This window comes from Segatella copri (assembly GCF_015074785.1).
Lineage (GTDB): Bacteria > Bacteroidota > Bacteroidia > Bacteroidales > Bacteroidaceae > Prevotella.
Window position 1 is genome coordinate 2,739,385 of sequence record NZ_CP042464.1, and the last position, 57,671, is coordinate 2,797,055.

General features: G+C 45.0%; 44 protein-coding genes, 2 tRNA genes and 1 pseudogene (2 of these 47 only partly in view). 35 read left to right on the forward strand and 12 right to left on the reverse strand.

The features are described from left to right. The 3 genes from FO447_RS11355 to FO447_RS11365 all read left to right on the forward strand — a co-directional run. A protein-coding gene (locus FO447_RS11355) for a hybrid sensor histidine kinase/response regulator transcription factor (protein WP_234698993.1) crosses the window boundary here: on the forward strand, window positions 1-728 show its end. 2,527 nt of this gene lie to the left of the window's left edge; the window shows 728 of its 3,255 coding nt (coding positions 2,528-3,255); the start codon falls outside the window, past its left edge; its stop codon occupies window positions 726-728. Window positions 729-814: 86 nt separating this feature from the next. Continuing rightward, window positions 815-1,189 (forward strand): RidA family protein, encoded by a 375-nt coding sequence (locus FO447_RS11360; protein WP_006848032.1) that lies wholly within the window; start codon window positions 815-817, stop codon window positions 1,187-1,189. A 53-nt stretch (window positions 1,190-1,242) separates the two neighbouring features. Beyond that, window positions 1,243-2,019 (forward strand): ABC transporter ATP-binding protein, encoded by a 777-nt coding sequence (locus FO447_RS11365; RefSeq protein ID WP_200756418.1) that lies wholly within the window; start codon window positions 1,243-1,245, stop codon window positions 2,017-2,019. Window positions 2,020-2,939: 920 nt separating this feature from the next. Here the strand turns inward: FO447_RS11365 and FO447_RS11370 are convergent. Then, on the reverse strand, window positions 2,940-3,311 hold the full coding sequence (locus FO447_RS11370; protein WP_117727359.1) for a hypothetical protein: 372 nt from the start codon (window positions 3,309-3,311) through the stop codon (window positions 2,940-2,942). A 248-nt stretch (window positions 3,312-3,559) separates the two neighbouring features. Between FO447_RS11370 and FO447_RS11375 the strand changes: the two genes are divergently transcribed. Then, a complete protein-coding gene (locus FO447_RS11375; RefSeq protein WP_234698994.1) occupies window positions 3,560-5,140 on the forward strand; it encodes an ATP-binding protein in 1,581 nt (526 codons plus the stop codon). Between the two features lie 63 nt (window positions 5,141-5,203). Here FO447_RS11375 and FO447_RS11380 read toward each other — a convergent pair whose 3' ends face one another. The 3 genes and pseudogenes from FO447_RS11380 to FO447_RS11390 all read right to left on the reverse strand — a co-directional run bounded on the left by FO447_RS11380 (window position 5,204) and on the right by FO447_RS11390 (window position 9,257). Beyond that, window positions 5,204-6,043, reverse strand: coding sequence for a LytR/AlgR family response regulator transcription factor (locus FO447_RS11380; protein WP_200756420.1), 840 nt, complete (start codon window positions 6,041-6,043; stop codon window positions 5,204-5,206). 33 nt (window positions 6,044-6,076) lie between these two features. Beyond that, the gene (locus FO447_RS11385; RefSeq protein ID WP_181975265.1) at window positions 6,077-8,140 is read right to left on the reverse strand and encodes a tetratricopeptide repeat protein; all 2,064 of its coding nucleotides are present in this window, start codon (window positions 8,138-8,140) and stop codon (window positions 6,077-6,079) included. A 131-nt stretch (window positions 8,141-8,271) separates the two neighbouring features. Then, window positions 8,272-9,257 (reverse strand): annotated as a pseudogene (locus FO447_RS11390) (IS982 family transposase). 89 nt (window positions 9,258-9,346) lie between these two features. Between FO447_RS11390 and FO447_RS11395 the strand changes: the two are divergent. Next, entirely contained in the window at window positions 9,347-11,017 is a 1,671-nt protein-coding gene (locus FO447_RS11395) for an RluA family pseudouridine synthase (protein ID WP_200756422.1), read from the forward strand. A 68-nt stretch (window positions 11,018-11,085) separates the two neighbouring features. On the opposite strand, the gene FO447_RS11400 is transcribed toward FO447_RS11395, so the two are convergent. Next, complete coding sequence (locus FO447_RS11400; protein WP_117691816.1) at window positions 11,086-12,744, reverse strand: putative transporter; 1,659 nt, start codon at window positions 12,742-12,744, stop codon at window positions 11,086-11,088. A 154-nt stretch (window positions 12,745-12,898) separates the two neighbouring features. Between FO447_RS11400 and FO447_RS11405 the strand changes: the two genes are divergently transcribed. The 10 genes from FO447_RS11405 to FO447_RS11450 all read left to right on the forward strand — a co-directional run bounded on the left by FO447_RS11405 (window position 12,899) and on the right by FO447_RS11450 (window position 24,889). Then, window positions 12,899-13,768, forward strand: coding sequence for a PfkB family carbohydrate kinase (locus FO447_RS11405; RefSeq protein WP_117691814.1), 870 nt, complete (start codon window positions 12,899-12,901; stop codon window positions 13,766-13,768). Between the two features lie 66 nt (window positions 13,769-13,834). Next, entirely contained in the window at window positions 13,835-15,901 is a 2,067-nt protein-coding gene (locus tag FO447_RS11410) for an AAA domain-containing protein (protein WP_200756424.1), read from the forward strand. 206 nt (window positions 15,902-16,107) lie between these two features. Then, window positions 16,108-16,455, forward strand: a complete 348-nt coding sequence (locus FO447_RS11415) for a helix-turn-helix domain-containing protein (RefSeq protein ID WP_117695123.1) — start codon at window positions 16,108-16,110, stop codon at window positions 16,453-16,455. A 5-nt stretch (window positions 16,456-16,460) separates the two neighbouring features. Then, the gene (locus FO447_RS11420; protein WP_118417203.1) at window positions 16,461-17,414 is read left to right on the forward strand and encodes an IS3 family transposase; all 954 of its coding nucleotides are present in this window, start codon (window positions 16,461-16,463) and stop codon (window positions 17,412-17,414) included. A gap of 359 nt (window positions 17,415-17,773) precedes the next feature. Continuing rightward, window positions 17,774-19,066: an ATP-binding protein gene (locus FO447_RS11425; RefSeq protein ID WP_118140951.1), complete on the forward strand. Its 1,293-nt coding sequence runs from the start codon at window positions 17,774-17,776 to the stop codon at window positions 19,064-19,066. Window positions 19,067-19,162: 96 nt separating this feature from the next. Then, a complete protein-coding gene (locus tag FO447_RS11430) occupies window positions 19,163-19,564 on the forward strand; it encodes a hypothetical protein (RefSeq protein WP_118190210.1) in 402 nt (133 codons plus the stop codon). A gap of 53 nt (window positions 19,565-19,617) precedes the next feature. After that, window positions 19,618-20,982, forward strand: coding sequence for an MATE family efflux transporter (locus tag FO447_RS11435; protein ID WP_234698996.1), 1,365 nt, complete (start codon window positions 19,618-19,620; stop codon window positions 20,980-20,982). A 102-nt stretch (window positions 20,983-21,084) separates the two neighbouring features. Continuing rightward, window positions 21,085-21,636, forward strand: coding sequence for a sigma-70 family RNA polymerase sigma factor (locus tag FO447_RS11440; protein ID WP_200756426.1), 552 nt, complete (start codon window positions 21,085-21,087; stop codon window positions 21,634-21,636). Between the two features lie 10 nt (window positions 21,637-21,646). Further along, window positions 21,647-22,297 (forward strand): DUF4974 domain-containing protein, encoded by a 651-nt coding sequence (locus FO447_RS11445; protein WP_200756427.1) that lies wholly within the window; start codon window positions 21,647-21,649, stop codon window positions 22,295-22,297. 21 nt (window positions 22,298-22,318) lie between these two features. Then, window positions 22,319-24,889, forward strand: coding sequence for a TonB-dependent receptor (locus FO447_RS11450; RefSeq protein ID WP_200756429.1), 2,571 nt, complete (start codon window positions 22,319-22,321; stop codon window positions 24,887-24,889). A gap of 238 nt (window positions 24,890-25,127) precedes the next feature. Here the strand turns inward: FO447_RS11450 and FO447_RS11455 are convergent, their stop codons facing one another. Then, window positions 25,128-26,000, reverse strand: a complete 873-nt coding sequence (locus tag FO447_RS11455; protein WP_118065202.1) for a tetratricopeptide repeat protein — start codon at window positions 25,998-26,000, stop codon at window positions 25,128-25,130. Window positions 26,001-26,941: 941 nt separating this feature from the next. Here FO447_RS11455 and FO447_RS11460 point away from each other — a divergent pair. The 7 genes from FO447_RS11460 (at window position 26,942) to FO447_RS11490 (ending at window position 36,584) form a co-directional block, all read left to right on the forward strand. After that, a complete protein-coding gene (locus FO447_RS11460; protein ID WP_118066715.1) occupies window positions 26,942-28,237 on the forward strand; it encodes an ATP-binding protein in 1,296 nt (431 codons plus the stop codon). Between the two features lie 149 nt (window positions 28,238-28,386). After that, the gene (locus FO447_RS11465; protein WP_200756431.1) at window positions 28,387-28,752 is read left to right on the forward strand and encodes a hypothetical protein; all 366 of its coding nucleotides are present in this window, start codon (window positions 28,387-28,389) and stop codon (window positions 28,750-28,752) included. Between the two features lie 39 nt (window positions 28,753-28,791). Beyond that, window positions 28,792-30,996, forward strand: a complete 2,205-nt coding sequence (locus FO447_RS11470; protein ID WP_200756433.1) for a TonB-dependent receptor — start codon at window positions 28,792-28,794, stop codon at window positions 30,994-30,996. A gap of 176 nt (window positions 30,997-31,172) precedes the next feature. Next, complete coding sequence (locus tag FO447_RS11475) at window positions 31,173-32,537, forward strand: sigma-54-dependent transcriptional regulator (protein WP_200756435.1); 1,365 nt, start codon at window positions 31,173-31,175, stop codon at window positions 32,535-32,537. Then, window positions 32,527-33,717: a sensor histidine kinase gene (locus tag FO447_RS11480; protein ID WP_200756437.1), complete on the forward strand. Its 1,191-nt coding sequence runs from the start codon at window positions 32,527-32,529 to the stop codon at window positions 33,715-33,717. The genes FO447_RS11475 and FO447_RS11480 overlap by 11 nt, the downstream gene beginning before the upstream one ends. Before the next feature lie 78 nt (window positions 33,718-33,795). Continuing rightward, a complete protein-coding gene (locus tag FO447_RS11485) occupies window positions 33,796-34,587 on the forward strand; it encodes a Fic family protein (RefSeq protein ID WP_119227825.1) in 792 nt (263 codons plus the stop codon). A gap of 299 nt (window positions 34,588-34,886) precedes the next feature. Beyond that, on the forward strand, window positions 34,887-36,584 hold the full coding sequence (locus FO447_RS11490; RefSeq protein WP_118082171.1) for an ISL3 family transposase: 1,698 nt from the start codon (window positions 34,887-34,889) through the stop codon (window positions 36,582-36,584). Window positions 36,585-36,929: 345 nt separating this feature from the next. Here the strand turns inward: FO447_RS11490 and FO447_RS11495 are convergent, their stop codons facing one another. Further along, window positions 36,930-37,088, reverse strand: coding sequence for a hypothetical protein (locus FO447_RS11495; RefSeq protein WP_022121547.1), 159 nt, complete (start codon window positions 37,086-37,088; stop codon window positions 36,930-36,932). A 67-nt stretch (window positions 37,089-37,155) separates the two neighbouring features. Beyond that, the gene (gene ribD / locus FO447_RS11500) at window positions 37,156-38,193 is read right to left on the reverse strand and encodes a bifunctional diaminohydroxyphosphoribosylaminopyrimidine deaminase/5-amino-6-(5-phosphoribosylamino)uracil reductase RibD (RefSeq protein WP_200756440.1); all 1,038 of its coding nucleotides are present in this window, start codon (window positions 38,191-38,193) and stop codon (window positions 37,156-37,158) included. Between the two features lie 88 nt (window positions 38,194-38,281). Here ribD and prmC point away from each other — a divergent pair, with 88 nt between their 5' ends. The 12 genes from prmC to metG all read left to right on the forward strand — a co-directional run bounded on the left by prmC (window position 38,282) and on the right by metG (window position 49,569). Beyond that, entirely contained in the window at window positions 38,282-39,160 is an 879-nt protein-coding gene (prmC, locus tag FO447_RS11505; protein ID WP_200756442.1) for a peptide chain release factor N(5)-glutamine methyltransferase, read from the forward strand. Between the two features lie 40 nt (window positions 39,161-39,200). Then, entirely contained in the window at window positions 39,201-39,728 is a 528-nt protein-coding gene (locus FO447_RS11510; protein ID WP_181975270.1) for a regulatory protein RecX, read from the forward strand. A 139-nt stretch (window positions 39,729-39,867) separates the two neighbouring features. Then, complete coding sequence (locus FO447_RS11515; RefSeq protein ID WP_234698997.1) at window positions 39,868-40,509, forward strand: ComF family protein; 642 nt, start codon at window positions 39,868-39,870, stop codon at window positions 40,507-40,509. A gap of 111 nt (window positions 40,510-40,620) precedes the next feature. Continuing rightward, a complete protein-coding gene (gene pyrE, locus FO447_RS11520) occupies window positions 40,621-41,253 on the forward strand; it encodes an orotate phosphoribosyltransferase (protein ID WP_006848066.1) in 633 nt (210 codons plus the stop codon). Between the two features lie 19 nt (window positions 41,254-41,272). After that, on the forward strand, window positions 41,273-41,734 hold the full coding sequence (locus FO447_RS11525; RefSeq protein WP_117587246.1) for an SRPBCC family protein: 462 nt from the start codon (window positions 41,273-41,275) through the stop codon (window positions 41,732-41,734). A gap of 14 nt (window positions 41,735-41,748) precedes the next feature. After that, window positions 41,749-43,086, forward strand: coding sequence for an argininosuccinate lyase (gene argH / locus FO447_RS11530; protein ID WP_200756444.1), 1,338 nt, complete (start codon window positions 41,749-41,751; stop codon window positions 43,084-43,086). Between the two features lie 18 nt (window positions 43,087-43,104). Further along, entirely contained in the window at window positions 43,105-43,731 is a 627-nt protein-coding gene (locus FO447_RS11535) for a hypothetical protein (RefSeq protein ID WP_200756445.1), read from the forward strand. 103 nt (window positions 43,732-43,834) lie between these two features. After that, window positions 43,835-43,907 (forward strand) — tRNA-Gly (locus FO447_RS11540). Between the two features lie 20 nt (window positions 43,908-43,927). Further along, window positions 43,928-44,013 (forward strand) — tRNA-Leu (locus FO447_RS11545). A 17-nt stretch (window positions 44,014-44,030) separates the two neighbouring features. Then, window positions 44,031-45,038, forward strand: coding sequence for a DUF4369 domain-containing protein (locus FO447_RS11550; protein ID WP_200756446.1), 1,008 nt, complete (start codon window positions 44,031-44,033; stop codon window positions 45,036-45,038). A gap of 42 nt (window positions 45,039-45,080) precedes the next feature. Then, the gene (locus FO447_RS11555) at window positions 45,081-46,640 is read left to right on the forward strand and encodes a YifB family Mg chelatase-like AAA ATPase (protein ID WP_200756448.1); all 1,560 of its coding nucleotides are present in this window, start codon (window positions 45,081-45,083) and stop codon (window positions 46,638-46,640) included. Between the two features lie 862 nt (window positions 46,641-47,502). Continuing rightward, window positions 47,503-49,569, forward strand: coding sequence for a methionine--tRNA ligase (gene metG, locus FO447_RS11560; protein ID WP_006848073.1), 2,067 nt, complete (start codon window positions 47,503-47,505; stop codon window positions 49,567-49,569). Between the two features lie 92 nt (window positions 49,570-49,661). On the opposite strand, the gene FO447_RS11565 is transcribed toward metG, so the two are convergent. The 4 genes from FO447_RS11565 to FO447_RS11580 all read right to left on the reverse strand — a co-directional run bounded on the left by FO447_RS11565 (window position 49,662) and on the right by FO447_RS11580 (window position 56,879). Further along, window positions 49,662-50,366, reverse strand: coding sequence for a porin family protein (locus FO447_RS11565; RefSeq protein WP_200756450.1), 705 nt, complete (start codon window positions 50,364-50,366; stop codon window positions 49,662-49,664). 139 nt (window positions 50,367-50,505) lie between these two features. Continuing rightward, a complete protein-coding gene (locus FO447_RS11570; RefSeq protein WP_200756452.1) occupies window positions 50,506-52,068 on the reverse strand; it encodes an ATP-binding protein in 1,563 nt (520 codons plus the stop codon). A 185-nt stretch (window positions 52,069-52,253) separates the two neighbouring features. Further along, entirely contained in the window at window positions 52,254-53,789 is a 1,536-nt protein-coding gene (locus FO447_RS11575) for a RagB/SusD family nutrient uptake outer membrane protein (protein ID WP_200756454.1), read from the reverse strand. A gap of 21 nt (window positions 53,790-53,810) precedes the next feature. Continuing rightward, on the reverse strand, window positions 53,811-56,879 hold the full coding sequence (locus FO447_RS11580; RefSeq protein ID WP_200756456.1) for a SusC/RagA family TonB-linked outer membrane protein: 3,069 nt from the start codon (window positions 56,877-56,879) through the stop codon (window positions 53,811-53,813). A 761-nt stretch (window positions 56,880-57,640) separates the two neighbouring features. On the opposite strand from FO447_RS11580, the gene FO447_RS11585 reads away from it, so the two are divergent. Continuing rightward, window positions 57,641-57,671, forward strand: the start of a protein-coding gene (locus FO447_RS11585) for an enoyl-ACP reductase FabI (protein ID WP_006848080.1). Its footprint extends 827 nt past the window's final position; 31 of the gene's 858 nt are visible here — the first part of the coding sequence; the start codon lies at window positions 57,641-57,643; its stop codon lies off the right edge, out of view.

Genomic DNA, 57,671 nt, shown 5'->3' on the forward strand with positions numbered 1-57,671 from the left:
CCGAAGTGGTGCATTATCTTCGCACCCTCCTGGCATCATCCTATCGCATCATCTATCGTTTCGATGCCGAGAGCGCCCTGAAGGCGACAAGGGAGGAAGAACCTAGCCTCATCCTCAGCGATGTGGTGATGCCGGGAATGAGCGGCTATGATCTCTGCAAGGAAATCAAGCAAGACATCCAACTCTGCCATATCCCAGTCATCCTGGTAACGGCAAAGACCACCACCGAAAACCAAGTGGAGGGTCTGAACAGTGGAGCAGATGCCTACGTTACCAAACCATTCACCCCCAAGGTTCTCCTGGCAATGATCTACTCACAACTCACCAACCGTGAGAAGACCAAGACCATCCTAACCAACGCCACGGAGACCGACAAGAACGTGGAAGAAGTGCTGTCGCCACAAGACAAACTCTTCATGGACGAACTCTATCATATGATGGAGCAGGAACTAGCCAACTCGGAATTGGATGTCAACAAGGTAACGAAACTGATGCACATCTCCCGCACAAAGCTCTACTACAAGGTCAAGGGACTCACAGGAGAGAATCCAAGCGTCTTCTTCAAGACCTATAAGCTCAATCGTGCCGCCACCCTCATCGTGGAAGGGAAGTACAACATCTCGGAGATTGCCTACATGACGGGATTCAACACTCTCTCCCACTTCTCAACCAGCTTCAAGAAGCAATTTGGATGTACACCGAGCGAATATAGTAAGAAAACTTATTAAATTTTGATGCGAAACAGGCCTATTATGGGAAAAAATGCTTATCTTTGCATCTAGAATGGTTTAATAATAGAAAAAGAAAATAAATTATGAACGCAATTCACACAGACAATGCGCCTGCAGCTATCGGTCCATATAGCCAGGCTATCGAAGTAAATGGTTTTGTTTTTGCATCGGGTCAGATTCCTATCGACCCTGCAACAGGCAATTTCGTAGAAGGCGGCATCAAGGAGCAGACTCGCCAGAGCCTCACCAATGCCCAGAACATCCTGAAGGCAGCAGGTACCGACCTTTCTCATGTGGTTAAGACTACAGTTTATCTGAACAGCATGGACGATTTCGCAGCCATGAACGAGGTATATGCCGAGTTCTTCAGCCAGCCATATCCAGCCCGTTCTGCCGTAGCTGTAGAGAAGTTGCCAAAGGGTGCCCTCGTAGAGGTTGAGGTTTTGGCTGCCAAGTAATTCTTCCTTTTTTCTATCAGGGAGTAAAGTTTCAAGGTGAAAATATTCTTTAGATGGTATCAAGCATTACATTAAAGAATCTGATTATAGGCTATCGTTCGAAGCATCGGCTCCGGGCGATAGCCTCACCTGTTCATGCCTCGCTCCAAGCCGGTGAACTGATCTGTCTCATCGGAGCCAACGGAATGGGCAAATCTACCTTACTCAGAACTTTAGCCGGATTTCAGCCAGCGCTTGATGGCGAAATCCTGATTCAGGACAAATCTCTTTCCGATTTCTCAGCCCAGGAACTCGCCAGAGAAATCAGCATCGTTCTCACATCGAAGACAGACCATGCCCAGCTCTCAGCAGAAGAGATTGTTGGCATAGGCCGTTCTCCCTATACCGGTTTCTGGGGCACATTATCTGCTGCCGACAAGCAGATTGTTGCTTCTGCTCTTCAGGAAACGGGCATTCAGCATCTTGCCCAGAGAAACATCAGCGAACTGAGCGATGGTGAGCGCCAGAAGGTAATGATAGCCAAAGCCCTAGCACAGCAAACCCGCATCATCATCCTGGACGAGCCAACCGCCTTCCTCGATTTCCCCAGCAAGATAGAAACCCTACAGATGCTCCGTCGCCTGGCGCACGAACAGCATAAATCCATATTACTGTCAACCCATGACGTAGAGTTGGCGCTCCAGCTCTCCGACCGTCTCTGGCTGATGGAAGAAAGCCGTTTTTCTATTGGTACTCCTAAAGAACTGGCTGCCGATGGTTCCTTATCCAGATTCATCAATCGTGACGGCATCCGATTCAACAAGGATTCCCTCCGCATCGAAATCAAATGAGTTTTCGTAATTGATTTTTTCTATGGTTGCACGCAAGCACATGAAGAAAAATTCTCAAGTGGCTCAGTTTGCTAACTCAAGTAGCTCAATCTGCTAACTCAAGTAGTTCAGTCAGCGAGTTCAGACGTCTCAGTTAGTTGATACAGACGTCTCGGTAAGCCTACGGATACGGCTCCGTTAGCCTACGCAGTCATATCTGTAACCCGATGCAGTCATATTCGTAACCCAGCGCAACCATATTCGTAACCCAGCACAGCCATATTCGTAACCCAGCGCAACCATATTCGTGAATAAGTTTTAGATAATTATCTATCATCCATCACGATTTACATACACCACGCGCATTAATACACTAATATACTGATACTTAAATAGCGTGATAGATACTCCGGAAACGGGAATATCCATTACGCTATACAGAAGAGATAATTACCTCATTATCAAACGTTTAAAGATTTAAAAAGAGGAAACGTGAGGGATGTGAGGGATAAAAAGAGGAAAAAACTTATAAGGGCGTATACAGAAATGGTTTGCCAGCGTATTATGCTATCTTGGCCCCTCATCATTGATATTAACGTAAAAAACATCAAAAACGATAAGAATCTCAGGGAAAAGCATCTCCTTATCCTAGGAAATGTGCATTTTTGCACCTACGGAAACCTAGGAAACGTGTAAAATATAAGATTACAAAACCTAGGAAACGTGTAAAATCTAGCCCTTTGAAAGCTAGGATACGTGCAACAATAAGAATACCAGGAAGTTATGAGACGTAAAATCTACAATCAATTATTAACAGAACTTTCGCATGTGGTTCAAGTACGGGCTGAAGGCTCAAAAGCTCCTAGCCCAGGGCGCGTGGAGCAAACTTGCGTATATATTGTCAATAGAAGCGCTTTCAACCGTACAGGTTGCCAGATTTACTATTTCCGTTTTTGCTGTTCTCTTATTATCCTAACCGTCAAATCGGCAAACTTTTTTATTGCTGCCTGAACCTGTCCTCGTCCGAAAGCCCAGAAGATGAGGGCGGCAGAGGCTGGTGCAGCATGTGTTCCTACATACTGGCGCATTTTAAGAACCGTGCAGTTTTCAATACCAAGTTCTTTCATGGCAGCGAATACTTGGGCTGCTGGTACTTCAAAATCAGCCTTAGTGCGCTGATCTCTAAGTACCAATGCGGTCTTGTTTACCTTAACTACCTTGTATTCCTTATTGGCGTTACTGCGATATGTCTTGATAGACTTAATCTTTTGAATAAAGTTATCGAATGTCAACATATTAATATCTTCCGTCATAACTAATGGGGTTTAAATGTTGTGGTGATAAGCAAATCATTCCACCTTTTTGTTATAATTCTCCTCTATTATGGTGCAAAAGTAAGTTTTTTCCGTGAAAAAACCAAGAAAAAATGCATTTTTCTAGAGCATGTACAATATATTCTTTTATCAGGTATCTATTTACATCTTTTTAATTGCCAAAAACTTGCATGATTCAAAAATTAGCCGTATCTTTGCGGCTAAAGATAGGAATAGGAGAAAAGATTATGGCAAACAATGAATGCAGAAAGCTGCCGGTAGGCATACAGTCTTTCAATGTTATCAGAGAGGAAGGATACCTCTATGTTGACAAAACTGACATGGTTTGGAAATTGGCGAACCAAGGTTTAAAGTATAATTACTTGAGCCGTCCTCGCCGATTCGGTAAGTCTGTGCTTGTTGATACACTCCAGGCTTACTTCGAAGGAAGGAAAGAGCTCTTCGAAGGACTGAAAATCATGGAGTTGGAGAAGGAATGGAAACAGTACCCGGTTATTCGATTCGACATGAGCCGAGGGGGAGCGACTGCAAATGAAGTTAAGGCATACCTGGATCGAACTTTTGATGTTTATGAGAAATTATATGGCATCCATATCAAACCAACAGATTCACTAGGAAACCGCTTCGACCTCATCATTAAAACCGCCTATGAGCAAACAGGGCTCAAGGTTGCCATTCTTATCGATGAGTACGACTCTCCTCTCCAGCACTCGTGGAAAACTCCCGAGCATGAGGGTTGCACAGAAGTATATAGAAGCGTGTTTTCCATCTTGAAAGCTGATGATGCGTACCAACGTTTCGTCTTCATTACGGGTATCACCAAGTTTACCCAGATTTCTCTTTTCTCGGTACTCAACAACCTGACCAATATCAGTTTCCTTCCAGAATATGCTGCCATTTGCGGTATTACAGAAGAAGAAATCGGGGAAAACTTCAAGCCAGAACTGGAAAGAATGGCCGAAGTGAACGAGTGGACCCTGCAGCAAACTCATGATAATCTGAAGGATTACTACGATGGCTACCATTTCAGTCGCAGAAACATGGTGGACATCTACAATCCTTTCAGTCTTCTCAACGCGCTCGACACACAAGACTTAAGCTGTTTCTGGGTTTCATCAGGAGCTACCTCCATGCTACCTAAGTTTGTAGATAACATGGAGTTGCGCTTACGGAATTTCGAAAATTGTCCGATTTTACGCAAGACTCTTGAGAGTTCTGACGTAATAAATGGTGGTGCCGAACTCTTTCTCTATCAGACGGGATACCTTACCATCAAGTCGAGCGATGAATTTGGCTATTTCTTAGGTTTCCCAAATCAGGAAGTGAAACAAGCTCTTTACGAGGTTGTACTGCCAAGCCTGACCATGAAATCAGAAAGCGATATTATCAGTCTGCAAGGCAGTCTGTTCCGCCAATTGGGTACCGGGCAAATCGCAGATGCCATGAAAACGTTGAAAGCATTGGTTGCCGATGTGCCTTACAGCAACAAGAAACTTGCCTCGATGGATATGGAAGAGCGCTACCGTCTCATCATCAGTACTATTCTGAATGCCATCGGTCTGAAAGTGGAGGTAGAGCATATGCTTGCAACAGGAAGAATCGACCTCATCGCCCAAACTTCACGCTACATCTACGTGATAGAACTGAAACTGAAAAACAATGGTGGAAAGAAGGCTGCCATCCAGCAGATACTGAATAAAAAATACCTGGAGCCTTTCATGGTTAACAAGCGAAAGGTGATAGGCCTCGGCATCGAACTGGACGAGGAAGGCAAAGGGCTATTGGATTGGGGAATTACTGAAGAATAAAAACATAGAAGAAGAGGGCGTGCAAAAACTATATTTTGCACGTTCTTTTCTTTTTTCCGATTCCTACAATATCTCCAACTGATCCTTTACCGCCTTATAGCAGCGGCGGGAAACCGTGATTTCTTCCTGGTCGAAGGGAGGAGAAAAGATGCAGCGGAGCGTATAATTCTCGATGCAGAGAAGATAATCGAGATTGATGATGCAATCCTGACGCACCTGAGCCAGAGAAGGCGACATGGAAAGGATGGTCTTTGCCGTGACCTGCCTCTTCAATTTATAAACCTGCCCATTCGACAACTTCAACTGCCAAAGATGAGTAACCTCATCAAAAGTGCAACTGAACACATCATCGGGCTTCAACATCAATAAACCCGAAATGGTCTGAATGGCAAGACGCTTGGCTGCTGTTCCCAGCATCCCATTCATTCCCGAAAAATCCTGAGCCTTCTGAGAAGCCAAGACTGATTCAGAAGAACAGGAAGAGGACTCTGGAACGGAAGAAGCATCTTCATCCACATCATCTCCATCTTTCATTTTCTGCCGGATTCGGTCTACCACCAGTTCAAACTCATCCTGCTGATAAGGTTTCAACAGGAAATCGAAGGCAGAGGCTCTGAGCGCATCAATCATATACTTATCGAAGGCGCTGTAAAATACTACGATAAGTTCCATCGGAATTTCATCTCTCAGAGATTGCAACACCTCAAAACCCGTCTGTCCAGGCATTTCAACATCGATGAACAGCACATCGGGCTGTATGCTCATCACCAGATTCTTTGCCGATACCGCCGAAGAGGATGTGGCAATCACCTCAAAATCTTCCAGAGTTGCCAAATCATCCTGCAACCTGTGGATGCTCTGTGGTTCATCGTCCACAATCACAACCTTAATTCTATCTTGCATGTTATTTCGTTTTAAATTCTTATGAAAAGTTTCTTACTTAAAGACATTATAATCGTAATTACATGGAACTCCGATACTTACACATATTCCTCTATTCCTGGTACCACCCTTCTCTTCTGATGCTCCTCTGTTGCTCTGCATCTTGAAAAACATCTTGCGTTCGTTGCTTGCATTAAGCATTTCGATGGTACTGTTCAGAATTCTCAATCCGGTTCCCGTACTGGCAGCACAATTTTTCTTTTTCTTGCCAACGGTACCCGAAACTCCACATCCGTTGTCTGTAACATCTATGCGGAGCATATCGTCCTCAACCCAGATGTTTACATCCAGCAAAGGCTTATCTTCCGTCTCTTTCATTCCCACAAAAGCATGTTTCAAAGCATTCTCTACAGGAATCTGGATAATCATAGACGGCAGCATGAGCTTCATATCCACATCCTTGGCAACATGGAACTGAGGCATCGGAAGGAACGGATTGGTTTCATGGCGAAGAGTAGAATAGCTCGTCACCATCTGCAGTTCCTCTTCCAAACTTACCGCCATCTTATCGCAAGAAAGCAAGTAGGCACGCAGTACCTGTATCAGGAGCTGAAGCGGCTTGACATCAACTTCCTTCGGAAGATTAGAGACAAAGATATTGAGCACATTAAACACGAAGTGAGGCGGGAAACGATTGCGCACATTCTCCATCTTCAGAGCCATCATCCGGTTCATCTCCTCATGATGCTGATGCTTGCTGCGCAACCATTTGTAACGGAGGAAAGCGATGAGAGCCAATACGCTCATTACCAGCAAGCCGATAATCAGGAGCAGGATGACTCTAAAGGATCTTACCTCTGCTTGCGTGGTGCTAAGGGATAAATCACGGCGAACGATGGCCGTATCCTGCTTGAATCTCAATTCATTCTCCTGAACATTCGAAACCATCGTAGCGTTACGGAGCGAATCGTCGTACTGATTCATCAGTTTCTGATATTGCAGAGCCTTGGCATATTGTCCCTTGCGCTCACAAAGAGCCGCCAGTCCCTTATGATAAAGGTAAAGATAATTAGGCGACATCTTGGAGAGATCGTATGGCTTGTTCAAAATCTCAGTAGCCTTAGCCAGACTATCCTGCTTCAGAGCCAGAGATGCATTCAACCCATCCACATAGAACTGTACATCGCTCTGCATGGAGGGCTGGGCAAAGAAGAATTTCGTGGTAAGAGTCAGATATTTCTGTGCAGAATCCAACCGGTTGAGTTCCAGATAAGTCTGTCCGAGATTAGCATCAACAATAGCCGTTGCCAGGGGCTGTTCCATCTGCCGTGTAGCCTTTTGAGCCTTCAGGAAGCATTTCAGAGCCTCAGCCGGTTTTTCCTGACTGCTGTACACATTTCCCCAACTGTTGTAAAAGAAATGAACATCTTTCGGATTCTTTGGCGGATACAGGCGTTCAGCCTTCTGGAAATAATGATGCGCCAGCTGATAGTTCTGCAAATCATTATAAACCTGTCCCAGTCCTGAGAGAATACTGTTCTGGGCTTCATGCTGATTCAGAGAATCTGCCAGGAAATAGGCACGGCGATACCAGGAAGAAGCATCCGCCAGCTTACCCATCTGTCTGGACGCATCGGCAATATTGATACATACATCAATCGCCTCGCCGCAACTGTCAAGGTTCATGATTTCATGATAAGCTTTCTCATAATAATTCAAAGCCTCCTTCCTCTTGCCGGAAACCAGCAAAAGTATGCCTTGCAGATTATCAGCACAAGAAAGAATTCTGTTGTCAGGAGTTTGTTTGCAATAAGCGTTAACCGAATCTATCAACGACTGGCATTGGGCATCAGCCCCCTTCATATAATAACATTTAGCTATTAATAATTTTTTCCATTGATCGCTTTTATCGGGATTACCTTCACATTTGAAATTTCTTATCAGCATGATCATCGAATCAGGATGACTCTGCATGAGAGATTGGTGACCGGACACAAATTCATCGATATCTTTATGCCACGACTCATCACCCTTCTGCCGATGAGAACAAGCGGCAAACAGCAGCATCAGAACGAATAGCCACAGAAGGCACAGTCCGTTCTTAATCTGCATCGTCATTATCTTTCTATATACACTTACCATGATAGACTATTTAAATGAATTTATGTTTCAGTTGCGAAAGTACAACAAAAAATCCAAATAGACAAAAAAATAACTGAAAAACTCATTTTTTATACCCGTTGGCGGAATTAATTTAGCGCATACTTAACCCTGCCAACCGGTCTGTTGTTTACATAATTAATATATTGCAAGACTGTAAATGCGCTGATTTTCCCGATGATTCGGGTAAACAGTCCTAGTGTTTGCTTAGCATAGTTTCGGAAGAGCATGAAGTGATCACAAAGTTGAGAGAAATTTGTCTCGATTCTCTTCCTCGCCTTAGCATAAGGCTTAAATGTTGGTCGCCAATTCTTCATGTTCAAGCGATATGGAACTTCCAACTTGATGCCTACAGAAGAAAACAAGTCTTGCTGTAGTTCCGCACTGAGGTAAGCTCGATCGCCAAGGATGCAACAGTCATGGAATTGAAACTTTACATCTTTAAGAAAATGAATGTCATGAACATTAGCTGGACTCAGGTCATACGAGTGGATAACTCCACTTAACCCACAGACAGCGTGGAGTTTATACCCAAAGTAGTATATCTTCTGAGTAGCGCAATAGCCAAATGCAGGAGAGTTTGTTACGTCTGTTCCTTTCATCTTGCAACGCAAGCCTCTGGACAAGCGACACACCTCTATTGGTTTGGAATCTATGCAGAAATATTCTTCTGCACCATCCATCTTTGACGCTATGCGCTTACGAATCTTCTCACATAGTTCCGCAGTGAACTTTCGCCTGTCATTGAACTGGCGTCGAGAAATCAGATTTGGCATATCTGCCTTATACTCCTTCAGCCTATCGAACAAGTTGTTTTCACTGTCGATGCTAAGATGCTCGGCTGTCAAGCTCAAAGCAACAACTTCGAGGTCTGAAAAACGTGGTACGACTCCTGGGCGAGGAATATTTCCTAGCTCATTAACTAAATTTTTGGAGAAATCCTTGCATATCTCAAGAATTTTTACGAAATTTGCATACAAGTTGTGCATAGCGTGAAATATATAACTTTATAATTGGACACTACAAAGTTACTAAAAATCAACGAGATGCACAACTTTTTTCTCCATAAAAATATACTAATTTTCAGGCGGTTTTTTAATTCCGCCAACAGGTTTTTTATATAAAATATGAACTAAAACGCGTTTAAATGTGTATCTTTGTAGCATGGAAATGCATTTATTCAAAAATATAGAACTAAATAATATACCTGAAAGGATGAACAATCCATTCAGCTACGAACCTCATCCGCTCTGCATCGAAGCATGCAGAGAGTTGCAGGATGAACTCTCACAGCGAAACGACTGGCGGGAGGAAATAGATCGTGGAAAGATGTTCGGCGTACTTATCGTAGAAGCCGACAACAGTAAGATTGGCTATCTGAGAGCTTATAGCGGACAGATTGGCGGCAGAAGCGACTGGGAAGGGTTTGTTCCAGCCGTATTCGATTATCTCCAACCCGACGGATATTTCAAGAAACATGAGGCTGAGATTTCGGAAATGAACCAGCAAATCAGACAGTTTGAAGCCAACGAAACCCTGAAAAAGGCAAAAAGCCTAATTGATGATTTACAGCAAAAGCGCCAGGAAGTTATCGCAAACTATCAGACAAAGATAAAAGAAGCGAAAGAAAAGCGAGATGCAAGGCGCCAGGAAGCCCTTTCTGCTGGAAAATCTCTGAGCCAGGAAGAGGAAGAGGCGATGATAAAAGAGAGCCAGTTTATGAAGGCTGAACTGAAGAGGCTGAAAAAGTCGATAAACGAAAAGACGGCGTACGAAACGCTATATGAAAACTACGAAAAGGACTTGAACAGGGCGAAAAAGCTCCGCAAAGAGCTATCAGAAGCACTTCAGCAATGGCTGTTTTCGAAATTCCAGATGCTGAATGCGGAAGGAGAAACCAAGGATCTGCTGGAGATTTTCAAGGACGAGGCGGTTAAGATTCCACCTGCCGGAAGTGGAGAATGCTGCGAGCCGAAACTCCTGCAATACGCTTACCTGCATGGCTACAAGCCTCTGCAGATGGCGATGTTCTGGTGGGGAGAGAGTCCGAAAGAAGAAATCAGACATCATCTTCAGTTTTATCCTGCCTGCAACGGAAAATGCAAACCGATACTACATTGGATGCTGCCTAAAACTGTCTTTGAAACCCAACAGACCGAAACTACTATATATAATAAGGTGGAAACGCTCTACGAAGACCGTGAACTGGCAGTCATCTATAAGCCCGAGGGTTTACTCTCGGTTCCGGGGAAAGATGCAGCCCAGCCTTCCGTCTACGCTCTGATGCGCAGGAAATATCAGGAAGCTACCGGTCCGCTCATCGTCCACCGTCTGGACATGGCAACAAGCGGACTGATGATTATTGCCAAGACCGAGTTTGCCTATCATCGCCTGCAGAAGGAGTTTCTGAATCATCGGGTTCAGAAGAAGTACGTAGCCATCGTTTGCGGAAAAGACAAGGAATCGTGCAACCGGATTCTGAAAGAAGCAGAAAGCGGAAGAGGTTACATCTCGCTTCCTCTAATGGCAGATTTCCTAGACCGTCCACGACAGATGGTAAACCGCGAACAGGGCAAGGAAGCCATTACAGAATACGAGGTTCTAGAGCGTATTGACGATACCCATCTTCGCCTGGCGCTCTATCCTAAAACAGGCAGAACGCACCAGCTGAGAGTGCATTGTGCTCATCAGGAAGGTCTGAATGCCCCTATCATCGGCGATCCGCTCTACGGCAACGAGCCGGCAACAAGACTGCATCTTCATGCAGAGGAAATCACATTTGAGCACCCGATGACGGGAAAGAAGATAACTATAACAAGAAAGGCTGATTTCTAACCGAAACCAGCCTTTCTTCATATCTGCGGATGACAGAATCCGCAGAAACAGATGAAAACATCGTAACATCAGACAAAGAACATCACGATAACCTGAGCTATCACCACTCTGATAAACATGCCGAGCGGATAAACCGTAGCATAACTGATGCTTGGCGTATCACCGTCGAGCGTCTCGTTGGCGTAAGTAAGCGCCATCGGATTCGCCATACTTCCACAGAGGATTCCGCAGATACTGCCGAAGTCATACTTCTTGGTCTTCAGGATGATGAGACCTACGATAACCACAGGCACAACCGTGATAAGGAAACCGATGCCTACCCACATCAAACCTTCCGGACGGACCACCGTCTCGAAGAACTGTCCACCTGCCGCCAGGCCCAAGCAACCGAGATAGAGGGCAAGACCCAGTTCTCGCAGCATCAGCCCCGCACTTCGCGTCATGTAAGAGATGAAATGCACACGAGGCCCCAGCGCACCAATCAGAATACCCATCACGATAGGACCACCGGCAATACCCAGACGCACAGGAGCCGTCATTCCAGGAATATCCAGAGGAATGGTTCCTACGGCAAGACCGAGAATGATTCCGAGGAAGATAGCGCCGAGGTTCGGCTCGTTCAGGGTCTTTACGGCATTACCCAGAAACTGTTCTACATGGTCGATACTCGTAGGGTCGCCAACTACCGTCAGTCGGTCGCCGTACTGCAGACGGAGGTCATCTGTAGCAAGCAGACGGATATCACCACGAAGCACTCGGCTCACATTCACGCCATAGGAATTTCGCATCTGCAGACTGCCCAGGCGCTTGCCGTTCAGTCCCGGACGGGTAACAACGATAATGCGGCTTTCTACCTTCGCATCTATCGCATTCCAGTCTACCTTATCATTATTCCACTCCTTATCCACCTTCTTTCCGAAGAGAATCTGCATCGCCGAAACCTCATCCTTATTGGTAACCACGAGTACATTATCATTCGTATGAAGAACCGTATCAGCCTGAGGAACTATCACTTGTTCGCCTCTCCACACACGGGAGATGATGAACTTGCGATGCGTCATCATCGTAATCTCTGCGATGGTATTGCCGTTCAGGGCAGGATTCACGATTACATATTGTCCGATAGACGTATGGTCGTCATCATCATTATTGCGAATCTCCAGATCTTCCGGTTTCACAAAGAGTTTGCGCAAGAGCATCATCGCCAGGATAACGCCCACAACACCCAAAGGATAAGTAACGGCACAGCCCAGAGCCGCACCTTCGCTAGGCAAGCCCAACTGCTGCAACGCCTGCTGGGCAGCACCAAGGGCAGGCGTATTGGTCGTGGCGCCACACAGGATGCCCATCATATCAGGCAGACTGATTGGCAAAATCCAGCACAAGCCGAGCGAGAACAAGGTTCCCACCAGGATGACAGCCAGACTCCAGAGATTGAGTGAAATGCCTTCGTGACGCATCGAACCGAAGAAGTTAGGACCCACATAAAGACCCAGCACATACACAAACATGGTAAGGCCGAAGCTTTCTGCAAACTCCAGCATATTCTGGTCAATAGAGAGCCCTAGATGCCCCGCTATAATACCCACGAAGAATACGAAGGCTATGCCAAGGGAGATTCCTTTGACATGAATCTTGCCGAGGGCAAGACCCAAAGTACAAATCAAAGACAGGATGACGATGCCTTGCACCGCCGAATGCACGTTGATTAAATTATCAAACCACATAATGTTTCTTTATATCTATTCTAGATAAAACTTTAAAAGTTGCTTTTTCTCGATGCAAAGGTACATTAAAATGCGAACAAAACAAAATAATTCCCATTTTTTTTTGTATTATTCTCGATTTGCAGTACCTTTGCATCCGTAAAATGTAATAAGAATGAAAGATATTTGTTGTATTGGGCACGTAACAAAGGATAAAATCGTGACCCCGAGCAGTACGGTTTACATGGCTGGCGGCACCTCTTTTTATTTTGCCTACGCCATCAACCAATTGCCAAAGGATGTAAGTTTCTCGCTCATTACGGCGATGGATCCTACCGAGAAGGAACCAGTTGAAAAAATGCTCAAGGCTGGAATAGACGTCACCTTGAACCCATCGCGCAATACGGTTTTCTTCGAGAATATTTATGGCGATAATCCTAACGACCGTAAGCAGCGAGTGCTTGCCAAGGCAGATCCTTTCACCATCCAGCAGCTGGAGCATGTAGAGGCAAAGGTTTTTCACCTGGGCAGTCTGCTGAGCGATGATTTCTCGCCAGAAGTGGTTGCCTTTCTTGCCAAGAAGGGAAAAGTTTCCATCGATGTGCAGGGATATCTGCGCGAGGTGAGAGACGAGAAAGTTTACGCTACCGACTGGAAGGACAAACTCCAGGTGCTCAAGAACACCTATTATCTGAAGGTGAATGAGACCGAAATGGAGACCATTACCGGACTGAAGGACCCGAAGGAAGCCGCCAAGCTGATTCATGCCTGGGGCGTAGCCGAGGTTATCATCACCCTGGGTAGCGAGGGTTCGCTGGTTTATGTAGATGATACGTTCTACGACATTCCAGCCTATCCTCCTCATGAAGTAGTAGATGCTACCGGATGCGGCGATACCTATTCGGCAGGCTATCTCTACAAGCGCCTGCAGGGAGCCAATCCGGTAGAAGCCGGCAAGTTTGCGGCAGCCATGTGTACCATCAAACTGGAGCACAACGGACCATTCAACCGCACCATTCAGGACGTAGAACGCATCATGAAATAAATTTTAGATAATTTATCCTATTATCTTCTTATTTTTGCCTGAATTGGTGTAACTTTGCATCCAATTATGGAACAGATTTCACCAATTCAGGCATTATTGCAGCAACGCACATTACTCCAGTTGGAGTATTATACCGAGAAAGAAGCCTTCCGCAAGCTTACCGAACAGATGGGAATGCAGCGGAAGGTGAAACGAGGTGATGCCTGGTTCCCGCTACAGGTGGGAAAGAGCTTTTATAATTCGCTGAACCAGACAGCCATAGAGGTTTTCCGAACCTCTGACCAGGATATCGAGCACAATTTTGAGTTCGGTCGCCCCGTCATGTTCTTTATGGTCAAGAAGATGGGCAAGAATGAGAACCAGGGCAACACAGTCCTCCAGCAGTCAGAAAACCCTTCAGACGCTAATCATAAAGTTCAAAATTCAAATCTCAAAGGTCAAAGTATAAAATATTTCTCCTTTACCGGAACCGTGAGTTATGTAGATGGCGACAGAATGGTGATTACCGTACCCGATTCTGCCCCTCTGCTCGAACTTCAGCAGTCAACCGATCCTATCGGCGTACAGCTATCCTTTGACGAAACCAGCTACAAACTGATGTTCGAGGCCTTGGACCGCGTGATGAAGGCGAAGAACAACCGTCTGGCTTATCTCCGCGATTTATTCTATTCCCATCAGAAGGCAGGAAGATTTTCCTTCGAACCGATGAAGTTCCCTTGGCTCAATCCTACCCAGGAAAGGGCTGTGAACGAGGTACTTTGGGCGAAGGATGTGGCCATCGTTCACGGACCTCCGGGAACTGGAAAGACAACAACCCTGGTAGAAGCCATCAACGAAACCCTGATGCGCGAGAGCCAGGTTCTGGTGTGTGCACAGAGCAACATGGCGGTAGACTGGATATCAGAAAAACTGGTGGACAGAGGCATCAACGTGCTACGTATCGGAAACCCGACCCGCGTAAACGACAAGATGCTGGGCTTCACCTACGAGCGCCGCTTTGAGAGCCATGCTGATTACCCTCAGCTTTGGGCAATCCGCAAGGCAATCAGGGAATTAAGAAAGAACAGAAAGAAGGGTAGCGGAAACTATCATCAGAAGATGGATAGGCTGAAGAGCCGTGCTGCCGAAATAGAACTCCGCATCAACGCAGAACTCTTTGGCGAGGCGCGTGTTATCGCCTGTACCCTCGTAGGCTCAGCCCATCATCTGCTGGAAGGCATGAAGTTCGGTACCCTCTTTATCGACGAGGCTGCGCAGGCTTTGGAAGCTGCCTGCTGGATTCCGATGAAGAGAGCCAGCCGGGTGATTCTGGCAGGCGACCATTGTCAGCTGCCACCTACCGTAAAGAGTATTGCGGCATTAAGAGCCGGACTGGGCAAGACCCTGATGGAGCGCATCGCCGAAAATAAGCCGGAAGTAGTAACCCTGCTGAAAATCCAATACCGCATGAACGACGAAATCATGCGATTCTCCAGCGACTGGTTCTACGGGGGCAAGGTGGAGAGTGCGCCTCAGATCAAATACCGGAGCGTATTGGATTATGACCATCCGATAACGTGGATTGATACTTCAAACGAGGAGAATCAGATAACCATAGAGGGGGAAGATGCTCCCGAGGATTCTGCATCTGCCTCATCTTCTGTATCTGCAGCCAATCAGAATTCAGATTTGAACTTCAAGGAGCAGTTTGTGGGCGAGAGTTTCGGGCGCATCAACAAGGCGGAAGCCGAGCTAACCCTGCTGACCCTGGCGGAATACTTCACCAAGCTAAGCAAACGGCGCGTTTTGGAGGAAAGAATCGATGTAGGCATCATTTCGCCTTACCGTGCCCAGGTACAATATCTCAAGAAGCTCATCAAGAAGTATGAATTCTTCAAGCCTTACCGCCGCCTGATAAGCGTGAATACGGTGGATGGTTTCCAGGGGCAGGAAAGAGACGTGATCCTCATCTCCCTGGTACGCTCCAACGACGAGGGACAGATCGGATTCCTGAAAGACCTCCGTCGCATGAACGTGGCGATGACGAGAGCCAGAATGAAGCTCATCATCCTGGGCAACAAGGACACGATGACGAAACATCCTTTCTACAAGAAACTGTGGGAGTATGTGGAGGCAATCAATAATTATGAATAAGATGGGAAAGCGGTTGTCATGAACGTAATATGCTGCCCCTCAAAAAGTAGACACAGAAAGGTGGAAAACTGATGGAAAATGATTACCTTTGCAAGCAGATAGAGTTGTGTGCCCTGTAGAGAGGGCGTAGCCCGAACGTAAGGGCACACAACTTGCCGAAGCACGGTTATCTTATCGTCAAGTATTCACCAGAAAGGAAACTTTTTATGGCAAAGCATTTAAATCCATTGGAAAAGGAGTTCTTGATTCGTAAGTTCAAGGGAAACTCCAAAGTTAAGCTCAGTGATTTCTGCAGGGCAAACAATGTCTCGGAAACTTCTTTTAAGAAGTGGCTGAAGCAATATGAAGAAGCAGGCATAGAGGGGTTGGCTCGTGCTGATGCTGAGATTGGGAACATACTTCCTGAGGGCATTGACAAAACCAAGGAGGGGTATAAGCGAGAAATCCTACGCTTGCGTATTGAGAATGAACGGCTCAAAAAAAAATATCTGGTGAGGCAGAACGAGGATGGGCAAACGGAGTATGTTCGTTTAAAAATGAAGAGTTCAAAATAGTGGACATGCTATCGCACGAGTATCCTGTCAAGGATATCTGCAAGATGATGGGAGTAAGTCGGTCGGGGTATTACAAGTGGCTTAGAAGAGAGCCTTCATCCCGTGAGATCAATCGTGAGTTCATGGTGGGTGTGGTTGAGGACATACACTCGGAACACCCTACACATGGCTACAGGTGGGTGGCAGCGTACATAAGAATCAATTTACAGTTGAGTATCAGCGACAATTTCTCTTATAAATGCTTCCAATATCTTGGTATTCAGTCACAAACGAGACACAAGATACATTACAAACCACGTAAGGTAAAGGATAAGTACCCCAACCTCATTTATTCCACGTGGGACACGGTAGACAGACCTCGACAAGTTATCGTCTCTGACATGACAGTCATCAAATACTCTTGGTTCTTCTTTGAGTTGACCATGTATTTCGATGTCTTTACGAAAGAAATCCTAACGTGGCATGTGGCTGAGAGACGTGGACATAGAGACCAGTACATTGATGGGCTAAATGATGTCATCAACCTGTTGAAGGGCACAGATGAGCCAACTGTTCTTCATACGGACCAAGGTAGCGTGTATGCTTCGCTCGCCTATAATGAGCTGATAAAGGACACCTTGATTGTGAGGTCTATGTCCAGGGCAGGAAAGCCTACAGACAACCCTGTGAACGAATCCCTCAACGGATGGATAAAAGAGGAATTGTTCATAGACTTCAAGATTGAGACATGTAATTCAAGAGAGGAGTTCGAGGAGGCCTTGGACGCATACGTGGATTATTACAATGAGAAAAGACCATGTTATGCTATCGGCTATGATACGCCAAATAATTACAGGAAGAGGTTTTATAAAGGGGAGCTTCCAAGAAAGGACACTTTTGGGAAGCGAGAGGCTAATGCAACACCGAAGTTCATCACAGAACGGAAGAAAATGGCTGGAAATGAGAAAAATAAAGAATAATGTTCACTTTTATAAAGAAAAACTTGCAAATATGGATGAGATTGTCTACTTTTGCAAATGAAAAGGAACGAAATTTGATAGATATGTGTACTTTTAAAAATATAAATAATTAATAATCATTTTTTGTGTCCACTTTGGGGAACTGCTACAATACGAGGAAAGTTCGTGTAAAAAAATGCAAGTATACGAGGAAAGTTCGTGTAAAAAAGTGTATGCATGCAATGAAAGTTCGTGTAAAAAAGTGTTGTAAACATTTGGAAGATCGTGTAAAAAAGTGTATCTTTGCAACCGACAGAGCTGTTTAAACATCATAACAGCAAGTCATTAACATCATTAACAACTTCAAAATGTATGTAAGGATGAAAAGAACGATCATAGAACAATTAAAAGCATGGAAAGAGAGCCTTTACAGAAAGCCCTTAATCTTATCAGGAGCAAGACAAGTAGGCAAGACTTATATCCTCCAGGAGTTTGGGAAACAGGAATATGACCACGTTGCCTACATCAACTGTGATGGAAACTCTGAGATTGCCAACATATTTGCAGAAGATTATGATATGAAGCGAGTCCTAATGGTTATCGGAGCCATTAGCAAACAGCCTATAATCCCTGGCAAAACGCTTATTATTCTGGATGAAATACAAGAACTTCACAAGGGACTTTCCTCGCTGAAGTATTTCTGTGAAAACGCACCAGAATACCATGTGGCTGTAGCAGGTTCACTTTTAGGCGTTGCCATGCACCAAGGAGAATCCGCCCCAGTGGGAAAGGTTGATATCATTCGACTCTACCCTATGTCTTTCGAAGAGTTTCTTATGGCAAAAGACGAAGAACAGTTGCTGAACATATTGAAAAGTAAAGACTGGAAGACCATCACATTACTTCATGATAAACTCATCAAGATATTAAGAGAATATTATTTTGTAGGGGGAATGCCTGAGGCTGTGAAAACTTATCTTGCAACTAACGATGCAACTCTCGTCAGACAGGTTCAGAACAACATTCTCACCATTTATCGTAGTGACATGTCGAAGCATGTCAGCCCAAATGAAGCCACTCGCATCAGCATGGTTTGGCAATCCATCCCTTCCCAGCTTGCTAAGGAAAACAAGAAGTTCATCTATGGAGCGGTGAGAAGCGGAGCACGAGCCAAGGATTTTGAGATGGCAATACAATGGCTGGTGGATGCAGGTCTCACCTATCGCATTTCCCGAGTAAGAGAAGTTGGAATGCCTTTGAAGTTTTACGAAGACCTCAATGCCTTCAAGCTGTTTCTCCTGGATGTCGGCCTCCTGGGTGCGCTGAGCGAGATGGAACCTGCCCAAATGCTCATCTCCAACAAAGCCATGACGGAGAGCAAGGGGGCGTTCACGGAAAACTACGTCCTTACCCAGCTATTATGTCAACAGGACATTTACACCTATTATTATAGTAGGGAAGACGCTCGCTTGGAGATAGACTTCCTTGCCCAGCACCAAGGGGTGATAACTCCGATAGAGGTAAAAGCGGAAGAGAACCTGCGTTCCAAGTCACTTCGCGCCTTCTTTGACGCCCATCCCGACTTGCGAGCCATCCGCTTCTCCATGTCGCCATACAAGGAGCAAGAGTGGATGAAGAATGTTCCATTGTACGGGGTAGAGGAGAGTTTCTAGGAACTCTTCTCACAATACTCCCTGAACTTTGCCTTAGTCATGGCAATACCAATGAGTCTATTAGATAACGCAACAATAACAACAAAATAAAAAAATATGCTACAACGAGACTACATACAGCGGTTGATTCGCGAGTTTATGGCGGCACTCGAAAGAATGCTCGAAAAGAAAGAGGTGGAGGTGAGACGTGAGAAGATTAAGGAACTCTACAATCAATACGTAGGCCCTTACGCCTTCTACAGCATCGCCACCATCGAGGATGTGATGAAGGCGATGGCAGGAATAGAGGACGAGGAGAAGCGACTCTCCAAGATGGACATGCTTGCCGAACTCTATTATCACGAGGCGGATATGGTGGGACAGCCCACAAGAGACGAACTCCTGAACAAGGCTTTCATGCTCTTCGATTATGTGGAAGCCCACGGAGATACCTTCTCCATTGAGCGCCGCAACAAAATGGCACAAATCAAACAGAAGATTGGAGATGCACTCAAATAAAGAGTGCATCCTCCTTATATTTTTAGGATAACAAAAACTAATCATAAAGTTCAATGGTCAAAACTCAAAACTCAAAGTCTACTAATGACATGACGGAGGGCTCGCCCTTGCGAGCCATCATCAAATTTGCAATTCCACTTATCTTGGGTTACATCCTTCAGCAGATGTATCTCATTATCGATGCCGCCATCGTGGGAAGATGGATTGGCGTGGGAGCTCTTGCGGCTGTTGGCGCATCCAGCTCCATCATGTTTCTCATCATGGGCTTCTGCAACGGTTCCTGTGCCGGTTTTGCCATCCCTGTCGCCCAGGCTTTCGGCGCCAGGGATTATGCCAAGATGCGGGCTTACGTAAGCAACAGCATCCGCATCGCCGTGGTGTTTGCCGTGGTCATCACCTTTCTTTCCTGCATCTTCTGCGGAAAGATTCTGCATCTGGTGAATACGCCGAAGGAGGTGTTCGATGATGCCTACATCTTCCTGATGCTGCAGTTTGCGGCGATTCCTTTTACCATAGGCTACAATCTGCTCTCCGGTCAGATCCGTGCTCTGGGCAACTCGAAACAGCCTTTCTATTTCCTCATCACAGCTTCCGTTATCAACATTATTCTAGATGGCATTCTGATTCTCGGTATGGGGTTAGGTGTAGAGGGAGCAGGTATTGCCACTTGGCTTTCACAGGGAATTTCCGTGCTGCTCTGTATCTGGTTTATCAAGAAGAAGATGCAGATTCTGATTCCGAAGGGTGAGGAAAGGAAATTCGACAACAAGAAGGTAAGCATTCTGCTGAACAACGGCGTTCCGATGGGTCTGCAGTTCTCGATTACCGCCATTGGTCTCATCATGCTGCAGAGTGCCAACAACGCTCTGGGAACGGTTTATGTGGCGGCATTCACAGCCTCTATGCGCATCAAATATCTCTTTACCTGCGTATTCGAGAACATCGGAGTGGCGATGGCTACCTATTGCGGTCAGAACCTGGGAGCCAGGAAGCTGGATAGAATCGGTCAGGGCGTAAGGGCTTCCATCAGGATGATGCTGGTTTATTTCGTCTTCACCTTCCTGCTCATCTATCCGTTTGCAGACGAGATGATGATGCTCTTCGTGGATAAGGGCGAGGCAGAAGTGGTGACTTATGCAGCCCAGTTTATGCGCATAGCCAACTATTTCTATCCTTGTCTGGGCTTGCTTACCATCCTGCGCTACAGCATCCAGGGCCTGGGTTACAGCAATCTCTCGATGATGAGTGGCGTAATGGAAATGATTGCGAGATGCGGTGTGAGTCTCTGGCTGGTGCCTGCCCTGGCATGGACGGGTGTCTGCTTCGGCGACCCTGTAGCGTGGGTCATGGCAGATCTCTTCCTCATTCCCGCCTTCCTGTGGCTTTATAAGCATCTGAAGAAGGAGCAAGTCCGATAGGGTATTTTTGACGTTTTAAAAATTTGCAGAAAAAATATTCTGCTAAGGGTTAGGAAAATGAAAAATCGATTGTAATATAGGCAAAAGAAAAGAAATAAAGTAATGCAAATAAACAAAGAAACGATAGAACAGCTCTTCCGGCAGCATTATCTGAGGATGTACCAATTGGCCAGGGTACTTCTGAAGGATGATGCAGCCAGCAAGGATGTGGTGAGCGAAGTCTTTGCCGATGTGCTCGACGGAAAGACCCAACTGGGTCTTGATAACGAGACAATAGCCAGCAATTCGCCCCTGCCTTCCACTAACGTCGGGAGCTATCTTCTGGTGTGTGTGCGCCATAAATGCCTCAACCTGTTGAGCCGACAGAAGATGAAAGACCGGGTTCATCATCTTCTGAAAGCCGATACTTCGCCTTCGATAGCTCCCCTGGAAGCGACGATTGCCGAAATAGACAAGGAGACCGAAAAGTACGAGGCAATTCAGGCTTATATGGATGCTGAACTCACGCCACAAACCCGCAAAGTACTCAATCTCCGTTTTCGGCAGAAACTGAAATATCGGGAGATTGCTACGGAATTGGGCATCAGCGAAGTGGCAGTTTATAAGCATCTGGCGCAAGGCATCAGAAAATTAAAGCAAAAGTTTAACCCTTAGCAGATTTATTATGGACAAGTTTGAAAAAATACTGGATATCATCGACCATCAGGAGAAGTATTCAGATGAGGAGATTCGTGAAATATTGCAGGATGAGGAATGCCGAAAACTCTATCAGACGATGGTGGAAGTGGATTCTGCACTTGAAAACCCCTCTCCTATTATTAATATAGATGAGGAATGGGAGAAATTCAGCCAGAAACATCAACTTCAGGAAGCAGCATCCCATCCTATTACTTCCTGGCGCAAGCTGGCAGCATCCATCGCCGGTTTCGTCTTGATTTCGGGTATTGCCTTTGCCGCAATCCATACTTACATCAAGCGCAGCCAGGAACCAACCCAGATAACCGCAGATACTCATCCGGAAGTCATAAAATCAGATTCCGCAAAGCAGGTAGCAGCAAAGGATTCCCTGACTCATCCGAAACCAGAAAAGCCAGCCATTCACAAGATTTTCGAGAATGTGGCTTTCGAGCAGATGATTTCAGAGATTGCTTCTTATTATGATTTACAAGTGAAGTTTGAGAATAACGAGGACAAAACCCTCCGCCTCTATTACGAATGGAACAGTCATTCGAGCATCGAGAACATCGTAAAAGAACTGAACCAATTCGAGAACGTAAACATCGAATTGCAGCAAAACGAGCTGATTGTAAAATAACAAATAAAAAGCAACATCATTATGAGAAGATTTTCAGCCATCATATTCCTGCTGTGCACGTTCGCCCTGGCGATGAGCGCACAGCACATCCAGCGCAACTATCACGACCGCAGCATGTCGGACGTTCTCATCGACCTCGACAAGGCTTCCAAGCGCTACAAAATCAGTTTCATCTACAACGAACTGGAGGATTTCACAGTTACCCAGAACGTGAAGACAGCCAATATTCCCGATGCCATCCGCAAGGTAATCGGCTTCTATCCAATGCAGATGACCGTGGGCGACAGCCTCATCACGGTAGAATGCATACGCAAGAGCGAGCGCAAGCTGATAGGCAGACTGATAGACAATCACAATCTTCCTGTAGAATTCGCCAACATCCAGCTGCTCAACCCGAAGGATTCCTCCTTTCTCTGTGGAGGCGTGAGCAACGCCAATGGCGATTTCGTCATCCCCTGCCAGCAGAAACAGGCCCTCATGAAGGTTTCGTTCGTGGGCTACAAGACGATTTGCAAGCTGGTACCTATTGCCCGTATCGGAAATGTAAAGATGCAGGCGAATTCATACCTGTTGAAAGGTGTGACCGTTGAAGCCGCAAGGGTTGTAGAAAAAGTAGATAGACAAATCATCTTCCCTACAAAAGAGCAGGTGAAAACGGCTTCCAATGGTTATGATCTGTTGGACAACTTGTCTTTGCCTACCATTATCGTAAATCGAGCAGAACGCAAAGTTCAGTCATTAAAGGGCGGAGATGTGCAAATACGCATCAACGATGTCAAGGCTAGCATGCAAGATGTATTGGCTTTGCAGCCGGATGAAGTTACAAAGGTGGAATTCATCAATGTTCCAGGACTCAAATATGGAGACAGCAATCTGGATGCAGTCATCAACTACCAGGTCCGCCGACGCTATGCCGGTTATGTGGGTGGAGTTTCTACGATGCAAGGCACCAAGGCAGGTTTCAATAATAGCGACGGTTATTTCAAATACAATGTGAAGAAATCGGAATTCAGCATCAACTACAGTTTCTCCTATCGCTCGGTAGAGGAACGAAGCTATGAGAGTCTCGGTACTTATCATCTGCCCACAGGAGAAACTCTACATCGCAATTATTTAGGTTATGATTCTCCGTTCCTATACACCACCAATAATGTACAGTTGGGTTATAATCTTAGTGAGCCAGACAAATATACATTGAATGTACGGTTGAATTTCTACAATCACAACAGTCCTGTGAGAGGCATGAACCAGCTTTATCAGGAAAGCGGCAAGGCAAATCAATATCTGCAAAACAACAGAAAAATGCTGGAGCAGATTCCATCTCTGGACATTTATTATTCGCTCAACATGCCCCATGACCAGAACCTGGCTCTGAACCTGGTGGGTACTTACATCGGCACAGATTACCAGTATCGTATGAGGGAATATACGTTCAACAAATCGCCGGATGAATCTGTAAAGAACGCTCCGCTGACCGATTACAGTTATGATGCAACTGGTAGAAAGCGCTCTCTTATAGGTGAAGGAACATACAGCAAGAACTGGAAACAGATGGCTTTATCGGTAGGTGGACAATATAATATCAGCCACACAGATAACATCTATGTGGGAAGCAGTAATGCTGATACAGAATTGAAGTACAGCAATCTCTATCTTTTCACCCAGCTACAGGGACAGCAGAAGTGGTTCAGTTATCAGGTGGGAGTTGGCGCAACCAGGTCTTCCATCCATCAGGGGGAGAACGGATACAGCAAATGGCTGTTTCGACCACAGGTAACTTTACAGGCAAAGGCTAGCGACCGTCTGAGTTTTAAATGGAGCAGCAAAATCACGTCAGACATCCCAAGCCTTTCCGACTTGAGCGAGTTGCGCCAATATTCCAACAGCTTTGAGGCGCGTGACGGCAATAGCGGTCTGAAGCCATTTACCGGCTACAACAATACCTTGTCGGCTTCCTGGAACATTCCGCTGATGTCTGTGTACCTGGAGGGAAACTGGACGTATTACGACAAGCCTATAGCTACTTCTATCTTGCCCGAAAAGCGGGAGGATGGCTCTTATCTCTTTGTGAGCAAACCGGAGAATCAGAAGAGTCATGATTACAAGCACCTGCTGTTGACTCCTGAAGTTCACCTCATCAAGGATCATCTGGATTTGAACCTCATGTGCGAGTATCAGAATGTCAAGACAAAGGGTTTGGATTATTCCCACGAGTTCAATTACTTCAGTTATGGAGCAGAAATTCGGTACATGACGGGCAATTGGAACATTGGCTATGGTGCCTATAAGGTGGAAAAGAGTTTTTGGGGAGAAAAGACAAACGGCGGAGAGCCAACCTCCAATCTTGCCGTAACCTACAGTTATAAGAACTGGCAGTTTGGCGTTCTCGGATTATTCGTATTCTATCCTCATGGCTGCGTGTATAAGGATGAACTTTTCAACAAGTATGTGCAGCAGAAGAACAAGGTACGCCTTGCAGACCAGGGCAACATGCTTGTCTTTGCTGCCAGCTTCAACTTCAGCCATGGCCGCAGATACCATACAGGCAGCCGTAAGCTGAACAATAGCGATAGAGATAATGGTATCAGATAGAATAGTTTTATATTTTCCTGAAATCACAAATAAGCAAAAGGCTGAACTTCCTCACCCGAAGTTCAGCCTTTTTGCATGTCATCAGTAATCCAAATACGCATTTTATCGTTTATAGACGACAAAAACACCCACATTTTATCGCCTATAGACGATGAAAACGACGACTTGTAGTTATAAAAAATAATCTTTCTAACTGGAAAAAATTTTTTTTCCAGTTAGAAAGATGAAATTCTATTATTCAGTATTCGTTATGGAAAACCTTATAGGGGTCCATCTGCTGCATTTTTTCCTTTATTTTCTGCTCTATTCCCTCTGATGGTTCCGGAATTTCGGCACTCATTTCCTTGGCTGCAGCCTCATCCTCGGCAGCACCGGCACTATCACCCAGACTTCTGCGAACCTCGCTGCGCTCGCGATACGCATCAATAGAGAAAGGATTTACCTCCATCACCTTACCGTAGGTCTGTTCAGCCTCCTCCATCTTTCCCTGCGCCTTCTCTACACGAGCCTTCAGTAACAGCACATCCTCGTTGCCCGGAATATGCTCATAGAGGAAAGTTGCATCGAGTTCTGCCTCGGAAAGCTGAGCCTGATCCAACAGGATGCTGCCACGAAGCAATCGGGCGGCATAGAAATCCTCACGCTTGCCTATCGCCTCAGTCAGCATTGACACGGCACGGGGTGCATCGCCCAGCCCTCTGCAGGCTCTGGCATAGAAGAAATACGTCTCTACATTCTCAGCATCCAGCTGCAGAGCCTTGTCGCACACATCCGTCATGGCGATATAATCCTCCATCATATACGCCACATCCGCCATACGCAGCAATACTGCTATGTTATCAGTCTGTGCCTCCGAGATTTTCTGCAACTGGGCGTAAGCCTTCTGCAAATCGCCCATAGAGATGTAAGCCTGCGAAAGATAGTCGCGGCATTCCAGATCTTCAGCATTCAGCTGCAGAGCGTGTTCCAAAGACTTGGCTGCAAGGTCAAATTGATGCATGCGGAGAGCACGAACACCTTCATATTTCACCTTGTCGAAGCCCTTTTCCTTCGTTTCTCTCACTTCTTCGGTAGTTTTTTGCCCACCAAATAGCTTTTTCAATATGTTCATAATTCAACAGTTTATTTAGGTTTTGAATTGTTTTTGTTGAAATCGTATCAAACGACAGGGCAAAAATACGAATAAAATCCCGAAAAACGCCCCTTTTTTGGAAGAAATATTTTCTTTTTTCTGATTACGAGAAGAAAAACATAAACTGAGACGGGTAGTTAGCAACACCATAAGTGTCTGCTTTTTAGTGAGTTATAAGTATTTCTCAATTCTACTAAAGGCTTCAAACGTCTCAGTCTCAGTTGTCTCAGTTGTTTTTCAAGAACCCCCTCTTCTTCTTTTATTCTTATATATATATTATATATTTATATATAATTAATTAATAATCAACAAGTTACAAAATGGAAAAAGGGAAAGAAAGAGAAAAAGGGGAAAATGATACCCCCTTATTTTTTAACTGAGACAACTGAGACTGAGACTGCTTCCAATTAATTGGAATGCCACTTTTTGTATTAACTATCTGATAATAAGCCTTCTAGAAAAAGAGGAAGCGTTCCAGTTCCAGTTGTTCCAATTATTTTTTCAGCATATCCCTTCTACCCCTATTTTTATAAATATTTATATATATTATATATATAATTAATTAATAATCAATATATTATATAACATAAAGAAGTAAAGAGAAATGACAAGCGAAAGATATGAACCCACTCAAAATTAATTGGAACAACTGGAACAATTGGAACAACCGGAACGCAGCCCCTAGAAAATCCCCTCTTCTCTAGAAGGCAAGCCCAATCCATTTGCTTTTCCACTTAAATACTCTCTTCAATTATGCATGTAACTGACAAGGATTAGATAAAAAGCAGATAAATTTCCTTTTTAAAAGGAAATAATCACCGATTTCTTTCCTTTTTAGAAGGAAAGTTTGTATCTTTGCAACCGAGTGTAGGTATCTACATATTAACAATAAAATAATCAGTAATAAAGAAGGTACACAAATGGAACTACGCAGCACATTTCAGTCAATCATTTCCTTGCACCAAGAGGAATTACCTTTTGCCTTGCAAGAGAGAAGCACCCAACTTCCGTTGGATGGAAACCGCATCGTGACAGTTACAGGCATTCGCCGTTGCGGAAAGTCATCATTATTGGGACTTACGATTAATCGCCTGCTACAACAAGGAACTCCAAAAGAGCGCATCCTCTATGTTGGCTTCGACGATGAACGTTTTCTTTCCATGTCGCCCGAAGACTTCGATGAATTGCTGCAAGCTTATCGTGAAATGTATTCTGATACATCGCTTAAGGATGTTTATATGTTTTTTGATGAGATACAACTCATAGAGGGCTGGGAGCTCTTTGTTCTCCGGGTGTATAAGAATTATTGCAAGCATATCTATATAACAGGTAGCACAGCCAAGATGCTTTCAGAAGAAATGGCTTCCGCTTTGCGAGGATGGCCTGACGAATATCGCGAGTATCCTTTGAGTTTCAAGGAATATTTGGCGTTCAAAGGCACCAAGGCAAATCCATTTAGCGAAACTGGAAAGGCAAAGTTGGCGGTCTCCTTCCGCGGTTATTGCGAGGAGGGCGGTTTTCCAGAGGTTGTTCTCGAAAAAAGCAAGATAGAAAAAGTCAAAATCCTGCAATCTTACTTCAACACCATGCTCTTCAGGGATATGGTGGAGCATTATCATATCGGAGCTTCTCCTTCGGTGGTGCGTTATTTCTTAAAGCGTGTGATGAACAATCTCACGAAGCCGACTAGCGTGAACAATATTTATAACGACTTGAAGTCGCAAGGTTTAAAGGTCTCCAAGGATTCCCTCTATCTGTGGCTCGACTATGCTTGCAATATTTTCATGTTTCGCAAAGTGGAAAAATACGATAAGTCGATGGTAAAACAGCGTTCTGCTCCTGCCAAGTATTATGTGGCTGACATTGCCCTGCGCAATGCCGTATTATTGCCTGAGAGCGAAGATGCAGGCAAGGCTTTGGAGAATATTGTTTATCTCAACTTAGAGAGAACACTTGGAGAAGAGGACGGGATTTTCTACTTCTATGAATCGAAGGAATGCGACTTCGTTGTGAAAAAGGGCGAGCGTGTAGCTGAGCTGATACAAGTCTGCTGGACATTGAATGATGATAACATAGAACGAGAGATAGGAGGCTTAATAGCTGCCTCCTCCGTTACAGGTTGCAAACAGGGTAAAATCATCACTTTCTCCCAACGGGAGACCTTCGAACGAGACGGAATAAGGATTGAGGTTATGCCGATATGGGAGATGGAATAGAAAAGCATAAAAATTCCTTAAATAAAGCAACTTTTAGAATTATTTCGAAGTATAGTTAGAAATATTTTCGTATTTTTGCAAAGTATACTTTAAAATATTTCTGTATGGACAAGCAAATTATTAGAAATATCATCATAGACTGTAGATAAATGCAGAGGATAACGCATAAGAGAATCAGAATTTCCTGGCTGCTGCTATTGGTTTACCTGCCGATGCTGCTGGCCGTTACGTTTCACCACCATGGTGAAGCGCAGGGAACTCATACTGATTTCTATTGTGCCGATTGTGCCCATCATGTTCATCACGACAGCCATCTGACTGCCCTGCAGAATACCATGCACGACTGTGTGCTTTGCCAATTGCAAAGCACTCCTTATCTGGCTCCATCCCTCGTGGTTTGGGTTGCCATCGCCGTGCTCCATCTCTCCCCTCGCCGTGCCTTCTGCTCTCCTTGCTTGTGCAGGGCGAAGGGGGTAAAATCTACCCGTGCTCCACCTTATTCTCTATTTTTATAAATAATTGAATATTAACAGAATAAGGTAACAAATAACATAATGAGAACAATATTGAAAGCAATATTGCTGATGAGTCTGTGCTCATCGGCAACAGCCCCTGCTATGGCTATAAACAGAGCAAATCATGATAAGAAGGAAGCAAACATTCATGAAGAGGAAACAAACGATTCTACCAGACACCAGCCGCTGACGGAATCAAGCGTGAAACTGAACGAAGTGGTGGTAACAGGATTGACGGGCAGCCAGAAGCTCAAGCAGTCGCCAGCACCCATCTCTTTCGTTTCTGCCCGCCAACTCGAAATGCAGCCTTCAACCAACATCATCGACGCCATCGCTCATCAGCCAGGCGTTTCGCAGATTACCACAGGAAGCGGAATCTCCAAACCCGTGATACGTGGATTGGGATTTAACCATGTGGTCGTAGTGAATGATGGAGTCAGACAGGAAGGACAGCAATGGGGCGATGAACATGGAATAGAAATCGACCCGGCTTCGGTTCATTCCGTAGAGATTCTGAAAGGTCCGGCAAGTCTCATGTATGGATCGGATGCGATGGCAGGCGTCCTCATCTTCCACTCCGCTCCTACCCTTGCCAAGGGCGACATGAGAGCAAATTTCTCAACGGGTTACCAAACCAACAACGGTCTTTTTGATTATTCGCTCAACTTTGCCGGCAACCAGGGCGGCTTTGTATGGAACACCCGCTACAGCGGAAAGATGGCGCATGCCTACAAGAACAAATACGATGGTTATGTATTCGGTTCATCACTCAGAGAGCAGGCATTCTCGCAGCTTCTAGGCTGGAACTACCGCCAGGGGCATTCGCATCTCACACTCGATTATTATCATCTCACTCCGGGCATCGTAGAGGGAGAAAGAGATGAGAAAACGGGCGAGCTGGAAGTTCCCGATGGCTACGATGCCAAAAGTTACGGCAAGCCGATGCCTTATCAGCAGATTCATCATTACAAGGCTGTACTTGATAATTCCTGGTTCCTGGGCGACGGCAATCTGAAGTTCCTCCTGGGTTATCAGCAGAACCGCCGTCAGGAGTTTGAGGAGGAAGAGAATCCGAAGGAATGCGGACTCGACTTCATGCTCCATACCTTGAATTACGACCTGCATTATCTCTCGCCGGAAATGAATGGATGGAAGTTCTCTACGGGCATCAACGGCATGTGGCAGCAGTCGGTTAATAAAGGTTCTGAATTTCTGATTCCAGCCTATCATCTCTTCGATTATGGTGTATTTGCCACGGTGAGCAAGGAGATTGGCAAACTGAACCTGAGCGGCGGCATCAGATACGATCATCGCCACCTGCACAGCGAGGCTTTGAGAGAAGAGGATGATGCTGAATCGAATGATTCATTCCGCTTCCAGGCCTTTAAGCGCAGCTTTGAAGGAGTAACCGGAAGCATCGGATTGGCTTATGAAATCCTGCCTGATTTCAATCTGAAGCTGAACCTGGCAAGAGGATTCCGTGCTCCAAACATCAGCGAATTATCATCGAATGGTGTGCACGAGGGAACCCAGCGATACGAATTGGGAAATACCAATCTGAAGCCAGAGAACAGCTGGCAATTCGACCTTGGTCTGGATTATTCTTCGCCTATCATTTCGGCAGAGCTCTCGCTGTTTGCCAATCGCATCAACCATTACATCTATAGCGAGAAGTTGGCAGATGAGAACAATCAGCCTGTCCTCATCGACGACACGCCAGCCTATCAGTTTACTTCGGGCAACGCCCGCATTCTGGGTGGTGAGGCGAGCATCGACATCCACCCTGTGGAGCATCTGCATATCGGCAACACCTTCTCGTATGTCAACTCGGTTCAGCTGCATCAGCCATCCGAATCAAAGTATCTGCCATTCACCCCAGCCCCTCGCTGGGTTTCGGATGTAAGGTATGAGTTTGTCTGCGACGGCAAGACTTTCGACCATCTCTTCGTAAAACTACAGATGGATTGCAATCTCCGCCAGAACCATTATTTCGCAGCCAACGATACGGAGACCGCTACGCCATCGTACACTTTATTAAATATGTATGCCGGTACCGACGTGAAGCTCCATGGCAAGCGCCTTCTCTCGCTCTATCTTTCGGGCGAGAACCTTACCAACCGTGCTTACCAGAACCACCTGAGCCGTCTGAAGTATCTTGACGTAAACCAGGTTACAGGCAGAAGAGGCGTTTACAATATGGGCCGCAACTTCAGCATAAAGATAGTGGTTCCGATAGAGCTGTAACTCCTCTTTTAGGATAAGCAATTCCTCATCAGGAATCAGAATTTTGAATAAACAAGTGCCGATAAAGATGCCAAAAGCTGCCGGAAAAGCAACTTTTGGCGTCATTATCGGCATTTTTTCGTCTAATTATTAGACAAACATTACTACTTTTCTATGATATTTCGTAACTTTGCACCATGATTAAGAAACAAGGAACGATATTGATTGTTGATGACAACCGCAACATTCTTACTACGGTAAGGATGCTGCTGGAACCCATATTCGATGGCATCATCACCATCGCCAACCCTAACTCCATCCCAGCCAAACTGAGAGAGGAGCATCCCGACGTGGTGCTCCTCGACATGAACTTCTCCAGCGGAATCAATTCGGGAAACGAGGGACTGTACTGGCTCAGGGAAATCAAGAGCCTCAGCCCGAAAACCGAAGTGGTGCTCTTTACCGCCTACGCCGACATCCAACTTGCCGTAACAGGCATCAAGGAAGGTGCCGCCGACTTCATCGTGAAGCCTTTTGAAAACGAGAAGATGATCCGTACGCTGGTAGAGGCTAGGGATAAGAACAGGGCTGTAGATAACGTTATTAACAGGAATGGTGGAAAACCTGGTGGAAAAGAGGCGCAAAGCGCTATGTATTGGGGAGATAGCGAAGTTATGAACAATTTGAGAAGTATTGTGGAAAAGGTTGCTGCAACCGATGCAAACATCCTCATTACGGGCGAAAACGGAACAGGTAAAGAGGTGTTAGCCAACGAGATACATCGTTTATCCACAAGATGTGGAAAGAAAATGCTGCCTGTGGATATGGGAGCCATTACGGAAACCCTTTTCGAGAGCGAACTCTTCGGTCATGTAAAGGGTGCCTTTACCGATGCCAAGGTGGATAAACCGGGCAAATTTGAGCTTGCCGACGGCAGCACCATCTTCCTGGATGAGATAGGAAACCTATCCTACGGTCTTCAGGCAAAACTCCTTACCGCCCTGCAACGCAGAAGCATCGTAAGAGTGGGCGGAAGTAAGCAGATTCCCATCAACGTACGACTGGTTTGCGCCACCAACCGCAATCTGCAGCAGATGGTAAACGATGGCGAATTCAGAGAGGATCTGCTCTATCGCATCAACACCATCCATCTGGAATTGCCTGCCCTGAGACAGAGAAAATCAGACATCGGTCCATTGGCAGAAAGATTCCTCCATCAATATGGCGATTTATATAATAAGTTGAATCTCCGTTTTTCGGAAGAGGCTGAGAAAAAACTTACCAGTTTACCATGGTACGGAAACATCCGTGAACTCCAGCACGCCATCGAGAAAGCCGTAATTCTATCTGATGGCGGAATGATTTCTGCCGAAGATATTGATGGCGGAAACCAGCAGAGAAAAGAGAAGCCTCTGGAAGAGGTTCAGACGCTCGACGAGATGGAAAGCCGAATGATAGAGAAAACCATCAGGGAATGTGAAGGAAATCTGTCGGTGGTAGCTGCAAGGTTAGGTATTTCCCGCCAAACGCTTTACAATAAGATTAAGCGATATGGATTATAAACTAATTATAATTATCGTGCTTTTGCTCGTGGCTGTAGTGGGTTACATTCGCCTCTACCGCCACTATCGCCGTAACATCAAGAAGGTAACCTTCCTTTTTGATGCGATAGATAATGGGGATTTCTCCTTCAACTTTCCTACGGAGAAGGGGTTTAAGGAGGATAAAATCCTGCACAAATCCCTCAACCGAATCAAGCTCTTCCTGCAGCACACGAGAGAGGAGCAGATGGATCGGGAGAAATATTACGAGCAGATTCTGAATGCGGTGGATACGGGCATCCTGGTGGTAGATAGCCACGACAACATCCTGCAGCACAATCAGGCAGCCCTCCGGTTGCTCAATACGGATGTGCTTACCCACATGAATCAGGTAAAAGAAAAGCTGAAGGACGAGCACCTGGCAAAGCATGAGACCCAAGCCATGCTGAAAGACAAACACGTGCGCATCATCGCCCTGAGCGACGTGAGCCACGAGCTGAGCAATCAGGAAGTGGATTCTTGGATCAAACTGATTCGTGTGCTGACCCATGAAATCATGAATACCATCACACCGGTTACTTCGTTGAGCGAGACTCTGCTTACCCGGGTTACAGAAGATAAAGACTTGAAGCAAGGCTTGGAAACCATCCACAAAACAGGAACCGAACTGTTGGCTTTCGTCAACAACTATCGCCGTTTCACCCATGTTCCCCAGCCTCAGCCTGCTCTTTTCTATGTAGAACCATTCCTGGAAAGAATGGCGATGCTCTGCAACCACGAAGTAGAGATTTCGGTTTCTCCCAAGGATTTGCTGGTTTACGCCGATGAGAGTCTCCTCTCTCACGTAGTAACAAATCTTCTGAAGAATGCCGTAGAAGCTTTCAGGGAAAAGGAAAGAGAAGACAAGCAGGAATGCCGCTCCGCGGATTTGAAATCCACGGCAAGCAAGAAGGCATTTATCCGTCTCCAAGCCTACGCCAATGCCCAGGAATCCATCATCATCGACGTGAGCAACAACGCCAGTCTCATCCCCGAAGATGTAGCCTCCCACATCTTCATCCCGTTCTTCACCACGAAGCCGGAAGGAAGCGGAATCGGTCTCTCCCTTTCCCGCCAGATCATGCGAGTAAGCGGCGGCAGCCTCTCGCTCCATCAGGACAAGGCACAGGGAATCACCACCTTCCGCATCATCATCCCATAACATAAACACATTTTTACTAGAAAAGTTTGGTGCTTATCCATAAAAATCGTATCTTTGTCCCCACAAATACAGAAGATTATGGCATTCGAAAAGGAAATCAAGGAATATGAGGATTTGAGAGGAAAATATCAAACCCTTATCATCAATAAAATGGATAGAGAAGAGTACATCAAATATAACGAAGTACTCTTCTCTACCCATTCGTGCGCCATTGAAGGCAATTCTTTCTCCGTAGATGATACCCGGGAACTGAAGGAGAAAGGATTAGGGATGATTCCTGCCGGAAAGACTCTTTTCGAGGCTTTCGAAATGCTTGACCACTTCGAAGCCTTTGAGTACATGATGCAAAACACGCAACATCCACTCGACGAGAATCTTCTGAAAGAAATCAACAGGCGGGTTACCAGCCACACGCTTTCCTACCGTTCTCCAGAAGCCATTCCGGGCGAATACACCACCACAGACATGGCAGCAGGCGATACGGTATTTGGCGACCACGAAGAACTCATCGCCAGAGTTCCCAAGCTGTTGGAATCTACCGAAAAAGCCATCGTTTCGGCAGCCGTTCATCCCATGATTCTTGCCGCCCGCTTCCATGGCTTCTACGAATATCTTCATCCCTTCCGTGATGGGAATGGAAGAACAGGACGACTCATCAGCAACTACATTCTCTTAAGATTGAATCATCCTCTCCTCATCATCCCATCCGAAGCCCGACAGGAATACATTTCTGCCCTTCGTATGATTCGTACGGAAGCAACCGACGAGCACCTCATCCGCTTCTTCTTCAAGATGGCAATACAGAGAATGGAAGAAGAGCTGAAGCAGAAAGAGGCCAACACCAAGCGATTTATGACATTCCTCTTCTAATATGCTCAAACATTTTGCGGATTTCGGCATATTCACGCTAAAACATTTTGCGGATTTCGGCAAAATAAGGTTAAAACATTTTGCGGAATTCGGCAAAAGTCTTATCTTTGCACACGTAAATCATTAATTATAAGCAAAATATGGAGCAAACAAATTTATTCAAAAGAAAAAGGCTCTTCGCAAATTTTGGTGCACATAATGCCCAACTGCAGAATTCTTTAAGAAAGTTTTACATAAAATGTTAGCGATTGTCCGACAAAAAATGTAAGTTTATTAGTGTTCAAAAAATAAGACTTACAATGGAGACAATCGCTAACATTTGCAAAGGTACAGAAAATTTAGGAAACAACCAAACGGATTTAAAATTAAATGCTTTTGAAGTGGGAGAAAACCTCGTTGCTTTCCTCATCCCCCACTTTGCTAATTTCGTTATAATCAACTATACCATCACAGAGGATGAAGTGGCACTGACGCTAAAAAGCAAGTCTACTTGCGCTTGCTGTGATCGTTGCCATATCGAGACACATCATACCCGTGGCTGGCAAAAAAGGAAAGTAACCATGCCTCCGCTCGGTGGAAAACGTTTTACACTGATTTTGTATATGCGTAAATTTCACTGTAAGGCCGATGGTCATTTCTTTACAGAGCAACAGCCCGATTGGCTCAACAAGTATGCTAGATTTTCCATTGACTGTACAAGACTAATGAACCAAGTGCACTTACAGATGTCATCAGTCTCAGCTTCCAGAATATTGTCGGATATGGGAATACATTGCTGCCCCAACACATGTATCAATCATCTCAAGAATATAAAACTAGCTTCAGATAGGACGGCAACCAACATTGGTATAGACGATTTTGCTAAAAGGAAAGGCTATTCGTACGGTAGTGCCATCGTCAATCATGACACTGGTCAAGTGTTGGAATTGATTGATTCTAGAGACTCCGAAAAGGTCGCTGAAGTCCTGAGCCTCTATCATCATGTGTCCACCATCACTCGCGATAGGGGCAAGTGTTACATCAAGGCTATAAAGAAGGCTCTTCCTGCAGCAACTGTTGTCGCAGACAAATTCCATATTATGGAAAATTTGACGAAAGCACTTTTCCCACAAGTCCAAAGCCGCTTCTTGCATGAAAGAAAACGTTTGTTGGACAAAAGTGAAATTGGTCCCAAACCTCCAGTCTTAGATCAATCCTGGGTGCTACAAGGTATTTATGCATCTTTGGACTCAATGAGTAAAGACGTGGAAAAAGCTAAAACATTGGCTAAGCGGAAGTTGTGTCTTCAAATGCATGTAAATCAAGAGCTCTCTATAAAGGATATCCATGACAAAACAGGCTATAGCAGTTGCGAGATTAAGAAACTGCTAGATGCAACTTATGAGAGTTTTCTCAACCCTAGCCAACTATGGGTATATAAAAATGTGAAGTACATATCAGATAGAATCTTAGAGAAAAAGACTTTGGAATACTCAGGTGTGGTCAAGGGCGTTCATGGTTCGGGGAAAAAGTATGCAATGAAAATGTTGCTGTCCATTCTGAGGGAGAAATGGAAAAATGAATATGGGGAGTACAAAGAAAGAATGAGGAAATTTCTATCAAAAGAAAGCATACGAATGGAAGAGCATGATCTTTGGAACGCAATTGTACACTTTAATTCAAGACCAAAGACGGAATCTGTCAAGATTTTCATGCAACAAAAAAACATGTATGATTTGAAATACTTTGTCTCCACATTTCAAGGGATATTGAGTGGAGAGAACAAAATGGGACTATACAAATGGATAAATATGGCCATTGGATGTGGGGTGGATGGAATAGAAAAGTTTGCCATGGGTTTGCTTGACGACTACCAGGCCATCAAGAATTCCATTACCAGCAAATGGAACAATGGAATTCTTGAAGGAACGGTATGCAAGATAAAAACAGTAAAACGAATTATGGCAGGACGAGCCTCCATCACCTTGTTGGAGAAAAAGGTTGCGCTTAAGCTTTAGCACTATGTGCACCAAAATTTGCGAAGAGCCAAATAAAGTTAAATTATAGTGTTGCGGAATTAAGGGTAAAGATCCAGGAGTTCCTTACTCTCCTGCTTTCTTCCGATAATTTTCTGTGCCATAATCCTTTCGTTTATTTTGCTGCAAATATACAAAAAATATCGTTTCGAGCAAAATAAACGCACGCTATTTTGCTCGAAATGGGGTAAAAACATCGTTTCGAGCAAAATAAAGAGTGGCTATTCTGCGCAAAATACATCAAAAGACCCGTTTCGAGCAAAATAGCGATACATAAGAAGGGATGGAAAAGGCATCCTAAACACAAGGACTATAATGGGGGATTTTCTAATAATCCTCCATATAGCCCTTGGTAAACATATCGTAGGACAGGGCTTCCAGTTCTGAGAGCGTCATCTGCTCTACCGAATGCTCTATCTTACGTATCAGTTCGTCTCGCTTGAAATCGTCATCATCGCTCAGACGCGATGTAAATCTGTTACTCATTTTCTTTACTTTGAACTTTGAATGTTGAACTTTGAACTTTATGATTAGCTTTATTGCTCCTATAAAGCTACTGGCGCTCATAGGTGTTGATAACGTTTCCATCATACGCCTCGTGGCTGATTAACCGGACGTTATGAGGAAGCATAGGCGCTGGCGTTCCTGAAGTTACGGAGTTTTCCACCAATGTGGATAACAACGTTTCTACCCTGATTTCATCCCAAAGTCCAGCATCGAGGAATGCCTGATGGGTGATGGCGCCGCCCTCTACTATCAGCGACTGCACCTTATTATTATATAAGTACTGCATGATTTGCTGCAACACTTCCGTCTTGCCCCGTGAGAAATCCAGACCTTCGAAACAAGGATGATGGCGGTCGATGACCAGGCGCATCGGGTCCTTGCCGCTCCAATCTCTAACGTTGAGCTGACTGTGGTCGCGCTCATCGGTTACGCGGCCTATGAGGATGGCATCGTTCTCAGCACGCAACTTGTGGGAGAGCATCTTGGTGAAAGGCGAGGAAATAGCCATACCCCTACCCCCGTTGTCAAGAAAGCCATTCGCGGTCTGCGCCCATTTTAGGATGATGTAAGGACGCTGATGGGTGTTAAAGGTGATGAAGCGCTTGTTGAGTTCGAGACATTCCGCCTCCAGAACGCCTACTGTTACTTCGATGCCTACCTCACGAATCTTGCGGATACCGCGGCCCTGAACCTTGGCAAAGGGATCTACGCAGCCGCAAACGCATCGCTTTACTCCTTTTCTTACTATCAAATCGGCGCAAGGCGGCGTCTTGCCGTAATGAGAGCAGGGTTCGAGACTCACATAGATGGTAGCTTGGCTTAACAGATGCTCATCCTCGGGCTTAACAGATGCAAAGGCGTTGACTTCAGCATGCCCTTCGCCGCATCTTACATGATAGCCTTCGCCGATGATTCTGCCATCCCCACTCACGATAACGGCTCCCACCATCGGATTGGGTTTGGCATTCTCTCTTCCGTTTTTCGCCAGCTGCAGACAGCGGCGCATAAACATTTCGTCTATTTCCTTTTGCGACAACGGTTCGCCCGTCTTCACATTCTGAAAAGAAACATTATTTTGTTCCATATCTAAAACTTTTCTTCGTTTTTTACTTACTTTTCGATAAAATGTCGTACCTTTGCTCTCAAATCAAATCATAATATACGATTTAGAGATGAAAACGTATCAACAACTTTGGCAATCCATTACCACTCTATATGAGGCGGGCGAAGCACAGGCTATCGTCCGCACCGTGCTCGATGTGAAGTACGGAATGACGCTGACCGACATAATCTGCGGCAAAGTTAATGAATTATCTGCAGATGAAGAAAGAAAACTGGAAGAAATTATCAGAAGATTGCAAAAAGGCGAACCTGTACAGTATGTTCTGGGCGAAGCTGACTTTGCAGGAAGAACCTTCCATGTAGAGCCGGGCGTGCTGATTCCGAGACCCGAAACGGCGGAACTCTGCGAGTGGATAGAAAAAGATGCGACTGAAAACAAAGGGATTACGGAAGGAGAGAAGGAAGAAAACACCATCCGCATCCTGGACATCTGTACGGGTTCGGGCTGCATCGCCATTACGCTGGGACTGGACATCGGCGGCTCGGAGGTTACGGGTTGGGATATTTCGGAAGATGCCTTGAAGATAGCACAGGGAAATGTTGCGCTTCTGGATGCCGGTAACGTAAAAATAGAATATCAGGATGCCCTGAAGTTGGCGGAAACATCGGATGCCGGAAGATGGAACATCATCGTGAGCAATCCCCCGTATATCTGCGAAAAGGAGAAAGCGGATATGGAGAAGAATGTGTTGGAACACGAACCCGGAATCGCCCTCTTCGTGCCCGATGAAGAGCCTCTGAAATTCTACAGAGCCATCGCCGAATATGCCTCTTCTGCCCTCAAATCCGGAGGTGCATTATACTTCGAAATCAATCCTATCTACGAAAAAGAAACAAGGGAAATGCTGGAAGGATTGGGTTTTAAAGCTATTGATACAAAGGAAGATGCCTTCGGAAAGCAGAGAATGATGCGAGCCGGCAAATCATAAAGTTCAATGTTCAAATCTCAAAGTTCAAAGTAAAATCATCATGTTCAAATCTCAAAGTTCAAAGTATAAAAAGCCGATGACCGAGCAGCAGGCGCTCCTGAAGCTCACCACCCTCTGCACCCAAGCCGAACATTGCTCGCAAGAGATGATCGACAAGATGAAGAAGTGGGAACTGCCCGAAGATGCCATCGCCAGAAACATGGAATTCCTGACCGAGAAGAAATTCATCGACGACGAACGTTTCGCACGCTTCTTTATCAACGACAAGATAAAATACAACAAGTGGGGACGCCGGAAGGTGGAACAGGCGCTGTGGATGAAACATATTCCGAAGGACATCTCCGACCCTATCTTCGAAGAGATAGAAGACGACCTGTATATGGAAACCCTCCTGCCCCTGATGAAAAACAAATATAAAACCATCAAGGCAAAGAACGACTATGAACGCTCGATGAAACTCATCCGCTTTGCCCTGGGAAGAGGATACAGCATGGAGGTTATCCACAAATGCATCGACCGGATGAAGGAAGAAGATCTGGGAGACATCGATTTCGAAGAGGAATTCTAAAACAAAGCATCAAGTTCAATATCCAAACCTCAAAATTAAGAGTAAAGCCATGCGTACCAGCCTGTTAAAAGACATATTAGATTTATTCTTCCCCCGAACCTGCGCCATCTGCGGAAATGTGCTCGCTGGCGGGGAGGAGATGATATGCATAAAATGTCTGTTCCGCATGCCGGGAACCGATACCTGGAAACAGCCCTACGACAACGAGATGGCAAAACTCTTCTGGCATCTGATTCCCATCGAACGCTGCTGCGCTCTCTTCCATCACATCAGCCATGCCACATCGGCTAGAGCCGTCTACCAGCTGAAATACATGCATCATCCTGAAATGGGAATCTATCTGGGCAGAATGCTGGCAAAGAAGGGGTTAAGCATTCAGTTCTTCGACGGAATAGACGCCATCATCCCCATCCCGCTCACCCGAAAACGAGAAAAAGAACGCGGCTATAACCAGAGCCTTCTCATCGCCAAAGGCATCCAGCAACTCACCCATCTGACCATCATCAAGGATGCCGTAAGAAGGAAAAAGTTTAGCGAAAGCCAAACCCACAAGAACCGGCAGGAAAGACAGGAAAACGTGAGCCAGGTTTTTGAAGCCGCAGCAACCTATCATGACGGGCAGGGCGAGCACCCCATCACGCAACTTGAGGGCAAACATATCCTCATCATCGACGACGTATGTACAACCGGCGCCACCATCATCTCCTGTGCGGAAACCCTGATAAAAGCAGCCGGAAAGATGAAGATAAGCGTGCTGACAGTAGGTTTCGCACACGACTAAAGGCCCTTTTTGCCGAGAGTTAAAACATTTTAACCCTAAATATAGCCGCCGTGTGCAAAAATCATTGTACCTTTGCAAAATAATTAATAATAATTTAATCCTTTAAAGATTATGGACAAACTGAAGAAAGAATTCGCATCTAAGTTATTGAAAGTAAAGGCTATCAAGTTGCAGCCTAATGATCCATTCACATGGGCTTCTGGCTGGAAGTCACCATTCTATTGCGATAACCGCAAGACTCTCTCATTCCCAGAACTCCGCAATTATGTAAAGCTTGAGCTCGTTCACGCTATCCTGGAGCAGTTCCCAGAGGCTGATGCTGTAGCCGGAGTAGCTACTGGTGCCATCGCGCAGGGTGCTTTGGTTGCTGACGAACTGAACATGCCTTTCGTATACGTTCGTTCTAAACCAAAGGATCACGGTATGCAGAACCTCATCGAAGGTCAGCTCGACCCTAAGGCTAAGGTTGTGGTAGTAGAAGACCTGATTTCTACCGGCGGCAGCTCTCTCAAGGCAGTAGAAGCTCTCCGCAAGAACGGCAACGAGATTGTGGGCATGGTAGCTAGCTACACCTATGGTTTCCCTATCGCCGAGAAGGCTTTTGCTGATGCTAACGTAAAGCTGGTTACTTTGACCGACTATGAGCACGTAGTGGCAGAGGCTCTGGAGACTGGCTATATCAAGCAGGAAGACGTAGAGCTGCTCCACGAGTGGCGCAAGGACCCAGCTAACTGGAAGAAGTAATCAAGCTGACCCATCAATAATGAGTACAAGTACATTCGAAAGTAATATCAAACAGATTCCTCACAAGCAGGAATCTGTTTACCGTACATTGAGCGACCTGAACAACCTGCAGATGCTTAAAGACCGCTTCGAGCAGGTGAAAGACCAGATTCCTGAGGACAAGAGAAAGGAAATGGAAAAGCTGAAGGACCTCAAGTTTGATAGCGACAGCATCTCTATCACAGCACCTATGGTGGGTGAAATCAAGATGCGCATCATCGACCGCGAGGAGCCTAAGACCATCAAGTTTGAAACAGAAAACAGCCCTGTTCCTTTCAACTTCTGGATTCAGCTGCTCCCTACCGGCGAGTTCTCATGCAAAATGAAACTCACCATCAAGGCAGAACTTAACATGTTTATCAAGGGTATGGTGAAGAAGCCATTGCAGGAAGGCATCGAAAAAATTGCTGATGCGCTTGCGATGATTCCTTACCAGGATTAATAAATAAAGAAATTATGGCACATAAACTTTGGGAAAAGAACTTCGAAGTAAACAAGGAAATTGAAAGATTCACCGTAGGAAGAGACCGCGAACTCGACCTCTATCTCGCCAAGTATGACGTGCTGGGCAGTATGGCACACATCACCATGCTCGAAAGCATCGGACTCCTGGAGAAAGATGAACTCACCCAGCTCCTTGCCGAACTGAAAAACATCTACGCCATCGCCGACAAGGGCGAATTCGTAATAGAAGACGGCGTGGAAGACGTTCATTCCCAGGTAGAACTGATGCTCACACAGAAACTGGGCGACATGGGCAAGAAGATTCATTCGGGCAGATCACGCAACGACCAGGTTCTCGTAGACCTCAAACTCTTCACCCGTCATGAGTTGAAGGAGATTGTGGACGCCGTGAAGATTCTCTTCGACGAGCTGATTCAGAAGAGCAACCAGTATAAGAACGTGCTGATGCCGGGCTACACCCATCTGCAGGTGGCTATGCCTTCATCATTCGGTCTCTGGTTTGGCGCTTATGCTGAAGGACTTGCCGATGACATGCTCTTCCTTCAGGCTGCTTACCGCATGACCAACCGCAACCCATTGGGTAGCGCTGCCGGCTATGGAAGTTCATTCCCATTGAACCGCACCATGACCACCGAACTTCTCGGTTTCGACAGCATGGACTATAATGTGGTTTATGCACAAATGGGCAGAGGAAAGATGGAACGCAACGTGGCTTTCGCCATGGCTACCGTGGCAGGAACTTTGGCAAAGATGGCTTTCGACGCCTGCATGTTCAACTGTCAGAACTTCGGTTTCGTGAAATTGCCTAAGGAGTGCACCACCGGTTCGAGCATCATGCCACACAAGAAGAATCCAGACGTATTCGAGTTGATTCGCGCCAAGAGCAACAAGCTCCAGAGCCTTCCACAGCAGGTAATGCTCATCATGAACAACCTGCCAGTAGGCTATTTCCGCGATCTCCAGATTATCAAGGAAGTGTTTCTCCCTGCCTTCGACGAGTTGAAGGACTGTCTGCAGATGGCTGCCTACATCATCAACAAGATGGAGGTGAACGAGCATATTCTTGACGATCCTCGCTACGACCCTATGTTCTCAGTAGAAGAAGTTAACCAGCTTGCAGCCAACGGAATGCCATTCCGCGATGCTTACAAGAAGGTAGGACTGGAAATCGAGGCTGGCGAATTCAAGCCAAACAAGGATATTCATCATACTCACGAAGGCAGCATCGGCAATCTCTGCAATGACAAGGTTCAGGCGCTGATGGAGCAGACCCTCTCTGAGTTCCACTTCGAGCGCATGGAGAATGCCGAGAAGAATCTTCTGAAATAAAGACTGAAAGGTTTCTGCATGAAGAATAGCATATATAATAAGATATATATATATAATAAGGTGAAGAGCATGGCAGGAATAGCTATGCTCTTACTTTGTTCGTGCGATGCAGAAAACAGCATCAGCACCAAATATCCCTGCCAGTTCTACTTCAAGTCGCAATACCATCCGGGCACAAGTCTGGAAACAGCCCTCAACGGAACGGGCGTCTACACAATGGTTAGTGCCAAAAAGGTAAATGGAGCCTGGAATATCTATTCTACATTAAACGATGGCAAAAACCAGCCAGAAACCATCATCCTCTCTACAGCGAAGGAGAATTATGCCAACTATACTTATCTGGGAGCGGGCAACGACCCTAAAGATGCCAGGAAGAATGGCTTCATCATGGGATTATCCAACTTCAGCGGACATGTAGCCTGGGACCGCCAATGCCCCAACTGTCTGGAACAATATGGTGGAACCAACTATCCGCTGGAATGGACCGGCAACCGCCAATCGGTAATTTGCGACAAATGTAAACGCATCTACAGCCTGGAAAACGGAACCATCACAAGCGGCGGAAAGAGCAAAAACGACAAGGCGCTGATGAAATATCAAGTAACCTACAACGGCAAAGGAACCGATATATACGTGGGAAACTAAGCAGAAACGGAGGGCAAGCGAAAAAAATGGCGCTTTCTTGTCTTAAAAAATGTAAATCGTTTGGAGATTTAAAGAAATAGCATTACCTTTGCACCCACATAACGCGGAAATAGCTCAGTTGGTAGAGCACAACCTTGCCAAGGTTGGGGTCGCGGGTCCGAGTCCCGTTTTCCGCTCAACTCTTAACGTTTACCATGCCGCAATGGTGGAATTGGTAGACACGAGGGACTTAAAATCCCTTGGCCAGTAATGGCTGTGCGGGTTCGAGTCCCGCTCGCGGCACCTTAAAGTTTTTCCTTATGAAAAAATTTGCTTACATCCTCATTTTATTCATTACGCTGGTCTTAACATCATGTGGTGTTAGCAGTGGGCATTTCAAGTTTGAAGGCAAATTTCTCAACATGAATCAAGGCGAGTTTTATGTATATAGTCCTGACGGGGGCTTTGAAGGCGTTGACACCATCAAGGTAGAAGGCGGCCGTTTCACTTTCGAAACCGAATGTAAGGAAGATTTTACCATTATGCTTGTTTTCCCAAATTTCTCTGAGCAGCCTATCTTCGCAAAATCGGGCAAATCAGTAGAAATCAAGGCAGATGCCTCGCACCTTAAGGAAATGGAGGTAAGCGGAACCAAGGATAACGAACTGATGACAAAATTCCGCCAGAGCATCCTGAAAGATACGCCACCTGAGGCTAAGAAGCATGCTGAAGACTTCGTCAGGGAACATCCGAATTCTGTGGTCAGCATCTATCTGATCAGAAAATACTTCATCACTTCTACACAACCAGATTACCGCAAGGCGCTCTCACTCATCAATATCGTAGAGAAAGAACAGCCTAAAAACGGACAGTTGGCTAAGATGAAGCAGTTGGCAGAAACCATGAAGAATGTAGGCACCGGTGCAACCCTGCCTTCATTTACAGCATACGATATCAACGGAAAACTCGTTTCTAGTACAGAAATGAGCAGCGCTACGGTTGCTGTACTCTACACCTGGGCTACCTATAACTATGACAGCCAGGACATGCAGCGCGAACTGAAGAGCCGGCAGAAGAAATCGAACGGCAAGCTTAAGCTGATGGCTTTCTGTCTGGATGCCAGCAAGAGCGAATGCAAGAACAACATCAAGCGCGACTCTATCGCATGCCCTATCATCTGCAACGGCGACATGCTGGAAGACAAGACCTTGAAGAAGTTGGGATTGGAAAACCTTCCTGACAACATCATACTTCAAAATGGTAAAATCATCGCCCGAGGCATGAAAAAGCAAGAGCTTTACAATAAGCTCGACCAACTGCTAAAATAAATACTTTCGAGCTAGTCAAGAACCCATAAAAAGCACGCCTATATGTTAGTAAAGACATATTGTGCAGCAGTTAACGGACTAGAAGTAACTACTGTAACCGTAGAAGTAAGCCTCAACAGAGGCGTCATGTACCACCTCACAGGCTTAGGCGACGAGGCGGTCAAAGAGAGCCGTAACCGAATTTCAGCAGCTCTCCAGTATAGCGGCTTCAAATTTCCGATAGCCGACATCACCATCAATCTGGCTCCAGCTGACCTCAGGAAAGAGGGCAGCAGTTTCGACTTGCCGCTTGCAATCGGACTTCTAGGCGCCAACAACAACATTCCCGAAGATCATCTGAAAGAGTACATGATGGTAGGCGAGTTGAGCCTTGACGGTACGCTCCAGCCTATCAAAGGTGCCCTGCCGATAGCTATCAGAGCCAGAGCAGAGCACTTTAAGGGACTGATTGTGCCGGAACAGAACGCTCGGGAAGCGGCTGTCGTAAACAATCTTGAGGTTTACGGCATGAAAACGCTTTTCGAAGTCATACAATTCATGAGCGACAGAAGCAATCCTTCTCCTACCATTGTTGACACCCGCAAGGAATTCTACGAAAACCAGACACATTGTGAATACGATTATGCCGATGTTCGCGGTCAGGAAAACGTGAAAAGAGCGCTCGAAGTGGCTGCGGCTGGTGGACACAACCTGATTATGGTAGGTCCTCCAGGTTCCGGAAAGTCGATGATGGCAAAACGTTTGCCGTCCATCCTCCCCCCTCTCACGCTCTCTGAGAGTCTGGAAACAACACAGATTCACTCCATTGCAGGCAAACTGGGCAAGAATGTATCACTCATTTCCCAACGCCCGTTCCGGTCTCCTCACCATACCATCTCTCAAGTGGCTCTGGTAGGCGGTGGAACATCGCCACAACCGGGAGAAATATCGCTCGCCCATAATGGCGTTCTGTTCTGCGATGAACTTCCGGAGTTCAATAAAACCACTCTGGAAGTACTCCGCCAGCCATTGGAAGACCGCCACATCAACATCAGCAGAGCGAAATATTCTACAGATTATCCATGTTCATTCATGTTTGTGGCAAGTATGAACCCTTGTCCATGCGGATATTATGGTGATCCGACACATCGTTGTGTCTGCACGCCAGGCCAGATTCAAAGATACATGAACAAGATTTCGGGTCCGTTACTCGACCGCATCGACATCCAATGTGAGATTAGTCCTGTTCCTTTTCAGGATATTTCGAAGGCAGCACCAGGTGAGCCAAGTGCCAAGATCAGAGAAAGAGTCATCAAGGCAAGAGAAGTTCAAGCCGAAAGATTCAAAGATTATAAAGGCATCCATTGCAACGCCCAGATGACCGAAAGAATGATTCATCAGTTTGCCGAACCCGACGAACAAGGTATCGAACTGCTCCGAATGGCAATGGAGAAGCTTTCGTTGTCAGCAAGAGCTTACAACAGAATCCTGAAAGTGGCACGAACCATTGCTGATTTGGCAGGAAGTGAACAGATTAAGCCTGACCATATAGCAGAAGCCGTGGGATACAGAACCCTCGACAGAGGCGATTGGGCAGAAAGAGGACAAAGAAGATATATGTAAAAGGATAAAAATCCGTTTTTTCCTATCATTCGCTCTAAAAAGTTGGATTTATAAAGGGAAAAAGGGAGAAAAATAGAAGAATAGCCATTCTAGAACAATTACAAATCTGTTTTAGAATGGCTATTTTCTTTTGTTACTACAAAAATATTACCCCATAAACACAAAAACACTATTAAAATCGGACAAAGACGAATACTAAAATCATCCAATAAAGGGTAAATTCTGTTCTCTAGGGTGGAATATTTGATTTAAATTAGCTTTTAAATTTACGAAAATCACTAATTCTAATAAAAATTACCCCATATAGGATAAAAAAATGCATTACCTTTGCAAACGTAAAAAGAAAGCTAGCACAACGCTAGTTTAATTATTAACAACAAAACTATTAAGATTATGGATTGCATTTTTAAAATTACAAACGCAGTAAAGAAGATTGGTTTCGTAATTCTTCTTGCAGAGTTGGCCGTTATCGCCTATATGAACGTAATGTAAGAAATCTCTCTATAGATAAAAATATATAAGGAGGAAGTTTTCTACATACTAAGGTAATTAGATTGTAAAAGGTCAACAACATAAGTTGTCAGAACGAATAAGTTCTTAGAAAAAGTAAATGATAATAATTAGGTACAGTCCTATCAGGGAGGAGTCTGAGGGAAATGTACAAGATGGGAGGCTCTTGCAGAGATGCGAAGAGCCTTTTTTCGTATCCAGTCCTCCCCTTTCCCTTACCATAAAAAACTAAAGAACCCTGCTTTTTTACACCTTATTACATATAAAAGTAAGAAAAAGCGACGAGAATCCTTTCTTATCTCCAACATTTTTTGTAATTTTGCAGCCAAATAACAAAAATATATTAGCTAATATGGAACAAAAGAACTTTAAACGTACTACCGTGACTGCGGCTTTGCCTTATGCCAACGGTGGTGTGCACATCGGTCACCTGGCAGGTGTATACGTGCCAGCCGATATCTATGTTCGCTATCTCCGCCTCAAGAAGCAAGATGTTGTCTTCATCGGCGGTAGCGATGAGCATGGTGTACCTGTTACTATCCGTGCCAAGAAAGAAGGAATTACCGTACAGGAGGTGGTTGACCGCTATCATAACCTCATCAAGAAGAGTTTCGAGGACTTCGGTATCTCTTTTGATATTTACAGCCGTACCACTTCGCCAACTCACAATAAGTTTGCTTCAGACTTCTTCCGCACACTCTATGACAAGGGCGTATTGGAAGAAAAGGTAGAGGAGCAGTTCTGCGACGAGGTAACAGGCGAATTCCTTACCGACCGTAATATCGTAGGTACTTGCCCTCGCTGCGGTGCTGAAGGTGCTTATGGCGACCAATGCGAGAAATGTGGTGCTACCCTCTCTCCTGAGGAACTCATCAACCCTACCAACAAGAACAACCCTGGTCATGGTCTCGTTAAGAAGCCTACCAAGAACTGGTATCTCCCATTGAACAAGTATCAGGATTGGTTGAAGAAGTGGATTCTGGAAGGCCACAAAGAGTGGCGTACCAATGTTTACGGCCAATGCAAGAGCTGGTTGGATATGGATCTTCAGCCACGTGCGATGACACGCGACTTGGATTGGGGTATTCCTGTTCCAGTAGAGGGTGCAGATGGAAAGGTGCTCTACGTTTGGTTCGATGCACCTATCGGCTACATTTCTAATACCAAGGAACTCTGCGATGCTCATCCAGAAAAGTGGGGAACATGGCAGAAGTGGTGGCAGGATCCTGAAACTCGTCTTGTTCACTTCATCGGTAAGGACAATATCGTGTTCCACTGCATCATCTTCCCTACTATGCTGAAGGCTCACGGCGACTATATCTTGCCAGACAACGTACCAGCCAACGAATTCCTGAACCTGGAGGACGATAAGATTTCAACATCCCGCAACTGGGCAGTATGGTTGCACGAGTATCTCGTAGATTTGCCAGGCAAGCAGGATGTATTGCGCTATGTTTTGACAGCCAATGCACCTGAGACCAAGGACAACAACTTTACTTGGAAGGATTTCCAGGAGCGCAACAACTCTGAGTTGGTTGCCGTTTACGGTAACTTCGTAAACCGTGCCCTCCAGCTCACCAAGAAGTATTGGGGCGGCGTAGTTCCTGCCTGTGGTGAATTGCAGGAGGTAGATGAGAAGGCTATCGCTGAGTTTAAGGACGTGAAGGAGAAGGTAGAGCAGTATCTCAACGTATTCAAGTTCCGCGAGGCTCAGAAAGAGGCTATGAACCTGGCTCGTATCGGTAACAGATACATCACAGAGTGTGAGCCTTGGAAGGTTTGGAAGACCGATCCTAAGCGTGTGGAGACCATCCTGAACATCTCCCTGCAGTTGGTTGCCAACCTCGCTATCGCCTTCGAGCCATTCTTGCCATTCTCTTCTGAGAAACTCCGCAAGATGATCAATATGCCTAACTTCGAGTGGACTCAGCTCGGCAGCACAGATTTGCTCAAGGCTGGTACCCAGCTCGGTGAGCCAGAATTGCTCTTCGAGAAGATTGAGGATGAGGTTATCGAAAGACAGCTCCAGAAGCTTGCTGACACCAAGAAGGCTAACGAGGAGGCTTCTTACCAGGCTGCTCCTATCAAGCCAGAGGTTAGCTTTGATGATTTCGAGAAACTCGATATCCGCGTAGGTCACATTCTGAACTGCGAGAAGGTAAAGAAGTCTAAGAAACTCCTGAAGTTCACCATCGACGATGGTTCTGGCGTAGAGCGTACCATCTGCTCAGGTATCGCAGCCTACTACGAGCCAGAGCAGCTGATCGGCAAGGACGTATTGTTCGTAGCCAACTTTGCTCCTCGCAAGATGATGGGCATCGAGAGTCAGGGTATGATTCTGAGTGCTGTCAACTTCGATGGCTCATTGAACGTAACTTCTCTCCTTGGCAAGGTTAAGCCAGGAAGCCAGGTTGGATAAAGAACCATAGAATCATCAGATTAACAGATAAGGTAAAAGCCTCAAATCCTTTGCGGATTTGAGGCTTTTCTTATTTCTATCCAAATATTCTTTTATAATGTAAAACGATAACCCACGGTAAAGGTCAGAGCCTTGTTCTTACAGTTATCCCAATCACCCTTGCTAGCCTTCGTCAGGCTCACGTTGTAACGGGCATCCAGAATCACGTTCATATATTCATAACTCAAGCCCAGAGGAATGGCTACATCCACCTTCTTGGCAGGCCAAAGAGCTTCGGTTTCCTGCATATCCTTGTATATAATAGACCCGTTCTTGTCCTTCTGAAGGTCGGTTTCCTCTCTTTTAACCTTGCCGTCGCCACAAAGGAATCCCACCTGAACGCCTGCATTCACCGACAAACCCTCTACAAGATAGGCTTTCAGCATGAGCGGTACCTGGATATAATCGAGGTCCACATGATGATTCTTAATACCTGTATATTCCCCTTTTTCAGCATTCTCAGTCAACTCGCAGTCAGGGAAACGCATACCCTGTCGGGCATAATAAGCACCCAGCGTAATACCCAGGCTCTTATTTATGCGATATTCCACATCTGCGCCGCCCATGAATCCAGCCTGATACTTAGACTCTAGCGAGGTTCCATCCAAAGTTTCCAGAGTCAACCCGCTCCAGTTAGCTAGAGTTACACCTATACGAGGAATTACCGAGAATCTGCCTACCGGATTCTCCACTTCTTGTGCCTTTGCTCCCACAACAGTAAGCAGCAGCACCATCATTATAACTATTTTCTTTTTCATTTCCACAACAGTTTGTATATCATAATAACAAGGAACAAGGGATAATATTGCATCCTACTGTCATTTTTCTCCATGAAAGACCTGTTCTCGCAAAGTGTTATACAATGTCACTCGTTTAAACAGTAACAAAAAGCTATATTTATCCTTCTGCTATCTTCCATTCACCAATGGTTCGCTTCTGGCTGTCGTAGTTGATTCCTACTTTTACCATTCGTTTGCCGTCAGCTGAATAAGGAATGAGATAGCCTTTGTCATCAATCTGTTTCAAAGCTTCCTCAGCCGTCTTATCAAACTTCAATTCCATCACATAGATTGTATCCGGCATGTGAAGAACGGCATCTGCTCTGCCTATTGCACTATCCTCCTCCACCAAGATGTAAGCACCCATCAAATTAAAAATGAGATAAAAGACCGTTTGGAAGTCCTTCTCGTTCTTGTTGGCAAGTCGATTGGAGATACTGGCGAGATAAGCCTGCATTTTCTGCAAAGCACCATCCATATTATTGTTATATAGTTGCTCCAAAAAGTCGAAGATGAAACTATTATTGTTCAACGCTATAGGAGAGAGATAGTTAGGAGCCAAGGAACGAACCATTCCTACACGCACTTCCTTGTTTGGATAATCCAGCTGATAGCTCTGCAAGATAGGGTTATACTTCTTGATGGTGAGATACCCACTCTGATAAAGCAATGGTAAAGCAGAAGTCATCTGCTCAGGAGAGACATCGAAATCATCCACCCCTACGGATTTCTGTTCTATATCCATCACCCCCACATGATGTTTGCGTAAAGTGTTGATAATGTATGCAGGAGTACCTGAACTAAACCAATAAGCTGCTATTTCCTTACTTCTCAACGCTTTAACCAGACTAAACGGATTAAACACATCTTCTGATTTTTTACTGAAATGATAACCATCATAATATGAACTCAACTCGGCAACCGTTTCATCAAAAGTTTTTCCCAAAGACTTGGCTAGCAACTCAACATCAGGCTTCATCGCCGTCAGTAGTTCTGTCTTGCTGATACCACAGATAGCAGAATACTGATCGAACATGCTGATATTATCCAAATTATTGATCTCGCTAAAGATACTCAACTGAGAGAACTTGGTGATACCCGTGATAAAGGTAAATTCCAGCCAAGGGTCGAGATATTTCAATGGGCTATAGAACTTCCTCATAACCAAGCGCAATGGCATCAAACTTTCCTTCTCATGCACGACATCCAAGAGAGGAGCATCATATTCGTCTATCAAAACAACCACCTTTTGATCCGTCTTCTTATAGGCACGCTTTACCAAAGACTGCAAACGCTGGCTCGGCTGCACCGCCAATTCGTCACGTCCATAGACCTGCTCATATTCTGAAAGCATGTAGCCCAGCATCTCTTCTAACCCTTCGGGTGTCTGATTTTTGGCAGTACTCATGTCGAAGTGAAGAACAGGACGTTTCACCCATTCTTTCTCATATTCGCCAAGTGCCAAACCATCAAACAGTTCCTTCCTGCCCTCATAATATGCCTGGAGCGTAGAGACAAAAAGCGACTTACCGAATCGTCTTGGACGACTCAGAAACACATATTTAGAACCATTACGCAAGAAATCGACAATATACCTTGTCTTATCTACGTACACATAATTACCCTCTCGTATATCAGAGAAAGTTTGCATTCCTACTGGGTATTTTCTTATCTCTTCCATAGCCATATTACTTTAGACGGTGCGAAGTTACGAATAAAATATCAGATACGCAAATAAAAAGACAAAAAAAGAGAGGCGAGCTTCACAGCCAGCCTCTCCCGAGAGATTTATAGAAAATGCCACTCATGGCATTCCTATATCTTGATTAAAAATATTATCTTATTAAAATATTCCATTAACAGCGATTACTCACCGTAACCCGTATTCTGCTTGATGTTAGGGTTGGCGTTGATCTCTGCCTGCGGAATGGCAGCAATAGCCTTGAAGTAATCACGGTCGAAAGACTGAGCTTCCTTGCTCAATGTCTTGTGCCAACCCTTATCAGCTTCACTTGTATAACGGGTGATAGTCTCGTTATTACGCAAAGCATCAAAGTAACGCTGTCCCTCGCCAATCAACTCCTTACGACGCTCAATCAAGATACGCTCAAGTGTGATGTTATCCACTGTTGCCAAAGAAGCCTCTGTTGTGGTACGGTTCTTTACCAAATCATTCAGATACTCTACAGCCTTAGTCTTGTCATTTTTTCTAAATGCACACTCTGCAGCTGTCAAGTAAACCTCAGAAAGACGGATAATTGGAACGATAGTAACATTACGAAGATTATCACCTTGACCACGCAACTTGTTCAGAAATACCTTGTTGGTACCATAAGTTGCCACCTCTTTGGGTGCAGTTGCAGGCAAGAACATATCGTTACGAACATCTTTTGGGTCTGAAGTAAGCATGTCAACAAACTTCTTAGTAGCAACCATTTCCTTGTAGCCATCACGCTGCTGGAGGTTACCGATACCATTCAAGTCATTGTTGTCTGTAGAACCTGCCACATTGAGACGGAACAAGAACTCACTTTCATTAGGAGTTGAAGCATCCCATGCTTTGAAGTATTGGTCACGAGTCCACAACGCTGCGCCAGAATTCTTGATAATATCCTCAGCAACAGACAAGGCGTTAGCATAATCACCCATATTCAAATAAACACGAGAAAGGATTGCCTTTGCTCCCCAAACGCTTACATAACCTGGTTCTGTCTCTGTAGCAAGAGCATTAGAGCTGATAGCCTCAGTCAAATCCTTCACTACTTGGGTGTAAACCTCAGCAACAGTGCTACGAGCAGGTTTTGCATTAGACTCCAGCACTCCTGTTACCAATGGTACACCAAGAGATGCACCCTGATCCTCTGTATATGGCTTACCATAGATACGAACAAGGTCAAAATGAGCAAGGGCACGGAGTACCTTTGCCTCTGCCGCATACTGGTCAATAGTAGCCTTAGCCTCTGCTGCATCGCTCAAAGCACCACCTTCTGCAGCAGCGATGATACGATTAGCACGGCCAATAACAATATATGGTGATTTCCAAGCTACGTTACTGGAAGAAGTACTTGATACAAACTCAGATGCTGTTTGGTAGTTCATGTCATAGTAAAAACTAGCGCGGTTAGAACCACCAAGATTATTATACTGATAATCATCACCTGCATGAACATCACCATAAACAAAGAATTGCTGACCATAGTAATCTACCAAGCTGCTGTTTCCCTTCAAAGCCTTGTACATACCCGTTCTCGCAGCAGCCAAGTCTGAACTGCTGGTCAAGGCTGCATCTGCATCTGTACCATCAGAAGGAGCTACGTCCAACCAATCATTGACGCAAGATGACAGGCTGGCTGCCAAAATAGCGCAGCCCATTACCTTATATATTGATTTTAATACTTTCATTGTATTTCGTTCTTTTATAAATTAGAAACTAAGTTCGATACCAAATGTATAAGTTCTCAAAGCTGGCATTTCGAATGTACACAAGCCATCCGCTGGTGTCTCTGGATCAACATAAAGATCCTTAGACTTCCAGGTCAACAAGTTGTTGGCAGAGAAATATACACGAGCCTTGCTCAAGCCGAGGTTGCTGATCCACTCCTTTGGTGCAGAGAAACCTAAGGTAAGGTTCTTCAAGCGAAGATAATCGTTAGGCATCAACCAACGAGAAGACAACACACGCTTACCATAACCAGCCTGGAACTTAGGCAACTTAGCATTATCGCCTGGTTTCTGCCACATATCCTCCAACTTATAGTAAGAAGGGATTGCTCCATAGAGGGTGTATGTACCACCATTATCGTGCAACCAAGTAGCATAATCGTAAGAGTCACCGCCCAACTTATAGGTCAAAGTAAAGTTGAAGTCGATAAACTTCCACTTGATGAAGTTAGACAAACCACCCTCAAGTGCTGGCTCATGATGACCAACAATAGTCTTGTTTGCCTCAGCTACATTAGTAGTGGTCTTGCGAGCATTCTCAGTTCCATCATTGATGTAATAGCTCTCCAAACCTGTCTCAGGGTCAACACCTGCATACTCATACATATAGTAAGAATAGTAAGGCTTACCTACCTGATGAATCATGGCACCGCTGATAATCTTGTCATCATCACCTGTCAACTCTGTTACCTTGTTGGAGTTATGACCAAAGTTCAGAGAAGTAGTCCAAAGGAAGTCCTTCTTCTGAATGTTGGTAGAAGAAATGGTCACCTCAATACCTTGGTTACGCATAGAACCTACATTCTGAGCCATGGTAGCCAACAGAGAAGAATCATCATAGTAACCTGGAATCATAGAGATAGGACGGTTCATAATCAAATTGGATGTATTACGAACGTAGTAATCCAATGTTACAGAGATACGGTTGAGGAATGTCAAGTCAAGACCAAAGTTCCAAGCCTTGTTCTGCTCCCACTTCAAGTCCTTGTTGGCTACACCAATGATACCCATACCATTGCTACCATTGTAGTACTCACCATACTTATAAAGGTTCATGTAACTATACAAGCCAGATGGAAGAGTTCCGTTCACACCATAAGATACACGAATCTTACCATCGCTCAATATATCCTTGATAGAATCCATGAACTTTTCTGTACCAAAGCGCCAAGCACCAGATACAGACCAGAACGAACCCCAACGATTCTCACGTGCCATACGAGAACTACCATCACGACGATAGCTTACACCAGCATAATACAAATCGTTATAGTTGTAGTTGACACGACCCAAGAAAGAAGTCATCTTTGAGTCATACTTGTAACTCTGCATAGAGGTATCGCCAGAGTTAGCGAACTCATACAAGTTGCCAGGGTAGTCTGTACCAGAAGCGTATGAGTTGTTGTTATGCCATGCCTCTGTCTCGAAACCAAGCAAAGCATCCACATTGTGGGCACCAAAAGACTTATTGTATGTCAACTGTGTCTGAGTGTTCATGGTTGTCCACTCATTGTAAGTACGCTGCATCACACCATTTGAGCCAGAACCATTACCACAGAATTTGTCCCAAAGCACATCCTCGGTAGAGTTGATGTAGTCGTAAGCTACCTTCTCACGCAACTTCAAGTTATCCCAAATGTTCCATTCGAGAGCCAAGGTGCTGTAAGAACGTGTCGTATTGGTTTTATCTGACATGTGCTGGTTCTCATAAATAGGGTTATAACCATTGTTATAAGCGCCATCTGTCTTTGTCAGCAAATTACCATTCTTGTCATAGATAGCATTAGAAGGGCCGAGGAACCATACTGCACTTGAGATGGCACCAGCAAAAGAAGCGCCACCATCCATGGCAGAGTTCTGATGCATAGATGAAATCAAAGAACTAGCATCCAACTTGAACTTACCGAAGCGATGGCTTACGTTGAAGTTACCTGTCATACGCTCCAAACCAGAACGTTCTACAATACCATTCTGCTTAGCATAAGACAAAGAAGCATAGAACTTAGTCTTATCATTACCACCATTTACACTTGCCTGATAGTTCTGATTTGAACCATTTTTGAAAAGCGCATCACGCCAGTTTGCCCAACCATTCTCTGGTTTTGCTGCATAATCATCAATATTTTGATCGGCAAAAGCCGCAGCAGAGGCATCAGTAGTACCATCAATATTATCAAAAGCATAGTTTTTCAAACCTTGATAAATCAAGGCACGACGATCATCACCACTCAAAGTTGGGCGGTAGTTGATGGCCATATTAGAGAAACCCCAGTCGCTGCGGAAATCAACCTGGGTCTTACCTGCACTACCACTCTTGGTTGTAATGACAAGCACACCATTGGCTGCACGAGAACCATACAATGAAGCAGCGGCTGCATCCTTGATAACTGTGATAGACTCGATGTCATTGCTATTCAATGTAGAAAGCGCATTGGTACCAGAACCATTGTAACCATTACCAGACTCAGCATCATTGAAACCACTCAAGTTACCAGAGTTCATTGGAGTACCATCAATCACAATCAATGGATCGTTACCTGCATTGATAGAACCCATACCACGAATACGGATATAGTTCATTGCACCTGGCTGGCCAGAGAAAGAAGAAATAGAAACTCCTGGGATATTACCAGAAAGCTTATCTTCAACAGAAAGTGAAGGAACATCACTCAACTTAGCTGTTGACATGGAAGCAGCAGCACCTGTAAATGAGGATTTCTTAAAGTTACCATAACCTGTAACAATCACCTCGTCCAGGGTTTTGTTATCAGAAGTCAAAGCAATCTTCATGTTAGAACTTGCTTTAACAGTTTGTGGATTCATACCTATATAGGTAATCTCCAACTTGGAGCCGGCTGGAACATTCAAACTGAAGTTTCCATCGACATCCGTAACAGTACCCGTATTAGTACCAGCTACTTTGATTGATGCGCCAATAACAGGCTCACCATCCTCAGAAGCTACTACCTTACCGGTAACAGATGTTTGGGCAAAGGCTACTCCACAACTGAGAATTGCCCCCCCCACAAATAAAGCGATTCTTTTAAACATAATCTCTCTCTTTATTAGATAATAATTTATAAATTTATAATAATCGGCTGCAAAATTAGATTTTTTTTCGGATATTTGCAAATATTTTGAAAGAAAAATTTAATAACGCACATAAAAAAGTCTGTTTTTAACACTTCTACCTTGTCATATTGCAACAAAAAGGATATTTTTGCAGCAATAAGGCTATAATTTGTAAGAACAGAAATAAGAAGGTTCTTAAGTTATCTATACCGGCATCTGCCGGGTAAGACGTATTGCTTAAATACGTAGAACAAATAGATTAAATAGTCACAGTTCTACGATTTATCGGTTCTAACAATTAGTTCCGTTCGGTTGACGACATATGCCAGCAAGGTTGCTGACATATGTCAATAACTCGTTTGGCATATGTCAGGAACATTGTTGACATATGTCAGGAACATTGTTGGCATATGTCAGGAACCCTACAAATCTAATTCCGCAGACCAACAGATACGTTATCTATAAGCATAAGATATATCTGTTTCAGGCTTATTATCTGCAAAGAATAAATAGAATATCATACTGACTGCAGGGAGCGAAATACTTGACATACCACAAAAAAGAAAACGTTTACGGCACTTTTTAGTTAAAAAATTTGGGTATATTGCACATTTTTCGTAATTTTGCGCACGATTTCAACGACTAGAACAAAACAAAGTGGTTTTACACCTTATTATATATAGAGAGAATGATATATGTAGGGGATTGTCGTTAGTATAAACAAAAGTATTAAGATAACAATGACTCACAATTTGTTAAAAGGCAAGCGTG

Coding starts and splice junctions, on each gene's coding strand:
- FO447_RS11360 (WP_006848032.1), top strand. CDS start 815: ATGAACGCAATTCACACAGACAATGCGCCTGCAGCTATCGGTCCATAT.
- FO447_RS11365 (WP_200756418.1), top strand. CDS start 1,243: ATGGTATCAAGCATTACATTAAAGAATCTGATTATAGGCTATCGTTCG.
- FO447_RS11370 (WP_117727359.1), bottom strand. CDS start 3,311: ATGACGGAAGATATTAATATGTTGACATTCGATAACTTTATTCAAAAG.
- FO447_RS11375 (WP_234698994.1), top strand. CDS start 3,560: ATGGCAAACAATGAATGCAGAAAGCTGCCGGTAGGCATACAGTCTTTC.
- FO447_RS11380 (WP_200756420.1), bottom strand. CDS start 6,043: ATGCAAGATAGAATTAAGGTTGTGATTGTGGACGATGAACCACAGAGC.
- FO447_RS11385 (WP_181975265.1), bottom strand. CDS start 8,140: ATGACGATGCAGATTAAGAACGGACTGTGCCTTCTGTGGCTATTCGTT.
- FO447_RS11395 (WP_200756422.1), top strand. CDS start 9,347: ATGGAAATGCATTTATTCAAAAATATAGAACTAAATAATATACCTGAA.
- FO447_RS11400 (WP_117691816.1), bottom strand. CDS start 12,744: ATGTGGTTTGATAATTTAATCAACGTGCATTCGGCGGTGCAAGGCATC.
- FO447_RS11405 (WP_117691814.1), top strand. CDS start 12,899: ATGAAAGATATTTGTTGTATTGGGCACGTAACAAAGGATAAAATCGTG.
- FO447_RS11410 (WP_200756424.1), top strand. CDS start 13,835: ATGGAACAGATTTCACCAATTCAGGCATTATTGCAGCAACGCACATTA.
- FO447_RS11415 (WP_117695123.1), top strand. CDS start 16,108: ATGGCAAAGCATTTAAATCCATTGGAAAAGGAGTTCTTGATTCGTAAG.
- FO447_RS11420 (WP_118417203.1), top strand. CDS start 16,461: ATGCTATCGCACGAGTATCCTGTCAAGGATATCTGCAAGATGATGGGA.
- FO447_RS11425 (WP_118140951.1), top strand. CDS start 17,774: ATGAAAAGAACGATCATAGAACAATTAAAAGCATGGAAAGAGAGCCTT.
- FO447_RS11430 (WP_118190210.1), top strand. CDS start 19,163: ATGCTACAACGAGACTACATACAGCGGTTGATTCGCGAGTTTATGGCG.
- FO447_RS11435 (WP_234698996.1), top strand. CDS start 19,618: ATGGTCAAAACTCAAAACTCAAAGTCTACTAATGACATGACGGAGGGC.
- FO447_RS11440 (WP_200756426.1), top strand. CDS start 21,085: ATGCAAATAAACAAAGAAACGATAGAACAGCTCTTCCGGCAGCATTAT.
- FO447_RS11445 (WP_200756427.1), top strand. CDS start 21,647: ATGGACAAGTTTGAAAAAATACTGGATATCATCGACCATCAGGAGAAG.
- FO447_RS11450 (WP_200756429.1), top strand. CDS start 22,319: ATGAGAAGATTTTCAGCCATCATATTCCTGCTGTGCACGTTCGCCCTG.
- FO447_RS11455 (WP_118065202.1), bottom strand. CDS start 26,000: ATGAACATATTGAAAAAGCTATTTGGTGGGCAAAAAACTACCGAAGAA.
- FO447_RS11460 (WP_118066715.1), top strand. CDS start 26,942: ATGGAACTACGCAGCACATTTCAGTCAATCATTTCCTTGCACCAAGAG.
- FO447_RS11465 (WP_200756431.1), top strand. CDS start 28,387: ATGCAGAGGATAACGCATAAGAGAATCAGAATTTCCTGGCTGCTGCTA.
- FO447_RS11470 (WP_200756433.1), top strand. CDS start 28,792: ATGAGAACAATATTGAAAGCAATATTGCTGATGAGTCTGTGCTCATCG.
- FO447_RS11475 (WP_200756435.1), top strand. CDS start 31,173: ATGATTAAGAAACAAGGAACGATATTGATTGTTGATGACAACCGCAAC.
- FO447_RS11480 (WP_200756437.1), top strand. CDS start 32,527: ATGGATTATAAACTAATTATAATTATCGTGCTTTTGCTCGTGGCTGTA.
- FO447_RS11485 (WP_119227825.1), top strand. CDS start 33,796: ATGGCATTCGAAAAGGAAATCAAGGAATATGAGGATTTGAGAGGAAAA.
- FO447_RS11490 (WP_118082171.1), top strand. CDS start 34,887: ATGGAGACAATCGCTAACATTTGCAAAGGTACAGAAAATTTAGGAAAC.
- FO447_RS11495 (WP_022121547.1), bottom strand. CDS start 37,088: ATGAGTAACAGATTTACATCGCGTCTGAGCGATGATGACGATTTCAAG.
- ribD (WP_200756440.1), bottom strand. CDS start 38,193: ATGGAACAAAATAATGTTTCTTTTCAGAATGTGAAGACGGGCGAACCG.
- prmC (WP_200756442.1), top strand. CDS start 38,282: ATGAAAACGTATCAACAACTTTGGCAATCCATTACCACTCTATATGAG.
- FO447_RS11510 (WP_181975270.1), top strand. CDS start 39,201: ATGTTCAAATCTCAAAGTTCAAAGTATAAAAAGCCGATGACCGAGCAG.
- FO447_RS11515 (WP_234698997.1), top strand. CDS start 39,868: ATGATATGCATAAAATGTCTGTTCCGCATGCCGGGAACCGATACCTGG.
- pyrE (WP_006848066.1), top strand. CDS start 40,621: ATGGACAAACTGAAGAAAGAATTCGCATCTAAGTTATTGAAAGTAAAG.
- FO447_RS11525 (WP_117587246.1), top strand. CDS start 41,273: ATGAGTACAAGTACATTCGAAAGTAATATCAAACAGATTCCTCACAAG.
- argH (WP_200756444.1), top strand. CDS start 41,749: ATGGCACATAAACTTTGGGAAAAGAACTTCGAAGTAAACAAGGAAATT.
- FO447_RS11535 (WP_200756445.1), top strand. CDS start 43,105: ATGAAGAATAGCATATATAATAAGATATATATATATAATAAGGTGAAG.
- FO447_RS11550 (WP_200756446.1), top strand. CDS start 44,031: ATGAAAAAATTTGCTTACATCCTCATTTTATTCATTACGCTGGTCTTA.
- FO447_RS11555 (WP_200756448.1), top strand. CDS start 45,081: ATGTTAGTAAAGACATATTGTGCAGCAGTTAACGGACTAGAAGTAACT.
- metG (WP_006848073.1), top strand. CDS start 47,503: ATGGAACAAAAGAACTTTAAACGTACTACCGTGACTGCGGCTTTGCCT.
- FO447_RS11565 (WP_200756450.1), bottom strand. CDS start 50,366: ATGAAAAAGAAAATAGTTATAATGATGGTGCTGCTGCTTACTGTTGTG.
- FO447_RS11570 (WP_200756452.1), bottom strand. CDS start 52,068: ATGGAAGAGATAAGAAAATACCCAGTAGGAATGCAAACTTTCTCTGAT.
- FO447_RS11575 (WP_200756454.1), bottom strand. CDS start 53,789: ATGAAAGTATTAAAATCAATATATAAGGTAATGGGCTGCGCTATTTTG.
- FO447_RS11580 (WP_200756456.1), bottom strand. CDS start 56,879: ATGTTTAAAAGAATCGCTTTATTTGTGGGGGGGGCAATTCTCAGTTGT.